Source organism: Rhizobacter sp. SG703, from assembly GCF_012275445.1.
Lineage (GTDB): Bacteria > Pseudomonadota > Gammaproteobacteria > Burkholderiales > Burkholderiaceae_C > Rhizobacter.
The window spans coordinates 55,147-110,438 of record NZ_JAAZQK010000016.1; the positions used below are offsets into that span (position 1 = coordinate 55,147).

Consider the following 55,292-nt stretch of genomic DNA (forward strand, 5'->3'; position numbering starts at 1 on the left):
GAGCCACGCGGCCGAATCTGTGCAGTTCAGCGCCGCCGACTTTGAAGCAGACGGCAAACGACTGAAGGCCGCGACGCTCGAAACAGCCGGCCTGGCGATCGAGAAGGCGAGAAGTCGGGGGATCGCATTGCGAAGCTCCGAGCTGAACAACGCGGTCATCGTTGCAGCAAAGAAGATCGATGGGCGGTTCTTTGCGCTCGGGCCGAAGCGCACGATCGTCGTTGAGCTCTACTCCAAACACAAGGTTCTGATTTATCCTTCGATCGGCGTTCCAACGGCGGAGCATCTTCACGAGGCTTCGTCGCTTGACGGTGAAGGGTCGCGCAGAGTGGTGTTCGACGATAGTGGGGTGAGCAGACGAACTCAAGGCCACCTGGACTGGCTGGACGGCCAAGTGAAGTCGGCTCGACTCATGCGCAAGGGAAATGCGGCCTGGGAACTTGCTGCTTTGGAGCCCTGACATGAAGCAAGTCTTTTTGTCCGCTGGCATACCCAGCAGAACCGACCTGCCATGGGGCGCCACGGCCGACCCCATGTTGATACATTCGGCGGTGCGATCGTTATGCGCCCTTGTCTTCGGCCACAGGCGCATCGTGTGGGGCGGCCAACCGGCCATCACACCGATGATGTGGGCTGCTTGCGAGAACCTCGGCATCGACTACGCCAAGACGGTTCACCTATACCAGTCGCGATTCTTCACTGATGAGTTTCCGGAAGAGAACGCGTTGTTCAACAACGTGACGTTCGTGGACGCCGGCCCAAGCCGAGCGTCGAGCCTCTCGGCTATGCGCAAGGAAATGTTCAAGAACGACTTCGAGGCCGGGGTGTTCATAGGCGGCAAGGATGGGGTCCTCGACGAATTCGACCTGTTCCGTGCCGCGAATCCAAAGGCTGGCGTCGTAGTTCTGACGTCCACCGGCGGTGCAGCACAGGAGCTGGGCGAGAAGTATCCAGAGTTGAGCGCGCCTGGCGGCGATTTCATCGACTACCTGTCGTACATGGCAGGGTTCATCGAAATAACTGGCCCAAAGCGAACGCCGAAGCAAGCACCAAGAAAGGCGCGGAGACCCAAATGACGAACGCAATCAAGCGTCGAGTGTTCTACAGCTTCCACTTCCTCAACGATGTCTGGCGCGCGGGACAGGTGCGAAACATCGGCGCGGTCGAGGGAAATGCTCCGGTTTCGCACAACGAGTGGGAGGACGTCAAAAAAGGCGGAAATGCGGCGATCGAAAAGTGGATCGATCAGCAGTTGGTCGGCAGAACTTGCACGATCGTACTCGTTGGCGCAGAGACAGCGTCGCGCCCTTGGGTGCGGCACGAGATTGCCCAGTCTTGGAACAAGGGCATCGCCGTGATGGGTGTTCGCGTAAATAAGCTGTTGAACTCGCAAGGCCAAGCGAGCTACGCTGGGGACAATCCATTTGACAAGTTGACGCTAAAGAACGGTGCTAGATTGAGCACATTGGTCAGGTTGTACGAGCCTGCAGGCGCAACCAGCCAAGCTGCCTATTCGACGATCGCCAACAACCTCACCGCATGGATCGAAGCGGCCATCAAGTCGCGCTGAGGATTGGGACTGTATGTTGGCAGCGAGTAGCTCAGATCGGGAACGCAAGTCGGCCGTTTGTCGACGCTGGCTTCAAAAGTCGTACCAGTGCTCCGTCACGACCGTCACGTCGATGGTCTTCACCTCGCCTGTGTTCACTTCCGTCACCGTGCACCGCTGCACGCCGCTGAGCGTGTTGGCCTTGCCCACAGTAGTCGGCGCAGCAGCGTTGCGGCGAAACTGGGTCGTCGCCAAGTTCGGCGACATTGGGGTCGCCGACGACCCCGACAGCGTCGCCCAAGCGATGGTGTAGACCCCACTGCCATTCTGTACGGTCACGGTGACGGGAGTGGTCGTCACCGGCACCGTCGCCCCGCGTGTCGACGTGAAGCCCGATCCGAAGACGGTCGCCGCCGACGCCGTCAACGTGAACGACCCATTGAAGACCTTTCTAGCGACGCCGTCAGGCCCGTACCGCCAGATCTCGCGCGCCTTGCGCGGCACGCCGCCCGCGTCGTATCGCCACACCTCGCGGGCCTTGCGGGCCACACCGCCCGCGTCGTAGCGCCACATCTCTGCCATGGCCGTGCCTCCCGTCAGTACACGAACACGATGTCGCCCGGCGCGCCGCCCGACGGCTGGCCAGCCACGTTCGTCATCGTGATGCGCCCGAGCCCATCGCCACCGCCGCGGCCATATACCAGGCCGGCGAAGACAGGAGCGCTGTTCCACGACACGAAGCCCACGTCGTTGAAGAACTGCGACACGGAGCCTGGCCGGTTGGAAATGTTGGTCCAGGGCACCACCACGCTGTTGCCGAAGTAGCTCAGGTCCACCTTGCGCAGGAAGCCGTCGCCACCGTTGTTGATGAAGACCTGGCTGATCGGTCCGTTCTCGCTGTTGGGTGAACTCTGGTTCAGGTAGGTCGCATTCAAGTACCCATTGGGGCTGCGCAACGCCACGGTGTTGCCATTGGCCGAGTAGTCCGGCACCCACGCCGTGATGGCAGGCGCGCCCGTGATTCGGCCCCACGGGACCGTGCCGCCGCCGAACTGGCCGTTGGTGTCGAAGTACCACTTCCACTGCCCATCACTCGCTCCAAAGATCCCCGATGCTCCGTCGCTCGTGTTCACCATCAGCGTGTACAGCTTCGCGGTGTCGCTGAATTGGATGCCGGCATAGCCGTTGGTCGAGCCCGGCACCGACACGGATCCGTAGCTGACCGGAGCGGTGCTCTTCAGGTACCCCGTCGCCTTCTCTACCCAGCTGCTGCCGTTGAACTCCTGGATCACGCCGCCGCTGAAGCGCTTCGCGCCCGCCGGCGGGCTGGTGACGGTGCCAGCGTAGGCCGGGTCCATCCACTGCGACAGCGCGCTGAAGTTGGCCTTGATCTGCGGCAGCACGCCGGTGTCGTAGCGGTCGGTGGTGACAGGCTTGGTGAAGTCGATCGGCATGGTGGTCGGTTCGTCGAATGGTTGTTGTCGTGGATGAACGAAGAAGAGAGAAAGGGGGCCGTGGTCCTGTCGTCAATATCCGCGCGCGGTCCAGCTGCCCGAGCCGGTGACCTTCTGGCCGGTCTGCGGGTTCAGCAGGTAGACGGTGAAGCCGCTGGGCTTGGGCACGTCGAGGAAGTCGACGATCGGCAGCAGCGCGGTCGTGCCGTTGGCCTGGCACAGCGGCGTGTCCGCGTCGATGAAGTCCACCGCGAACGGCACCGCAACACCGGCGGACGCGTTGGTGATCACGAAGCGCCCCGAGTCGGTCTTGAGCTTGTTGGACAGCTTCACGTCCAGGCTCGCGATGCGGATCAGGTTCGCGCCCGCGCTGCAGCTGAAGGTCCACACGATGCGCACGTACCGGAAGCTCCCCGCCAGCACGTTGGTGGCGCCCGCGGCGGCGGGTGTCCAGGCGTCTGCACTGTTCAGCTTGGTGTAGATCTGGCACGAGCGCTCGACCTGGCCGGCGATCACAGTGGCGCCCAGCGTCACGGTGACGATGGTGGGCGGCAGCGCGGTGCCGTAGTCGAAGGTCTCCTCGTAGCTCGCGGTCGTCGTACTGGGCTCTGCGTACAGCGGGAAGCCGGCGTCGATCTGCGCCTGGGGGCTGGCCCACCCGTGCGACTCGAAGTGCTGCGCCCAGGTCTCCGGCGCCACCGGCCCGAGCAGCGCGCCGTCCTCGAGGAACAGGTTCGTCGCGGTGCCCGAGAAGGTCGACCGGATCTGCGTGCGCAGCACGTAGTCGGGCGGCTGGTTGATGGTGGCCGCGATGCCGACTGGCGTGCCGGTGTTGCCGGCGCTGTCGAACGCTGCGACCCAGTACGTGAAGACGCCCGCCTGCTGCTCGAAGATCGCCGTGAAGGTGCTGTTCCCGTTCGAGCCGACGACGGCGCCTACCGCCCAGTTCGCGCCCTTGCGGACCTCGTAGCGGTCGATCGGCAGGCTGCCGCTGGTCGGGGCGCCCCAGTACAGCAGCGCGTTGTTGTCGACGACCTCGGCCCGCGAGCCGGTGATCGCACCCGGCACGGTCACGACGGTGTCCACCGAGGCCGCATTGCCGCGGTTGCCCTTCACGTCGACGGCCGCCACCCACCAGCGCCGCGCGCCGCCCCAGTTGATGCGATGCAGGTGCCGGGTGATCTGGAAGACGCCCACCACCGTGGCCGTCGCGAAGCTGTCGCCGAAGCGCAGCTCGTAGCCGCCGATCGCGAAGGCGCCCGGCACGCCGGCATAGTCGAGCTGCAGGTCGGTGCCGACGATGGTCGCATTCAGCGCCGAGATCGTCGGCGCCGCGACGGTGCCGACGACGCTGGTCGGCGTGCTGCGGTTGCCGAAGGCGTCGACCGCGGCGACCCAGGCCACGAAGGATCCGGCCACCTGTACCGCCCACAGGTGCGAGGTGCCGCCCTGCTGCTCGAGCACCTGGGCGTTCTCCCAGATTGCGCCTGGCGCGGTGCTCACGCGCCACTCGTAGCCGACGACATCCGGCTCGGAGTTCTTCGCGCACTTCAGGCGCACGCCGAAGGGCTCGAACGACGCAGACACGTCCGTCGGTGCCGACGGCGGCAGCGCGGCCATGACGCCGGTCACGCGGTAGTCGTAGGCCTGCACCTCGGCCAGGCTCTGCTCGGCCGCGCCGAAGATGTTGAAGCTGGTGAACTTGAAGTGAATCGTCTTGCCGACGAAGCTCAGCTCGAGCGGACCGCTCTTGCCGATCGCGCTGTCCACGCGCACGAAGGCATCGCCGACCTGGTGGCCGGTGCGGGGCGTGCCGTGGGCACCGCGCACCAGTCCGGACAGCGCGTAGGAGCCCGGGGCCAGCAGTGCCGCGTTCTGGAAGGCGATGTACTCGGGTGCGACACCGCCGATGTAGCAGAGCGTGCCCAGCGCCGCCGCATCGGCCGCGCTGGTGCTGATCAGCTGGCCGCTGGTGTTGACGCTGACGCTGTCGTTCGAGATGAAGGTGGCGAGTCGCCCATAGCGCGCCGGCCCATGCAACGTGCTGGCCTTCTGGTAGTTGAGCCCGTCGACGCTGACCCACACGTTGCAGCCGCCCCAGGCCGCGCTGCTGCCCTTCACGGCTGCGTAGACCTCGAGCCCGGTCTGCGTCAGCCCGACCGGCGCCTCGAACAACACCGGCGCGTCCACGTTGCCTGGCGCCGCGTTGTAGTCGTGCAGGTAGCCCGCGTTGACCTCGCTCGGGTACATCGCCGCGCTTGCCACGCCGGCCGGGAAGTCCTCGGCCGTGATGGTCAGGTCGCCGTCGTCGTTCTCCTCGTCGGTGGCCGTGATCCGCACCGGGTGCCGATCCAGTCCGAGACCCACGTCGCTGATCGTGACCAGGTCCATCGGCTCCAGCAAGCTGAAGTTCACCGGCAGCTTGAACGTGTAGGTGGCCCGCACGTACAGCGAGCGCTGCAGCATCAGCTGCGCGACCAGGCGCGCGACAGCGCCGTCGGTGATCCAGTCGGCCTTCAGGATGGCTTCCGAGCGCAGGCCGTGCGCATCGATGTCCGCCTGGTCCTTCGCCTCGGCCACGTCGACGTTGTAGCTGTTGGCCCGGTTGCGGTACTGCACCCGGAAATGGTTCTTGGCATCCGCCGGGCTCTTGCGCTCCTGCTTCACCGGCGGCTCGCCCGGGCTCGGGATGAAGTGGTCGTCGGTCAGGTCGTAGACCGGCGTGGTGTTGGGCGTGAACGTGCGGCCGAGCCCGGCCTCGGTGCTGTCGCCGTAGGGGATCATCTTCAGCTTGCCGGCGCTCCACACCGGCGCGGTGTTCGTGAGCCGCCCGAGCAGCTGCACCAGCTCGGCCGCGGAGATCTGCTCGGTCAGCGCGGGTGACATCACCAGGCCCGCCGCAACGCAGTAGTCCGACCAGTCCTGCATGCCGTCGAGCCGGTCGCTCGCGATGTTGGCGCCGTAGCGGCCGTTGCCGAGCAAATCCAGCAGCGCGCGGCTCGGGTCCACGTCGGGCACCGCGCTGCCCAGGCTGTACGCGAGACTGCCCTGAATCTCGAAGGTGTGGTTCTCCACCTGCGCCGAGCCGCCCAGGTCGTAGTCCTTCGCGCACACGTAGGCCAGGCCGCTGTACCCGAGCGACTGCGCCGGGTTCGCCCCCTGCAGGTACGACCACGGTGCCTGCCCGAGCGCGCCAGTCTTGAAGCTCAGGCCGAGTTCTTCAAGCGCGTTCTGCTTCGTGCCGCTTGTGACGACCAGGTAGTCGATCGTGACCGCGAGGCTGCGGTACTTGTCGTCCAGGATCTTGACGGTCGCGAGCTCGCCGTCGGTGTCGATGGAATAGTCCACGCCGTTGGCGAGCTGGGACTTCAGGAGGAAGATCTTCACGTACACGGCCTGGATGGACGCGAAGGCGGGATCGAGCGTGGTCAACATCGGCCCGGTGGCCGGCACGTCATAGACCTTGCGCACGGACGCAAACTGGTCCCCACGGATCCCGCCGTTGTAGAGCTTCTTGCCGCGCCAGATGCGCGGCACGCCGTTCACCTGGCCATGGCACAGGCCCATCATCACGGAGGCCGAGTACGTGTAGGTGGTGCTCTCGGACGTGACCCCGCCGCCGCCCTTGCCGGCCGACTGGCTGGTGGTGTGCGGCACGGCCTTGAAGTCGCCGTACCAGATCAGGTTGCCGCTGATCTGGTTCACGCCGTAGACGACGGGGATCGTCACGCCCTGGGCGCTGCTCTGCAGCTTCAGCGCCTCGATGCGGGTTTCGCTGCTGGAGATGGTGGTGCGGCCGCCCATGTCAGGCCTCCATCGCAACGTGTGCAGGCGCCTGCACGCCAGCAGTTGCCTGTGGCCACAGCGTCCAGAACTGCACCGGGCGGCCCGCGAGAGGCGCTTCGTCGAGGCGCGTCAGGATCACCGCCTGGCCGACGTAGGCATGCAGCACCGTGTGCCGGTCGACCAGTACGCCGCCATGGCTGAACGTGCGGCCGAAGCGGAACAGGGCGACGTCGCCCGCCGATGGAGTCTCGGTGCGCACGGCGCCGACGCGCTCGAGCCACTGCACGTACAGCTCTTCGCTGCGGTGCAGGTGCCAAGCCGTGCTGTAGGTGCCCGGGTCGATCGGCGCCGTCACGCCGGCCGCTTCGTAGATCGCGCACAGGCTCTGCCCGCAGTCGACTCCCACGCCCTTCAGGCGGCCGTGGTGGTGGTACGGCGTTCCCAGCCAGGTCAGGGCCTCCTGGATCACGGCTTCGCGTTGCATTTCTTCGTGGTGGGTCATGGGGCTCACATGACCGTTTCAGCGGCCGGCACGTACGGCTTGCCTCGGAAGCGGATCACGTTGTTGAACTTGGCTTTGCAGGTAGCCTGCGTCTTGTCGCAGCCCGGGTAGATCGCGAAGGTGTCGCCCGGCGCGATCGGGAACGGGAACGGCTGCAGCACGGTCATCTCGTTGCCCGCGGAGCCCCCGCTGGACGTGTGGCGCTTGACCGTGCGCGCCTGCCCCGCGTTGAGGCCGGTGAGGAAGCGCACGACGCCGAGGTCGAAGTACCCGGCCGCCTGGCCGAGTCCGTGCCCGAAGCGCGTGCGCGTGGCGTCGCTGCCGGTGTTGGCGACGCCGTTCACGGTCTTCGCATCGCGGTTCACGCCGCAGGCCGCGTCGTAGAGCGTGTTCGAGCAGCCGGGCTGGTAGACCTCGGCCGGCACCATCACGTCGAGCTGCTCGGTGTCGCTCTTCACGGTGAGCTGCTGCTGCGTGCGGTCGCCCTGGGTCGTCGCGACCCGGCCGGTGAACCACACCAGCGTACCGGCGATCGGCGGGTTCAGGCTCGCCATGTCCGCCGCGGGCAGGAAGGCGCGCTGCAGCTCCAGCCGCGCATGCTCGAAGCCGCCGCGGGCGATGTAGGCCAGCAGCGGGGTGCCGTTGAGCTGCATCGCCCGCTCCTCGCTGTCCAGGTTCGCCGGCAGCTCGAACACCGTCACCTCCACGCTGTCGACCTCGATGCCCACGCTCAGCCGCGTGCGGCTGCGACGCAGGCCCGGTCCGAGCGACCAGGTCGTACCGTTGACCGTGATGGCCTGGTCGGCGCTCGTCCAGCGCAGCACCAGGCCGCCCGGCAGCGTGAAGGTGTACAGGTCGATGCAGCCGAGCTCGAGCTCGGTGTTCATCAGCTCGGCCAGCGCACCAGGTGACATCTCCCAAGACGGCGTTCTCATCGGCGCGACCTCAGGGCTTCACCGTGATCAGCTCGACGCTGCGCGCTTCCCACAGCTGCTGCAGGAACTGCGAGACCTCGGTCTCGTCCTGCTTGAAGCGCACGCGCCAGTAGAAGTGCCCGGTCCACGTCACCGGCAGGCCCATCGCCACCGGTACGCCGAAGCTCAGCACGCCGCTCGGACCGATGTCGTAGGTGCTAGGGTCGGCGAGCGCGCCGCCGAGAAGCACCTGCGCGTCATCCGCCGCGGCATACACCGGCTCGACCACGCCGCCCCACGTGCGCACGAGCTGGAACTTGCGGATGGCACCGTCGCCGGTGCCCAGGCGCTGGTCGACGACCGAGCAATCGTCGGGATCGAGGTACAGGAAGCGCTGCGCCGCGCCGCCGCGCGCGTTGAAGAAGCCCACCAACGTCTTCAGTTCGGCCAGGCCGTCGGTCTCGCGCAGCACCTCGTAGGCGAGCTTGTAGCGCCAGCGCGGGAAGCTGAAGTAGCGGGTGCGGAACTCGCGACCACTCGGCGTCTCGCGAACGCTGGTGCGGTGCATCGGCACACGAGTGCTGCCCCACTTCAGGCCGGGCAGCGTCGGGAAGATGTCGAGGCTCATCCTGTTCCCTCAGTTGAACGAGAAGTCACGGCGCAGTGCCTTCAGCACCGCTGCCAGGTCGCGCTTCGAGGCCATGAAGAACTCGCCGGCCGTCACGCCGCGCAGTTCGAACGAGGGGCCAGGCTCGCCGCTGCCGCTGCTGTCGCCCTGCCCGGCGAGCTGGCGGATCACGTTGGCGTGCTGCTTCGGCAGCACCATCTCTTCCTCGTGGAGCTGCGTGATCGGGTTCAGGCCGCTGGGGATGTCGTAGCCGCCCGAGGCGCTCTTGATGCCCTTGCCCATCCCGGACACCGCCGCGAAGATGGCCGCCATCGCCGCAATCGCGAGCACCGGCCCGACGACAGGGATGGAGGCCTGCGACGCCGCGGCGCCCGACCCCGCCTCGGCCGCATTCGCGCCGACAACGGCCGTGGCCTCGGCCGACTTCACCGCGACGTTCGTCGCCGAGGCCGCCGCCTGCATGCCCTTCTCCTGCGTCAGGAACCCAAGCTTCATCGCCAGCATGCGTGCCTGGCTGGCGATCCACTGCGAGGCGGGTTCCGTCACGACGTTGCGCAGGAACGCTTCCTTCACGCCGCCGAAGATCGTGCCCAGCGCCTGGCCCCAGGTGCTGGTCTTCTCCAGCAGGCCGTCCAGCGCGGTTCCGAAGCTGTCGCCGATGCCGCTGAAGAAGCCCGAGCCACCGAAGGCATTGGCGCCCTGTTCCCGCAACGCGGTGTTGGCGGCCGACAGCACCTGCAGCCGCTGCTGTTCGTGCTGCTGCTCGACCAGCAGCAGCTCGTTCTTGATCCGCGCCAGCTCGACCGGGTTGACGGTCGGATCCGCGCTCAGCAGCTGCAGGCGCTGCTGCAGTGCAGACGCCTGCACGACGTAGCGGCGGTCCTCGAACTCGACCTCCAGCTGCGCGAGCTGGGCCTTCGTGATCTCCTCGGCGTCGAGCGCCGCCTTCGCCGCCGTGCGCTCGAGCTCGATCTCGCCGAGCGCGAGCTGCTCAGCCGTGCGCATGCCGTCCTGGTCAATCGCGTCGCGCTGCTGGCGGGTCTCGCGGGCGATGCTCACCTCGAGCTGCGCCGCCTTGCGTTGGATCGCGACCTGGTCGGCCGTGGTCATCGTGAGGTTGTCGGTCAGCCAGCGCCAGTACGCGAGTTCCTCTTCCTTCGTGTACTCACGCCCTTCGGTCAGCACCGACTGCACCCGCTTCTCCTCGGCGAGCATGGCCTCGTAGTAGCTCATGTATGACCCGGCACCGTCCTTCTCCTTATCGCCCTTGCCCTTGAGCGTCGCGCTGCGCGTGCCGCCGCCCGACGGTGCGGCCTCGGTCTGGTCGGGGTTGAAGATCGCCGACAGCCGGTCGCGCGACTCGCTACTGGACGCGACGATGTTGTCCCATGCCTTGCTCCAGGCTTCGCCGATCCGCGCCGGCCAGCCCATCAGCTCGTCCTGCGCGCCCTTCAGGTCGCCGGTCATCAGCTTGTACAGCCCGGCGCCGAGCGCACGCAGCGGCTCGGCAACCGTCACCACCAGGCCGTTGAGCACCTCCCACACGATGACCACCGCGTTCTTGAGGCCCCAGAACACCGCCGTCAGCCCGCCGATCGCGCCGCGGGTCACGGTGATGGCCGTCGGCCCGACCGCGACGAACCACTCGGCGAGCTTGGTCACCACCGGCATCAGCACGTTGCCGATCGTGTGGGCGAAGCCCTTCATGACGAGCGCGGCCTTGTCGCCCGCGCTGTCGAAGGCGTTGTACGCGTCGACCTGTTCCTGGCCGACCAGCAGGCCGAGCTCTTCCATCAGCTCGGCGTTCTCGCGCACCGTGTCGCCGTTGAGTTTGAGGAGTGCGGAGCTGGCGTCGACCCCCTTGCCGAAGATCTGTGAGGCTGCGACGTTGCGGTCGGTGCCTTCCTTGTACTCGCCAGTCAGCTTGATGGCGTCCAGCATCAGGTCGTTGAACGGGCGCAGCGCGCCATGGGTATCGCGCGTGACCAGGCCGAGTTTGTTGAGCGCACCCTCGTCTTCGTTCAGGTGCTTCAGCAGACCCTTGCCGGCTGTCTGCATTTGCTCGGTGGTCGCGCCGACATCCTCCAGCGCGGCGATCCAGGTGCTCGCACCGGTGGCCGACACGCCGAGCGCCTTGCCCAACTGGATGCTCTCCTCCTGGAACTTGGCGGTCTGCTCGATCGCCTTGCTGAAGAGCGCGCCGCCGCCCAGCACCGCAGTGAGGGCGACGAACTTGCCTCGGATCGACTCCAGCGGTCCGTTGACCTTGCCGAGCCCGGTCGAGGCGTCGTCGCCGAACTGCTGGACGTTCTGCAGGCCGGCACGCAGGGCCTGGCGGAGCGGAGTGACATCGCCGTCGACGACGACTTTGGCGCGGGGATCGGTCATGCGTGGTTCAGATGGTTCAGGTCAGAGGTCGAGGAAGGCCAACATCGGGTCATCGGGCCGACCGTGGGCGACGGCCATGCCGATGCTTCGGGCCTGCTCCATCGCGTGGTCGGCTGCGTGTTCGGGATCCCCGGCGGCCGGCGCGGCGGACCGCTCGGGCTTGATGCCGATCGCGAGTGCGATGCGGCGCAACTGCAACGCGGCCGGCGGTGTGTGCCGCCAGAACGCGGCCAGCGCGGTGACCTGGGGGAGCGTGACGCGTTCGTCGATGTGGTCCCAGGTCCAGCCGGTTGCCGTGATCAGCCAGGCGTAGAGCTCGCTCCAAGGGTCGGCGCCTGCGTCCCCGGCATGGCTGCCAGAGACGCCCCGGCTTCCCCCAGCCCGGTGACCTTGGTCTCTAGGCCCGCAACCTTGGCGACGACTTCGAGCGCCGCGCTCAGCTGCTCGATGGTCGCCGGCAGCTCCTCGACCTCGGTGACCGTGAGGCCGGTGCCGGCCGACAGCACCAGCACGATGTCGTCGAAGACGACTTCATCCAGGCGGCCGTTCTTGAAGGCCATGCCGGCGCGGTTGAAGGCGGGCAGCAGCTTCTTCAGCCGGCCCAGCGGGATGGGTGCGACCTCGATCGTCTGCTCGCCCAGGATGATGGTGTCGTTCATGTTTCGGGATCCTTCGCGTGGTGGGTCAGAACAGGCAGAGGTAGCCGATCTCGTCGGCCGCGTCGGCGAAGGCCTGCGCGCTCAGGTCGTAGACCGCGTAGTCGTCGTTCTTCAGCGGCAGGCTGACCTTGCTGCTCACCGCCCGGTTGAACTTCATCACCAGGTTCTTGCCGTCGAAGCTGTTCTGCAGCAGCAGAGAGAAGGCCGGCGTGGGGCCCATCACGTCGTTGGTGAGCTGGAAGATCTGGCCCTTGGCGTTGGCTCCCTCGGCGCGGTACTCGTAGCTGACCAGCAGCGTGCGCTCACGAGGCGACGGGGCCACGCGATAGGTGCCGTCCACGACGGTGTACTGGCTGGCGGCCGGCGCCTGGCCTTCGGTCACCGCGGCGCGCTCCAGTGACTCCATCGTGGCGGCATCGAGCACGCCCAAGTCGGTCACGAAGGTGGCGCCCTGCGGCGGCTCGACGGTGAACTGCACGGCGGCCTGGCTGCCGCCCTCCGCGGCAGGCACCTTGACGACGAAGTCGAAGACGGCGGCACGCACGCCGGCCTGCGCCGTCTTGCCGAACTGCAGGCTGCCCAGGATCGCGCCGTTGATCTCGGCGTACTTCGCCTTGATCTCGATCTTGCCCTTGCCCTGCCCGACCGAGATCGGGAAGCGCTTGGAGCCGTACAGCGTCTTGAGGTCGACATCGATGTCGACGGAGATGTCCTGCATCGTGCCGAGCCGCACGGGCGTCGGGTTCAGCAGCAGCCTGCCCAGCGAGTCGTACGTGGGGATCGCGATGATCTTGCCGGTTCCGAAGTTGATCATGGGGTTCCGTGAGGTCTTTGGATGTGGGGTTGGTTTTGCGTCAGGAGACGAGCGCGAGGTCGCTGCCGCGCGTCAGCGCCTGCACCTGGTACGTCGCGGTAAGCCGGCCGATCGTCTCGTCGCCGCCCTCGGCGCGCGGCTCGGTGCGCGTGCAGCGCAGGCCCCGGCCGAGCGTGTTCAGGCCGGCGTCGACGGCGATGGCGCGGTGCGCCTGCAGGTGCAGTCGATCAGCGGCCGTCTCCCAGTCGTCGCCGCGCACATGGAAGTCCAGCTCAAACTCCATCAGGCCGCGCGAGACCATGTCCGCGAAGGCTTCGGCCTGGCCGGTGGAGCGGCGGATGTTGATGGCGGGCAACTCGTCGGCGCCGAAGGCATCGACGCGGCCGCGGTGCACGCGGACGGCGGCATCGGTGCCGGCGGCCTGGAGCGCCTGGAGTGCCTGGTCAATGCGCTGCAGGATGCGCTCGTGGGTGGTGTTGACCTGGATGCTCATGTCTGCACCGCCTTCAGCTCGACCTGCAACTCGGTGCCGTCGAGCACCGGCACGCCGGCCTCGCGCGCCGCCCAGGTCTTGCCGGCCACGGTGAAGCGGTCGCCACGGTGGACGCCGTTCGGCGCGTCCGCGCTCTGCATACGGATAGTCGGCTCGGCGCGCGCCTGCATGCCGTCCAGGCCGGTGCTGCCCGGCTCGTCGAGCAGCACCCGCACCGGTTGCGCGTCGCCACCGGCCGGCGTGAACTGCGCGTCGCGGCCGACGCGGGCGTACAGCACTGCCAGCTTGCGCGTGAAGATGTTGTCGAGCATCGGCGGCATCCGGGTCAGGCGTTGATCTTGATGTCGATGAAGGTCTCGGCAGCAGCGGCGGCTGTGACCGCGAAACCAGCAGCAGCGATCGCCGCGTTGCCCGCGCCGACCGTGGCTGTCGTGATGACGCCTTGCAGGTGGTCCCATCGCACGGTGTCGCCCTGGCCGATGGCATCGCCCACGAGCTTCGGCAGTCGGTGGACACCTTCTACGGTGAACGTGCCAGGTGCACCGGCAGCAACGTTGGAGATTGCGATGCCGATGCGGCTGCCGATCTTGGCGACGCCGCCAGACGCCACCGCGGCGACGGGCGTGTGGGTGAGTGACTTGCCGTGTTGGACGTAGTTCTTCATGGTGCGTGATGAAAATTCGGATGGGTAGGAGCAGGAGCCTGGGTCGAGACGTGATGGGCGGCCCTCTGCGGAGCCTTCGCCCAAGTTCGGTGACTCGTGGTGATCAGCCGTTGCGCTGCATGGTTTTCCAGTCGAGCGCCTTGGCGCTGGCATCGAGCCGGACCTTGAACTCGACGCCGTCGACGTTCCAGCCTTGCTGCTGTTCCATCGTCGGGGCTTCGTTGCCGTCCAGGTAGTCGACGGTCACCACGTCATGCATGGACTGATCGGCGACGCCGTACCACTTGCTGGTCGAGTTGTCGTCGAGGCGGGCATCGGCGATCACCTCGAAGGTGCCACGCACGCTGTTGGGCACGGTGTTGTTCTTGGTGCCGGCGCCGACCTCGAACTCGCTGTCGCGCACCACGTTGGCCGTGCCCTGCAGCGAGATCGGCACCAGCAGCTTCGCCATGCGGATGTTCAGCGAGCCGCTGGTCTGACCGATGTCCTTTTGCCGCGCCATCGCAACGCGCATCGCGTCGACGGCCGCCGTGGTGATCGCGGTGCCTTCGGCGACATTGCCGTGGTCCGCATGGAAGAGCGCCTTGCCATCCGCCATCGGCGCGTTGCCGGTCAGCACCGCATAGGCCAGGTTGCCCACCGTGCGGACCGCGGCGCGGCCCATCTTGCGCGGGATGCGGGTGAAGGCGTCCAGGTCGTCATTGATCACCGCCTGGCGTGTGATCTTGAAGATGTCACCGTACGTCGCCAGCACGCGCGTCTCTGCGCGCTCACCGATGGTGATGTACTTGTACTCGCCGCCCTCGGCGACCTGGCGCAGCGCCGGGAAGCTGCCGATGTCCACCATCTGCATCGGCTTGAAGTCCGGCAGCGTCCCCTTGGTGGTCCACAGCTGGAAGGTTTCCTCGGCCTCGTCGTAGCCCTTCAGCATCGCCTTCTGCGCAATGTTGGCGAGCAGCAGCGGGAAGTCGCCCGAGCCATGCGTGAAGGCGAGCGCGATCAGGCTCATGCGGTCGGTGCCGGCGTGCTTGACTCCGTTCGCCTGCAGGCAGGCACGCGCCATCTCCACCAGGCTGTGGCCGCGCCAGGGATTGCTGCCGTCGTTCTTGACGAGGCCGGCGCGGATCTCCAGCGCGGCCGCCATGCCCGCCCTGCGCTTGTCGGTCTCGTCCTCGACGGTGACCAGGTAGCCGCCGGTGACAGGCTCGGCGCCGCGTGCCATCGCATCGAGCAGCCGGGCCTTCGCCTGCACCACGGTGCAATTCATGTCGGCCAGCGCGGCATTGAGCACGGTCGGCGCGTCGGTGTCGTTCATGTACGGCTGGAAGGCCGCTCGGATCGACGACTGGCGCTGGTTCTCGGCGCGCACTGCAGCCTGCACGGCTTCCTGCTGGGCGACTGCATCGGTCGGCATCGGGGTGGTGGTTTGGGTGGGAACGGTCGAAGTCGGCAAAGCGGTCTCCTGAGACGAAGAAATCGAGGGGGTGTGAGCAGCGGGGCGAACAGCGGATGGAGCAGGCACAGAAGCGCCGCGGGCTGCCGCCCAGGTGAAGCGGCTGGCGCTCGCGCTGATGGGTAGCGCGGCGGTGGTGGCGTCGGCGAGCTTCTCGTCGACGGCCTGGCCTGCGGTGAACCAGTGGTCCTTGCCGTCGGTCAGCCAGGCCATCACCTCGTCGAGGCTGCGGCCGGTCTTGCTCGCGTAGCTGGCGGCCATCGCCTGAGACCACTTGTCGAGCATGTCGGCGTACTCGCGCAGCTCGACGGCGTTGCCGGCCATGCTGCCCCACGGGGCGTGGATCATCAGCATCGCGTTCTCGGCGATCTCGATGCGGTCGCCCGCCATCGCAATCAGGCTCGCGATCGACGCGGCGATGCCGTCAACGGAAACAGTGATCGTGGCCGGGTGGCGCTTCAGCGCGTTGTAGATCGCGATGCCATCGCTGACGGAACCGCCGTAGCTGTTCAGCCGGACGGTGATCGTCTCGGCGTCGAGCGCGGCGACGGTCTGGACGAAATCTTTCGCGGCGATGCTGTCGCCGTACCAGGATTCACCGATGTCGCCGTAGATCCAGATCTCGGCGTGCTGAACTTCAGCGGCGGCACGTGCGGAGATTGCCGGTCGGCGATGGATGCTGTACCAAGGAATGGTGCTCATGCGATGACGGGTGCTTTGTGCATGCCGTCATCGTCTTGGAAACCTTGTGCCATTTGTAGACACCAAAGCGGCAAAATTTTCAGGCGTCGAATCTTCAGCGCCTATGCCCCCTTCACTTTCGGCGTCGACAGATCCTGTAGACCTGCCTTTGCGACAGCCCGAACTGGTCACATACCTGCTGGAGGTTCGCTCCATTGAACATCAAGCGGATGCGCTCGTCGCGCGATTTGCGATCCGGGCGAGGGACGTAGACGAGTGCACCGCCGAACTTTGCGCTCAAGCCTTGAACGATCGCCTCCGCCATCGCAGTCGCCCACGGATCCTGCACGGCGAGGCGATCGCGAAGGATGTCCGACATTTGCCCTACAAGAGGAACGCGGTGAATGGGTTTCTGTGGAGACTTCAAATGGGAAGGGGTGTGATTCAAAGGCGGCTGCTCCATGCGTTGCTGGCGATGGGGGATGACGTGAGTTGGGGTACGAGAGGCCGTGCTGCTGGGGGCGGTGGGGCCCGAGTTTCGATCGGTGCAGACGCCTGCACAGTTGGCATCGCTGTGTCGATTGCCGAAGGCATCGGCGCGAAAAGGTCGGGCTCCAGGCCGGCTTCGAGCCGCGCCCACAGCTTGTCGCTGAGCGTGTGCAGGCCCAGCATCTGCGCGCAGAACAGCGCGTAGACCGTGCAGTCCAGCTTCTCGTTGCGCTTGCCCGCCGGCTTCAGCCACCGGTGCTCCTCCCCGCGACCGCTCTTCACCAGCATCCGGCTCTCGGCCGTGAGCTGGTCGTAGAACTCGGCCGTCAGCTCGCGCGCGAAGTGAACGTAGCCCGGTCCGGGCTGGCTCACCTGCAGGCGGCCGTAGAGCAAGTCCTTCGCGGTATCGGTGCCGACGTGCCACAGCCGCACGCCCTTGCGGATCGTCTTGCCGCGTTCGTTTACGTCGACCAGGACGCTCGCACTCTTGATCGGTCGGCCCAGCCGCGTCTCGCCCTTCACGGCGTAGAGGTTCTGGTTCGGCCGGTTGCGGACGAACACATAGCACTGGTGCGTGTAGTGGCCACCCGTGTCTATCGCCACCGCGTCGGCCGACATCTCGACGCCGCACACGTGCCGGTAGGTCGCCTTGATCGCCGGATCCAGCTTCAGATCCCACTCGCGCTGGTCGGCCGGGTTGCCGTAGATGACCAGGTCATCCACCACCCACATCTCCTCCCCGCGACCGAAGCCCCACACGACCAGTTCCCAGCGGTCGCCCTGCACGTCCACACCGATCGCGAGCTTCACGGCACCGCGCGGCACGATGCGCAGCGGATGGCCGTGTTTGCCGCGCAGCGCGAGCTGGCTGGCGTCCGTCTTCTCCAGCTCCTGCTCGTAAGTCTCGCCGCGGGTGGTGTTGATGAAGGTCTTCAGGTCGCTGTCGTCGCCGGCCTGCGCCTTCTTCGCGGCCGTCAGCCAGTCGCGCACGATGCTGACCCAGGTCGCCTGAGGGCTGTACGCGGTCCAGCTGAAGAACGCGACATGCCGGGGTGGTGCGATCTCCTCGTCCGCTGCGTTGCGGAAGCGCAGCTGGACCGGATCGCGCTCGTCGATCCAAAGGCCCTCGGCGGATTTCCAGCGGCCCTTCCAAGCTGCCAGGTACTCGGCCTGGGTGATGCACACGCCGCAGTGCGGGCAGACGTGGCCGACTGTCTCCGGATCGCCGTCGGTCCACTTCATGCCGTGCCGCGCTTCCTTGCCGCCCCAGTCGAGCGTGTGCTCATCGTCGCAGTGCGGGCAGCGAATGAAGTACTGGAAGCGCACGTCGGCCTGGCTCTCGCGGTCCTCGATCAGGCTGAAACCCTTCAGCTTCGGCGTACTGCCGGCGACCGACTTTGGGAACGTAGCGCCCTCGATGCGCTTGTCGCCGAGACGGAAAGGACTGCCCTCCTTCTCGATGTCGCGGTCGAAGCCGTCGGTCTCGTCGTAGTAGACGCAGTCAACGGTGATCCGGCGATAGTTCTTCGCGGCCTTGCCGCCGCGCAGGTGCAGCAAGCAGCCGAGGAAGCGCTTCTTCTTGATCGTGTTCTCTTTGGACTTGCGGTTGAACTTCGGGAACACGCGACGCATCACCCGCACGTCGCGCAGCATCGGCTCCAGCTCGGTGGTGACAAAGTCGTCACGGTCCTCGTCGGTCGGCTGGTACACCGCCTGGTTGCGGCGCTTGTGCTCGGCGAAGTAGCCGACGGCCGCCAAGAAGATCTTCGTGTAGCCGGTGCGCGCGGACTTGCGCCAGGTGACGTGGTTGATCTCGTCGTGGCCGATGCAGTCGGCGATCGCGATCTGGTACGGATAGGCCTCCCAGCGGCCCTGCTCGTAGCTGCTTTCCTCCGACAGGTAGAAGTGCTCGGCCATCCACTGCGACAAGCGCATCGGCGGCGGAGCTTCGAGCGGGCGCAGACCGCGGCGCAGTGCCGCGTTGATCTCGTCTCGCTGCTCGGTGCCGAGGTCGGCCAGGGTGACAGGGCGATTGATCTCGATCACCTCAAGTGGTTGGGTCAAACGTCTTCCTCCTCATCGGGTTCGTCTTCGGCATCTGCAAGGCTCAGCGCGGCCGCGCGGTTGCGCGCCTTGCTGACCTCCTCCTCGAAGATGCGCAGCGCCTCGGTGGGCAGCTCGACGCGGCGGCGCACGCGCGGCACCAGGCCCTGCAGCAAGCTGCCCACGTCGCCGGCCATCTTGGCGAGCACCAGTTCCAGCACCGCGATCGGCGCCAGCTCGCGGCGGTTCACTGCGTTGTCCATCGCGACGCGGTCGGCCTGTTCTCTGGCGAGCCGTGCACGCTCGCGCGCCAGCTCGCCGTCGGCACCGCGCCCTGCGGCCAGCTCGCGCAGGTGTTTGGTGTACGCGCGCAGCCAGGCCGAAGCGGGCTGGCCCGCCTTGAGGATCCCGCGGCTGAGCAGTTCGCTGACGACCGGCTGGCTGACGCCGACCAGGTCGCCGAACTGCTCTTGCGTCATCGGCGCAGAGAGCGATTGAGATTGCGTCAGGGCTAGATCCCCCATGGATATAACCCCCTTAAGCAACGCCCGCAACTACGGTGCGAACGGGGTTCGAATTACCCTTGACCGACCTCTCCCGGGAGGACCCGATGAGGGGGGTGGGGGGTGGGGTCCAGGCCTGCGCCGACCGAGGTGCGAACGTCATGCGCCCTTCCCTCCCGCCGTGAGCCCGAGCTTCGCGAGTTGCTTCTGCATGCGCTGCTCGTAGTGCGACTTGAAGCGCGCATCGATCACGCGTTGCGCCGTGCCCACGAAGTCGAAGCGCTTGCCATACCGCGTGCCGTTGACGAAGAGCAGCACGGGCTTCACCGCACTGCCGGCGCTGAAGCGGTACCGCGCCCACACGCCGCGCCGCAGGTGCTGCATCTTGTCGCCGTGCTTCCACGATCCGCGGCCCTGCCTAGACTCGCCGCCGTGCGCAACGAAGTACTCGACCTTGCTGCGCTTTGCCTTCGAGCGCCTCGAGCTAGTCGCGTTGGCGTCCGACCCCGCGAGGTTGAAGGCCTGCAGCTGGCTCAGGATCTGCACGATCTGCCCGCGCCCCATGTTGCCGTAGGCATCGAGCTTGGCCGCCGCGCCCGGCACCGCCCGCTCGTTCTTGCGCATCAGCCCGGCCTGCACCAGGATCTCCTCGAAGCGCTTCAGCGGCCGGTTGCCTCCTTCGATCTGCGGGATCAGGTAGTGCGCCCGCGACGTGCCGTCCTTCAGCCACACCACCGCCTGCAGCTTCGTCCGGTTCGCGAAGGTCGTGCGCAGCGCCCGCAGCGTGAATGCGGTCGGGTTGTCGAAGGTCGAGCGCATCTCAGCGACCTGCGCATCCTTGATCTCGCGCGCCGTGTCGTTGATGGCCTGCGCCATCACGTTCGGGTGCTCCTGCTGCAGCTCGCCGAACGCCTTCGCGATCTGCGCCGCATCGAAGCGGATGTTCATCGTCAGCATGGGTTCTCCCCTCAGTCCAGGCCACCGCCGCGCTGCGCCTTCAGGCTCTTGGTCGGCGGCGGTCCTTCCCAGTCGGTGAAGCGCTGGAAGGCGCCGTCGAAGGTGAAGTGCAGCGTGTCGGTCGGGCCGTTCTTGTGCTTGACCACGTGCAGCTCGGCGTGGAACTTGTTCGCGTCGGTCGGGTTGCGCCGGTGCTCGCGGTGCAGCAGCCCGATGAGGTCGGCCGCGCCCTCGATGTCCCCGCTGTCGCGCAGGTCGCTCATCTGCGGCGGACCGGATCGCTTGTCGGCCTCGCGGTTCATCTGCGACAGCAGCACGATCCACACGCCGAACTCCTTGGCCGCGCGCTTCAGGCCGTTGGCGATCTTCCCCAGCTCCTGGTTCCGGTTGTCGCCGTCGCCCTCCATCAGCTGCAGGTAGTCGATGATCACGAGGTCCAGCGCCTTGCGCCTGCGCTTGACCTGCTGGATCTTGCGGCGCACGTCCATGATGCTCAGCGCCGCCTGGTCGTCCATCGCGATGTGCAGCTTCCCCAGTGCGTCGATGCCCTCGCTGACGCCCTCCCACATGCTCTGCGGCGCCTTGCGCGGGTTGCGCAGGTCCGCGAGGTTCACGCGGCCTGCCGCTGCGACCTGGCGAGCCGTCAGCGAGTTCAGGCTGTCTTCCTGGGTCAGCATCAGCACCTGGTGCTTGCGGCCCACGTTGCGGCTGAGCGTCAGGCTTGCGGCCGTCTTCCCCATGCTCGGCCTGGCGCCGATCACCCACAGCTCACCCGGCCGGCCACCGCCCGCGGTGCAGTGGTCCAGATCCTTCAGCCCGGTCTGGATGGTCGTTTCTTTGCCGTCGTAGCGCTGCTGCAGGTCGTCGAGGTAGCCCACCACTAGCTCGCTGATGTCGCGCGGCTCGTTGCGGTCGGCCACCGCGTTCAGCGCCATCAGCTTCGTGATCATCTGGTCGATGAGCTGGTCGACGGGTTGCGGCTTGCCATCGGCACCGTGCGCGCCGCGCAGCACCTCGTCGGCCATCACGGAGCCCAGGCGCATCACCTCGCGCTCGCGCCAGCGCTCGACCAGCAGCTCGGCGTGGCGCTGCGCCGCCCGGCTGCTGACGACCGACGACATCAGCTGGTTCAGGTACACCATGTCGTGGTGCCCCTTCTCGTGGACGGTCACCAGATCGGCCAGCTTGCCGGCCTTCAGCAGCTCGGTGATGGTCTCGTAGATCGCCCGGTGGTCGGTCTGGTAGAAGTGCTCGGGCTTCAGCACAGTGCTGACCGCCTCGAAGGCCTGGTTGTCGATCAGCAGCGCGCCCAGCACGGCATGCTCGGCTTCGTCACTGTGGGGGGCGGTCATCACGTCGGGTCGGCGGCTCATGGGGTGGCTCCTTGGTGGCGGTTCGATTCGCGGTTCATCACGGCCTGCGCCTGCAGGCCTTGGGTGGTGAGTCGGGCGGGCTCGTTCGGGGTCAGGTACCAGAGGCGGTACCAGTTGTCGCGGACGCTGTTGCGGAAGGTCTGGCGCCAGTCGCGCTGCCGCTTGCCCTGGGCGCTGCGCCGGGCCTTGAACTCCATCCAGTGCAGCAACAGGATGTCGCGGTCGATGCCGGCGGCTTCGCAGTACTCGAAGACCTTGTCGCCCTCGGGAATGGGCTTCTCCCCGGCGGCTTTGCAGATGGCGAGGAAGGCCGCGAGGCTCAGCAGCGGCTTGTGCTTCGACGCCTTCTCCTCGGCGTCTTCATCCGACCGGGGGTCTTCAGCCCCTTCAGGGGGTTGGGGGTGTATTTCTTGTATTGGTTCTATTACGGTTAGGGGGCACGACGTGCCGGGGTGACCGGCATCTGGTGCCGGTTGGGCGGCACCTCGTGCCGGGTAGGCGGCATCTGGTGCCGGGGGCATCTCGTGCCGGGGGGCACGTGGTGCCGGGGTGGTCAGGTGAGTCGGGGGGCATTTGCTGCCGGGGGCATCTGGTGCCGGGGTGCGTCGAGGCGCCGCCTGTTCGCGGCCGTTGCCACGCGGGGTCACGGTGTAACGGTTCGCCTTCATGGCGCCGATCTCCACCTTCACCAACCCCGCGGTCTCCAGCCAGCGAATGGCATTGCGCACCGCACGCTCGCCGAAGCACGTGCGCACGGTGATCGTGTCGATGCTCGGCCAGCACACGCCCTGGTCGTTCGCCTGGTCGGCGAGGCTGATCAGGACCGCTTTCGGCGTCGGCGGCATCGCGAGCGGCCAGCACGCGGCCATCACAAGGGTGCTCATTCGGTAACACCCTTCCCTTGCAGCCGCGCGGGCCGCAATGCATCTTGTCGGTGGGTCATGTCAGTGGTCGGTCAGGCGCGCAGTCGTGCCGCTCGGCATTCGCGTTGCTGGTGGTCGATGCGGCAGTCGTCGTCGCAGTAGGTCTCGCCCGGCGCGCAGCGCTCCTCGCAGTTGCGGCAGATGCCCAGCGGCAGGTACGTCAGGCGTGAAGTTCGCTCCCGATGTTTCGCCAGCGCCGCGAAGATGAACTCGGACTCTCGAACCGTCGCGAGGTCGCCCTCGCTCAGACGCTCGAGCGTGTCGCGGGCCAGCACGTCGATGGCAAGGCTGGGCGCGGAGGTGGTCTGCGTGTGCATCAGCGTGCCTCCCGCATCGATTGAGGCTTGGCCGCTTCGTTGCGAACGCGCAGGGCGACGAGCACGGCCTGCACCGCAGACATCAGCTCAGAGGCTTCGCCTTCGACACGGCGCAGCTCGTTGTCGGTGACCGCGCCGTCGGCCGTCACCTCGCTGATCTGGCCGATGACCTCGGCGAACTCGCGCGCCATGCGCGTGACTCCCGCGAAAGTGTCGTCGTCGATGCCATCGGGGCACGACGGCAGCGGCAGCACCATGCAGTGGCTCGCGAGCGCAAAGGCGTTCAGGATGCCGCGGTCTTTCGTCAGCAGCGTGAGTTTGAGCGCGTCGGCCAGGCCGATCTTGGCGGTCGGGTAGTTCGGGTCGACCTCATGGCTGAGCGTCGAGGCGCTCTTGCCGAGCAGCGGTGCGAGTGCGGTCGCGCCGCCGGGGTAGTCGTGTACGAGGTTGAAGGCAGCAGTCTGGACGTTCATGGCATGGGTCCGTGGGGGTTGCTATGGATGCGCCCTGTCCTGTTTCCGATACTGCGCACCAGTGAGCGCAGGTGGGACAAGGAACCCGATCGCGCTGTGGCGCAGCGACGATCGGAGGCAGAGGCATGGAAGGAGAGTTGCGGTGGGGCACCGTGTTCGCGCAGGCGAGCGTCGAGTTCGTCGACATCCCCTCGCCTATCGGGCCGCTGGGAGCGCTGGAGGTGACGATGCGGGCGCCAGGAGCACAGGCCCCTGCCACGTTGTGCCTCGGCGTGCCGGCGGCACGGCAGCTATGGGCAGCGCTCGACGCAGCACTGAAGGACCGGGCAGCAGCGTCGCGGCCGGGCTCATGTCATGCGGCTTGAACAGCATTGACGCCCCCTTCCAACACGTGAACAGCGTCGCCAGTAGCCCGAGGCCCACAGCGGAGGACTTGCCAGGGCACATCAGGGCGCAAGTCTTCGCAGCGCACGGCGCCTTTGGTCGCAGCCTCAATCCGGGGACAGTGTTCCGCCGGTACGCGCCGGCCAGAATCAGACCATTGGCCGACGGCCGCTCGGGTCACGCCGAGAAGGTGCGCGAGGCTTGCTTTGCTGCCGACAATCGCTGCGGCTTGATCGATGGGATTCGGGTCCATGCGATCAGTCTAGATTTTCTGCACTTGTGAGTCAAGAACTTCTCGCCTCGCATGTCAAGATGATCTATACCATTTCGCCTATGGATCTACCTGCCTGGGTGCGCACCGCACGAAACCACCGCAAGCTGACGCAAGAACAGCTCGGCGAAGCTCTTGGAGTCACGAAGAGCAACGTGTCCGCATGGGAGAACGGCCGGCATGAACCAAGTTTTGCCCAGTTGAAGGTCATCGCCGCGCTCACCGGCGTCCCCCTTCCAACGAACGATGTCGGCAACACGCGGCCGACAGACCACGGCGCACTAGACGAGCGCCAGGACGGTATGGAGTCGGGGCCAATTCCCCTCGATGACAACCCTGACTACCCTTCGATCCCTCGCGTGAAATTCAAGCTCTCGGCCGGCGTGTCCGGCTTTGCTATTGAGTACCTGCAAGAAGAAGCTGACCCCATAGTTTTCCGGCGCGAGTGGTTCCGGTCGCGTCGCCTCGATCCGAAGAAGTGCTATGCGATCGTCGTGTCGGGTCCGAGCATGGAACCAGGCATGTGGGACGGCGATACCGTCGTCATTGCTACCGACCGCACGACTCCCAAGGATGGGGTCGTGTACGCCGTCAATTACGAAGGCGAACTGGTCGTCAAGCGGTTGATCCGGGACGAAGGTTCCTGGTGGCTGCACAGCGACAACACCGACCAGAATCGGCATCCCCGCAAGCGCTGCCACGAGGGCGTGCACATCATTGGCGAAGTCGTGCACAAGCAGAGCGAGCGCATCTAATCAATGAGGTGAAAGACACCGGCTGCATGTCGCCGGAAGGCCTCGCGATGATGCCAAGTACACATTCTCTTGACTTGCTTGGTTAGACTTTCTACACTTCCTGTACTCGCCGGTTCCCGGCTACTGGAGCGAAAGTGCAGAAAGCATCGACTCGCAGCTACCGCTGCAGCTACCACCCTCTTGAAGGCGCGTTTGCCGCCTTGTGCGAATCGGGCGTCCTCCCCTTCGTACAGGTCCAAGCGAAGAACGCAGAGGAGGCTCAGCGCCTCGCACATCACATCACTGGTTGCGCGATTAGCGACATCCAACGCCTCGACCAGTCCGCCGGGAGCTACGCATGAGCGCCGCCGCCAGGCCAGGCTCGACGGAAGCCTTGCCGCCGGTCTCGATCAAGCTGGTCGCCCACCCCGGCTACTGGCCGCAGATCGTTCTCGGTGAGCGCGAGGGCGGCAGCCCTCTCGTCTTCCAGATCTGCGTCCCCAATCAGGACGAGGTGTACCTCTCCGAGGGTCAGCTCGCTGCGTTGGTTTCCTCCGGCGCGACCTGGCTGAAGCTGTTCGCCGTTCATCCGTTGTCGGAGGTCGAATCGTGAGCCGCCGGTACATCGCTCGCTACACACTGAGCGATGGCACGCGCGGCGCGCTGCAGGTCGTCGCCGCGCACAGTTTCGATGTCATCGACCTGCTCGTGCATCGCTTCGCCACCCTTCGCTGCTGCAGCGCGAGGTGCCTGTGATTGCCGCCGCCGCTTCGCCTTCGCTTGCCGTCCATCCGTGGGACGCCACCAGCTACCGCGGCTGCGAGCTGTGCATTCACAGCCAGCGCAGCCCCGATGGCCTGGCTTGCGTCTGTCCCTCCGCGGTCGCGCCGCTGCCCTGGCAGTCCGTCGTGATCACCCGCGATCGACAGGGCACCTGTGGTCCCGACGCGCGACACCTGCACTTCCCCAGCTTCGACGCCTGACGGCCCGGCCGTCGTCTCCCTTCAACCCATGCCCGTCCGTCGGCTTCCGGGCCAGCGGAGTGCTTCAACACGCCTGCACATGACCTGGATCACCACTGCCACCGGCTCCGAGGTGTCGCTACGCGACCCCGAGCCTTCCGCGATCACCCTGCGCACGATCGCCCACCACCTCAGCCTCATCAATCGCTTCACGGGCGCCACCTGCCGCCCGTACAGCGTCGCCGAGCATTCGCTGCTCGTCTGCGAGATCGCCGAGCGCGAGTTCCACCTCGACGTGCACGGCCAGTTCGCCGCGCTGATGCACGACGCCCACGAGGCCTTCACGAACGACATCAGCACGCCCGCGAAGGACGAGCTCGGCGTGCCCTGGGCTGCCTTCGAGTACCGATTCGAGCGCCTGGTGCGCACCGCCTTCGCGATCCACGTGCCGTCCGCCGCGCATGCCCGCGAGCTGAAGCAGGCCGACCTCATCGCCCTGGCGACCGAGCGCGCCCAGCTGCTACCGAACGGCGGCACGCCATGGGCACTGCTCGACGGCGTGCGGCCGGCCGGCTGGGTCGACCTGATGTCGGCCGAGCGCGTGACGACGACCTGGTCGGGCTGGCGCGCCGCCTTCACCGCCCGCGCAGACGCGCTCGACTTCCAACGCCAGCAGCGCGCCCGAGTGCTCGGCCGCTGATCACCGACGAGGACCACCATGGAAATCATCACCAGCATTCCGCTCGCCCAGCTGCGCGAGAGCCCGTTCAACCCGCGCCGCACTTTCACCGGCATCGACGAGCTGGCCGCCAGCATCGTCGGCGAAGGTCGCATCCACGAGCCGCTGCTCGTGCGGCTGATCGAGGCCGGCGTCGACGGGAGGGACGCATTCGAGATCGTCTTCGGCCACCGCCGATTCCGCGCGGCAGCCGTTGCGGAGCTTGAGACCGCCCCCTGCATGATCCGCACGATGACCGACGCGGAGGCCCGTAGCGCGCAGATCGCTGAGAACCTGCAGCGCGCCGACGTGCATCCGCTCGAGGAGGCCGAAGGATTCCAGGCGCTGATCGACAGCGACAACCTGACGCTGAACGACCTGGCGCAGAAGTTCGGCAAGAGCAGGAGCTACATCCACAGCCGGGTGACGCTGCTCAAGGCCATCCCGTCCATTCGCAAAGCCTGCCTTGACGGCGAGGTCGGCACTGAGGTCGTGGTCCTCTTTGCCCGGCTGCGCGAGCCGGCCCTCCAGGAGAAGGCGCTCAGCTACGTCAGCCGGGACTACCACGCCAAGCTGGACGATGGCGGCAAGCGCAGCTATCGCCGCATCAAGGCGATCCTCAGCGAGAAGTTCACGCTCAGCCTGTCCAAGGCGATCTTCGACATCGAGGACGAGATGTTGGTGCCGTCGGCCGGGCACTGCGTTCGCTGTCCGAAGCGCACCGGCAACGCGCCGGAGTTCGAGGACATCGCCGCGCCGACCGACAAGAAGGACAAGTACGGCCGCTATCCCGACCGGGCACCGGTGCACGGTCCAGACGTCTGTACGGACCCCGATTGCTTCGCCGAGAAGAAGAAGGCGCACCTCAAGCGCGAGGCCGAAAAGCTCGAAGCGGCCGGCAAGACGGTGATGCAGGGGAACAAGGCGCGCCAGGCGATCGACGCAAGCGGGAACGTCAAGGCCGGCTTCGTCAAGCTGGCCGACGTGCGCGATGCCCTGAAGAAGGCGAAGGGCGCCAGGCCCACGGTCGTCACGTTGCAGGATCCGCGCGACGGCAAGACGCACCAAGTGGTGAAGGTCGACGAGTTGAAGGCGGCCGGCGTGAAGGTCACCGAGCCGAAGCCCGCGCGCGGCTACGGCGAGAGCGAAGAGGACCGGAAGAAGCGCGAGGCCGCGCACGCGAAGGCAGTGGAGAAGGCGCGAGCCGAAATCGAAGGCAGGATTGACCTCCTGACGCGCGTTCGCGCGGCGGCCGCAGCCGCGCCGCGCAGTGCCTTCGACCTGCAGATGGTCGCCCAGGTCGCATGCGCGGGCGTCGGGTGGAAGGACAAAGAAACGCTGGCCGAGCTGTACGGGGTCGAACGCAGCGCGCTCGAGTCGCACATCTCCACCCTGCCCCTCGACGCGTTGACGCTGTTCATCCTCGACTGCGCGCTGGTCCAGAACGTGCGCGTCGAGTCCTATGCGCTCGACCGCAAGCCGGAGCAGTTGCTGGCCGCCGCAGTGCACTATCGTGTCCTCCATGCATCCGTCCAGGATTCCGCTGAGGAACGCGCGTGATGCAGACAGCAAGCACTCTCCGCAAGGCATTCCGCGGGATGGCACCCAACCCAACGGCGCAGTGTCAAAACCCCCACTGGAAGGGCTGGTGGATTACCGAATGAATGCCACAACGCTCTCCGCATACTTTACGGATGCTGAGGTCGACGAGATGACGGACGGCCTCGTGCAGGACGCGGCGAAGATCCGCTACCTCAGGCGCCTGGGGTTGAGGGTCGACCGGAAGCCGAATGGTCGACCCCTGGCGTGGCGAGCCAGCCCTGCGACAGGGACGGCACCCGACCGCGATACGGGCGGCGCTAGCGTGACGACAGGCCTGGAGACCTGGGCTGCAAAAAGGAAGGGACGGCATGGGCCGCAGACGCAAGGATGGTGACCCTATGGGCTTGGCAGGCACTCGCCTTGTATTCGATGGAGGCAGGTTCTACTACGTTCATCGTGGGCCGCCCCAGCGCTGGGAGAACGTCGGCACGGATCTGGCGGCTGCGAAGCAGGCAGCCGCGCGTTACAAGAACCCTTCCGAGGCCTTCGGCACCACAGCCTATTGGCTTGGGGAGTTCCTGGCGGACCTGAAACGCCTCGTGGCTGCGAAGGCGCGGTCGCAGCGCACACTCGACGACTACACCCAGTACGCGGCAGAAGACGGCCCACTGGTCGCAGCATTCGGCAAGCGCCTACCCGCGACGATCAAGCCGCATGAAGTGCAGGGATATCTCGACTTCAATGCGCAACTGGATCCGCCAAGACTGACCCAGTCAAACCGAGAGAAGGCGTTGCTCTCAAGCTGCATCAGCTGGCTTATTCGTACCGGCAAGGTACAGGGCCTGGTCATGAATCCATGCATGCGCTCCAGTGGCATTGTGCGAAACGAGGAGCGCCCGCGCGAGCGCTACGTCAGCCACGAGGAGTTGCGAGAGGTCCTCTCGTTGGCGCCGCGCTCCGTACGGCTGATGATGCTTCTGACCTACCGCACGTTGCAACGCCCGGACAGCGATATTGTCAAGTGGACAACAGCCGTACTACAGACCGGCCAAACCGGCCGAGAGCTGGTGTTCCGACAAAACAAGACGAAGCGCCAGCACCGCATTGCCGTCACCGGTGAACTGGCGGACGTGCTTCCGAAGGCGCTTGCCGGCAACGTACGCGAGGTCAATGTTCCGCTGGTCGCGCGCCTCGACGGTCACCCGTACACGTACAGCGGCCTGAGCAGCATGTTGAAGGAGGCGATCATGGCTGCGAACGTGCGGCGCAAGGCGCGCAAAATGCCGCCAATGCCGAGCTTTGGCTTCCGGGACCTGAAGGGCAAGGGCGCCACGGACATGTACTTCCTTGAGAAGCAGCCAATCGAGGTCATACAGGCGTTGTGTGGCCACGCCAACAAGGCAACGACCGAGATTTACATCAAGGCTCGCTGGCAACAGACTGCCCAGCCAAACCAGACGCAGATCGCGTGATCCCTTCGCGGCGAATCTATCGGTATGACGTCGATCGCCGAAGGCAATCGCGAGTCAGCGTCGACTCGCCATAGGCCTCTACAAGCAAGGTTGCCGGCGTATGGCGCCCGAGTTGATTTGGCGAATGATCGATGGTGAGAGCGGGGGGCAGTTGCCGAACCGTTGCGGCATTCTCTGCGGGCGATCGAAGGACCGCTTTGCAGCAGTTACTTCCGGGCGGTCGGGGGCCTTCAAAGGTCCATTCACCGCGGCAATACTGACCCTGAGAGGCGCACTCGGAAACGCTGGATGAGCCGCGTTCGACCTCGCCTCGAACTGGCTCGGCTGGACGTCGGCTTCGCGCCCTCCGTGAATTCACACAATCGACCAAACGCGGAGTTGGCGACGTCCGAATGAACCTCCCAAACGCGTCATTCAACTTTATAGATGAGAAACGGCATTCGAATTGCTCGGCAAGCCCAGCAGTATGATAGGCTAGATTTCAAACCTAACCTCGCATTCCAAAAGCAAGGCATCGAGTTCTTCTAGGTACCGGCGACAGATGACCCTTGCATCCATCCCTTCAAACTCCGGAAGCTCATGGGTGGCGGTTTCTATTCTAACTTTGCTAAGAATCCGGTCCCCGAGCATGAGAAGGGCCTCAGTATTAGTAGGATCAGTCGGTTCTAGCCTCAGTCTTTGCTTCGCCCCGCTGCGGAGTAATTCTAGTAATTCTGGCGTTACTTCGTCAGGTGGGATATTGACGGTTGCGGAGGTCTGCGTGCGCAATGGCTCAGATTTGGTTGCTCTTACTCGGACATCATTCATGCGCTTAAGCAGATCTCTCGTTTGACTTGACGGCTTCCTGGCGTCAAACCATTCTGCCCAACCGGCAGAATTGCCGTACTCTGCGCGCATAACCCACGTAACGCTCCGGGCCGCTGACACGAACGCACTTAGGAAAAAATCTACGTGTGGGAAGTTACGCCAGTTCTGCTCAAGAAGCAGAAGAAAGAACTTTGCCTCCTCCAGCTTGTACTTTGTGCGACTGGTTGGCATTATTTGGACTCCAACGTAACAAGATGGACGCGAATCGGCTTTCTGTACAGCGTCCGCTCCGTGGGGGATCGGTGCTACTCACCGCGCCAGTGCTTTCTCGCGGTATAGCGCATTCTGCCCTTCTACCGCGGCGATGACTCGCTCAAGCTCATCACGTATGGCAGCCAATTGCACTTGACTAGAAGAAAGTCGGAGTTCAACCCGCGCCACCTCTTGCATAGGTGCTGCCTTGAGTGTCGTGGAGCTGTTCGTGAATTGACGCGCGTCCGTACCGAGTTCAATGGCTTTGCTTGTACGATCTCTGAGTATCGCAAGAGCCTCTTGAACGCCCGAGTTGTCCTGGGAGCCAGAAAACCCCTCCAAAGTCCGGTATGACAACGTGGCTTGCTCGGAAAGTGATTTGATTCGCTGAATCTCCACCAGGATCCCTATGGCAGTACGCGAAGCGCTAAGGGTCGCTGCGGTATGGGCTGAGTCTTCCGCAAATCGCTGTGCCGTACGGGCTGAGACCGCAGAGCGAAATGCCGCGAGCGTCGCGAGTGCGGCGATCACCAAACTCAAGACCGCTGCAATAGAAGCAATAGTTTCCGCAGTTGTCATAGTCGATGAAACCTTATGAGCCGTGGCGCAACCACCGTCCACCGCGCGGCAGTTGGCCAAGAAGGAGGAGAAGCAAGGATCAGCGGCATCTTACTATATTTCCCGGTGCGTGTTTCCCTATCAAACACAACGCAATCGCTGGATTCCCTGCCAGCGATTGCGTTGAGTTGAAATGAAGGGTTATATTTCCAGCAACATTCGCATATCGGCCTCATACGCTTCCAAAGATCGCCATTCGAGAAGTGCCGTGACATTGTTCGCAAAGCTGACTATGCTTTTAGTGCCGAGATGAAATGCTGGATCTACGACAGGTCCCGTACTTCCCTTTCCGTAGCCGTGGTTGACAGCCAAGCGGCGGAACACCTCTACATTTGGCTCTCTAAGGTTTTGATCTTCGAAGTGTGTATGTTGGTTGCGTGCAGCATAGACTACGAGACCAAGTGGAATCCCGCGTACCAGCCTACCGGTGCAAAACGGAACTGGTTTGGAGTGAGGTTTTACGAAAGATACCCAGTCTTGAGGGATATGGCTATTCTTCGAATAGCACTCGATGGCCTTGGCTGCGAGCTGGAGAACCGCACCACATAGCGTGGCTTGTGCAAAACTCTCGCCGATATATTGCTTCTGTGCATCAAGCGCAGCTTGAATCGCCGATCGTCTTTCTGCATACCAAGCGTCGTACTGCCTCTGAAAGTCTTCCTCGCTGGTGTGCGAAGTGACAAAGGTTGTGGAGTGATCGCGCAACAACGCGAGGTAGGCGTCAATTCCTTCAAAAAGCCGTTGGGCTGCACTTCTTGTTTTGTCGAGGTATTGAGCGGCGTTCTGCATTCTGGAAACCTGGCGTATTGTAAGACGATTGGCGTACGCGCATCAGAGCAAGGCGCCACCAGGCGGGACCTTCTATTTAATGCCCAAGTACGACATGTTGTGTCTCCTACTGCTGCTGAGCCAAGGCGAAAAACTTGCGAGCCGCAGCGTCAGAAGCCTACGTGGAAGTGGCCGTTCGTGTACGACCGGTTATTGCCGACTGTGCCTTTTCGGCAGTCGCCCTGCAAGCGGTCAAACGACGCAGCCGGCCTGATCGGCGACCGGCTGCTCGCAGGCGATGCGCTGAACAAACACTGCCAGCCAGGAGCAGCCAGTCGATCTTGTGCCGAACGCCGGACCTCCAATTCGAGCGTACCTCACTGGGTGATCGTTCGGGCTTTCGGCAGTCCCATAGTTGCCATGCACGGTGATCAAGACGCGGATTCGATTTGGTTCCTGAATCACGTCCGTTTGAGCGCATCATCGAGCGAGACCGCACTACGATGGCCGCTATTCTGATGATCCACCACTCGTCACACCACATGCGGTACCACAAGCACGACATCGCGAAGGCACAGCTTGAAACCGCCGTGTCGATCATTCTGAATGGGCAGGACAGGTCTTCCGCGATCACGCTTGCTGGCGCAGCGAGTGGGATCCTTGATACGCTTGTCAAGCGAGCCGGAAGGGAGACCTTTGTCGACTATGCGAGGCGGGTGCACGAAGCACAGGTCGGATTCACACCGAAGCGCAAGTCGTATGCGCATCACATCGACAAAAAGTTGGGCGTAATTGCCCACAAACATCTTGCGCAAGACGACCCTGAAACCATAGACCTCGATCTTGAGAGGATGGCTATCGACGCTGTCTCTCGAGCGATCCAGGACTACGTCTCACTGAATGGACAAGAAGAACCCTTCGTTAAGGCATTCCTTCAATACGCGTGGACCCACTCGGATGGCGAGAAGATGATGGAGACGTACAACGCGCAGCCGAATCGATTGAAGCCGAAAACATGAAGACGTACACGCGCCTTCAGATTGCGGAGAACCAGCTACGGGCTGCGATGGGCTTGTTCATGACCGGTCGAGATCGATTCTCTGTGATCACGCTTGCAGGTGCTGCCGATGTAATCCTGACTCAGCTCTCCATCAAAGCGGGCAACGAGCCTTTCACCGCTGAGTTGCTAGCGAAGCACATTGCTGAAGGCGGTGAGGTTGAGACGCGGGAAACGCACGGCAAGAAGGTCAACGACATCTTGTACATCAACCACTGCAAACACATGGACGATGATGAAGATGGCTATGTTGAGCTGGACAACGTTGAAGAGGCCGCCCTTGGTGCAATCCTTAAAGCAGTAGCCAACTACGTCCACATCGAGGGCTTCCAGAAGGACCTCGTCCAAGCGTTTCGCATCTGGGGCAAAGAGAACCTCGACCCGAGAAAGTACAACTTCGATTTCGATCCGAACTGGAAGAAGGCTGACACCTGACCGCGGTCGGGTCCCAAACGCTGCCGGACTGGCTCCAGGGGAAAGAGACCGCTCTTTACGTGGTCCAGCGGCAGCAACGGTCGATTGCTCCGCATCGCTGCTCACGGCACCAGCCATTCGAAGGTCAGCACTGGTGTCGCGCCGGTGTCCGCTCGGCCGTGACTGAGCAGATCCAGCCAGGTGCGCGACGACGGTCTCCGTTCAGTCCGAGCTGTCGTTCGGCCGCCGGAATTGACCGACCGGCCCACACCTAATATCCAGTGGTTTTTTGGCGGCTTTCCGGGCCATCGTTGGGCAATGAGCGCTCAGAAGTATTTGGAGCGAGGGGAGCGAGACGCCCGAGAACACACGCTTGGCGGCCACTTTCGACCGCCGACTGTTAATCCGTAGGTCCCTGGTTCGAGCCCAGGTCGAGGAGCCAGTATTGACGGGGCCCGCAGCGATGCGGGCCCTTTGCCATTGGGCGCCGATATGAGACGTTTATGAGACGGCGTCTCATATCCAGTAGTCCGGCGCCTCAGTCGTTCGTGCCACCTTCATGCGCTTGGGCGCTGTCGCGGGTGACTGATGGAAACGACGAGACTCCCGTGCTTCCTCGCGAGAACGTGGTGATCAGCGTGGCGGGCGCGTCGCCCCAGCAGATCGAACGGGCGCACGCTGCCGTTCACGCGATGTTCGAGGCCGCCGAGGTCTCACCTGCTTTCGCGGCCCGGTCCGCGCACAAACTGGAGAGCTGGGACCGCGCGGGATTTCCTCCAGAGCAGATGCCCTCCAATGTGGAGTTCGACGCCGCGCAGTTGTGGTTGGGCATTCCCGACTGCGTCATCGAGTCCGTCTTTGGGTCGGAGCGGCCCGCCAACGCCTCATCGCTGGTCGACGTTTTCCTGGCGCCTGTGGATCGCACGCTCCACCAGTGGTTGACCTGGCGATGCACACGCGCCGTGAGAACGGAGACGCCTAGAACAGGTCTGCCTGCGGATCAGGCGTTGCAGCCGGAGGTGCCTTGGGTCGGGACGCTCACTCGACCTTCGGCATCGGCGTCGCCCTGATCTGCTCAGCAGGCCACTGACGAATCAACTGCTCCGCCTCCGCCGGCGAGCGTCAACAGCCAGCTGCGCAAGATCATCAAGACGCGCGGGCACTTCCCCAGCGACGACGCGGCCACCAAGTTGATCTGGCTGGCGTTGCGCAACATCACGGCCGACTGGGGCCGCGCAGCCAAGGAGTGGCGCCCCGCGATGAACCAGTTCGCCGTGGTCTGCGAGGAGCGATTCACTCTGCCGGCGCACGGCAGTCGATAGGCGGGTCAGCCAACAATCCATTCCATCTCAACCGCCTCGCACACAGAAATCCGGACAGGCCCGCTCCCTCGGGAGCGACGGGCCGCCCGGAAGCCGCCGAGTCCGTCGTCTCTCCGCAAACCCTGTGTGCGTTAGCAAACAGACTGCAGCGCCGATAGCTGCCATGGTCGGGTATCGGCGGCGCCAATGTGACATCGCACGCCGAGCTACGTATGCGTCAAGGGGTGCAGCCGCAGACCACCCCACCGTCCTCCCCTGTTTCCCTCCCATCGAAAAGGAGTCCCTTCATGAGACTCATGCATGTGCATCGCCTGTCGTTTCCGCAGGCCCCCCGTTCCATCGTCCTGGCCGGGCTGATGGTCCTCGTTGTCGGCGGCTGCGCCACCGCACCGCCTCCGACCGAGCAACTGGCCAGCGCCAAGGCCGCTGTCGACAGCGCGGCCGTCGACGGCGCGCCGGCATATGCGCCCACGGAGACGCGCCTGGCCACCGACAAGCTTGCCGCTGCGCAGAAGGCCGCGGCGACGAAGGACTACGTGCTCGCGAGGCAACTGGCAGAAGAGAGCCAGCTCGATGCCCAGCTCTCGGTGCGCAAGATGCAGACCGCCAAGTCCAGCAAGGCAGCCGATGAGGCTCGCAAGGCCGCAACCACCGGAGGTACCCAATGAACACGCTTTCGATCTTCACCGTCACCGCACTGTCTGCCGCGCTGATGGCCTGCGGCACCGTGCCTCAGCCCAACGCCGGCCTCGACCGCGCCCACGCCAGCTACGAGATGCTGCAAGGCGATCCGAAGGCCGTTGAGTACGCAGGGCCGGAGATGACACAGGCGCGCGAAGCTCTCGCAGCTGGCGACGCGGCCCGCGCGCGCGGCGACACCCTGCGCAGCGTCGACCATTTCGCTTACTTGGCCCAGCAGCGCGTGGCCATCGCGCGCGAGGCCGCGAACGCCAAGACCTGGGACAAGGCTGCCGCCGATGCGAAGGCAGGCAGCGTCAGCGACAAAGCGGCGCGCGATGTCGCCGCGGCCCGCACAGCGACCCAGGCAAAGGGCGCGGAACTGGCTGTCGCCACCGCTGGCGCGCAGCAGGACAAGGAGCGTGCAGCCGAGTTGGAGGTGCAGCTGAAGGCCCTGGGCTCCAAGCAGACCGACCGCGGCGACGTGATCACACTGGGCGACGTGCTGTTCGATTCCAACCGCGCGCAGTTGCGCGCTGGTGGCGTCCGCGACATGGGCAAGCTGGTCGAGTTCATGAAGAACCACCCGAAGCGCACCGCGATGATCGAGGGGTTCACTGACAGCCAGGGGACCGAACGTGGCAACGCCGACCTGTCGACGCGCCGTGCTGAAACCTTGCGCATGGCCTTGATCGACCAGGGCGTCATGGCCGACCGGCTGCGCACGCGCGGCTACGGCGAACTCCACCCAGTCGCCAGCAACGACAGCGCCGCTGGCCGGCAGATGAACCGCCGCGTCGAGATCATTCTTTCGGATGAGAACGGCGTGTCCAAGCCGCGCTGAGACCAGGAGGCCACCATGTCCAAAGAACGCAAGCACGGCAACAAGGAAGTGAAGAAGCCCAAGCAGGCGCAGGCACCGGTGGCGAAGCCGGGAACGCCAGCGCAGGCGATTCCGGCGATTGCGCCGGCGACACCGGATCGCCAGCGCAAGCGGTGATCAGGCCGCGTCGATCGCCGGCCCCGGTGCACGGCCGATCGACAGGCCGTAGATGCGCCGGTCTGCGAGGTAGCAGCTGCAGGCTGCTGCCTCCAGGCCGGCCCGGTTCACCACCCGCAACTCGCCACGGTGGTATTCAATCAGGCCTCCGGCCTGCAGAACGCCCGCCGCGGCCGTCACGCCGACGCGTCGCACGCCCAGCATGTAGGCCAGGAACTCGTGGGTCATGTGGAAGTGGTCGCACTGCGCACGATCCTGGCTCATCAGCAGCCAACGCGCCAGGCGCGGGCCGATCTGGTGGAATCGCAGGCAAGCGGCCGAGCCGGCCAGTTGCGCCATCAGCACGTTGACGTAGCGGGCCAGACTGCGCTGAAGCGCGGCGCTGCGTGCCAACTCGCGTCGGAACGGCGAGACGGCGATACGAAAGGCCGTGCCCGGTCCTTGGACCACCGCGTGCAGCGGAGCGACCGGCACGCCCAGCGCCACATGCACCCCCAGCATGCCCTCGCGGCCTACCATGCCGACCTCCAGCCCGGGGTGGTCGTCTACCCGAGAGATCAGCGATACGAAACCATCCATCGGGAAATAGACGTGACGCGTTGGCTCGCCCGCCTGGCTGAGAACCTCGGCGAGCGTCACGTCGACCGCCCCTCCCGCAGCGAGCAGGCGTTGGCGGTCTGTGCGCGGAAGCAGTTCGATCAGGCCGTTCTCGATGTTTTTCATGGCGCAAGCAGTCTGGGGCCTGCGCGGCCGCGTCACCGTCTGCCAGCGCACACAAGATTGCTCAGCGGGCCATCCGTTCGGGCAGCAGCCGGTCGTATTCCTTCTTCACGACCGCATAGCATTCGCAGGTGCGCTGCTCCAGGCCCGGCCGATCGAGCACCGTGATGCGCCCGCGTGCATAACTGATCAGTCCGGCCTTTTGCAGCTTCAGCGCAGCCTCGGTAACGCCTTCGCGGCGCACGCCCAGCATGTTGGCGATCAGTTCCTGCGTCATCACCAGCTCGGCGCTGCTCAAGCGATCCAGGCTCAGCAGCAGCCAACGGCACAACTGTTGATCGAGCGAGTGGTGGCGGTTGCACACCGCCGTCTGCGCCATCTGGGTGATCAGCGCCTGCGTGTAGCGCAGCAGCAGGTGCAGCACCGGCGCGCGGTTGAACTCGTCCTTGATCGTCGACGCCTTGAGCCGAAAGCCGGAACCGGCGCTTTGCACCACGGCGCGGCTCGGCGTCGATTCACCGCCCATGAACAGCGAGATCCCGACGATGCCCTCGTTGCCTACCACGGCGATCTCGGCCGACGAGCCGTTCTCCATCACGTACAGCAGGGAGACGATGGCGGTGGTCGGGAAGTAGACGTGACTGAGGGTGCGCCCGGGCTCGTAGAGCACCTGCCCCAGCGGCAACTCCACCCACTCAAGCTGGGGAAGCCAGCGCTGCCACTCTCCGTCGGGCAGCGCAGCGAGCAGCTGGTTCTGCTTCGGATCGGGGGAAAGAACCATGTAGCAAAGCTCCGTCAAATTGTCGGAGCCGGCAAGGAACGCGTGCCTTCCCAAGCCATCGATGATGGCAACTATAGACTCTCGGCGGCGGCCAGTATGTTCGCTAGCGAACATTCGGTGAAGGGCCTGCGGATTGACAGCCCGGCCCTCGCCGTCAGGCTGACATTGGGGTGGTCCGCCTCTCGAAATGACCGCACACATCGATCAGGGCGGCGAGTCCAGTCAGTTCGGAGAGTCGTCCCTTGGACCGCCGTTGTGTAGGACGCAGACTTCGCTGTTGCGTCTGCTACCGCACAGATTACTTTCGCTGGAAGGTGCAACCTTGAACTCCGATGGCGGCCCCGGCCTCTCGGCCTTCGAATCCCGGTGCGCAAAGCTGGGCCAAGTTCGGGGGCCACCATTGACGATGGCTTCTCCGATCTGAGGTACATGACACCGCTCGAACTTCGGCGTGACATGCGGCAAGCCGTCAAGACAATTGACAGCCGATCTTCATCCGCGCGCAAACACTTTGAGAACTATCTCCACGGGCTGTGGACGATTGTGGATAGCGAGCGAAGAGAACCTGATGCCTGGGAGGCTGTGCATGTCTGTGCCGCAATTGACGCAGCTGAGATCGGTGCTTACGCGTTGGCGTCGGACTTTGTCGATCTGGCAATGGCCCCTGTGCACGAACGCGTACCTGAGTGGCAAGGTTGGCGAAACGAAACAACTCTGACGCAATTCAAGACGGCAATTGACAGGTTGACTCAGCTGCCTGAAGCCGCACCTTCTGCGGGCAAGTGGCGGCGCTGAGGTCTCTTTACCCAGACCCGAAGCCCTGCTCGCCAGGGATGAGTTGATCAATTGAATGTCTGGAGCCGACAGTTTCTCTGCGATCGCAGTGCATCGCGACGAGCGTGCGTTTGCGCCGGCTTCGAACGATTGGCGAGCCCGTCTTGACCTTCGGCATCAACAGGGGCCTCTTGGCGATCGCAAGGTTCGCTTGTGCACGCCGTCGGCCATCGCGGCGATGTCATCGCGGATGAGCCCGTCGGCTTGCGCCTGGACGATCTCTTCTCGCTTGGCTACGTTCGTGTAGCCCGAGTCGCCGCGGCCTGTCGCATGCCTTTGTTGCGACCGGCCCCGACAAGACGTGCAAAATTGGCCGCATCGTGCAGGTTGTCGTACAGGATGCAAGCGAAACGATACGCGCCGTCCTCGAAGCGTATGCCCAGCGAGGCCATCAACGGCAGATCGTCCGCCCTGGGGGGTGCGGCGACCACTGGCGGCTCGGTCTCGACCGGCTGCAATCGGTGCTTCCTGACCATGGTGTGCCCTTCCGCGTTCGGAGTACAGCGGCACGTTAGCCACGGGTCGACAGAGCGTCTGTGCGGTAAGCAACGTTGCGACAGTCCAGCAAGGCCCCTGTGTTCGCCAGCGAACAGACCGGGCCGGGACGGCCCGGCAGAATCGCTGACGGAGCGCTCCCCATCTCAAAAACGGAAGCCTTCGCATTCCGAGGGTGGCGATTCGTCTCCTCGAAGGGGCGACAGGACTTCCCGCCTGATCCACATGCGCTCCGTATCGGAAGGACGCTGCAATGCCTGTCACCCTTCACCCGTGCGACGTGCCCGTTGGGCTGCCTTTCACGAAGAAGCTCTCCACGCCAAGCTACAGCGCGGCAGCTGCTCTCGGCCGCGCGGCGTCACGTGTCCCCATGTTCGGTCATCATGCCGCTACCCGGGCAGCCGCAAACGGCCGGAGAGCCCGGACAACGTTGGCGCGACTGCGCAAGGTCAACGAGCAGCTGTTGCAGGCGACGCTGTTGTCGCAACGCGGCCAACGCCAGGCAGAGCTGATGCTGAGCCGCCAGACCCAAATGTTGGCTGTCGTGGCCCACGAATTGCGCAACCCGCTGATGACCTTGTGCACCACGGCCACGCTGCTGCCGCGCGTGGCCGCCGACAATGTGCCTCGCCTGCAGGAAATCATCGAGCGGCAGGCCGGACGCATGTCGCGCGTGATCAGCGACCTGCTGGATGTGTCGCGTATCAACACCGGCAAGCTGCGGCTGGAACTCTGCGATGTCGACATCGCAGACGTGATCGAGGACTCGCTTGTCAGTTGCCGTCATGCGATGGCACTGCGCACGCAATCGCTCCGACTCGACATGCCGTCCTCACCGGGCGGCATGCGCGGTGACGCAGTCCGCCTCACCCAGATCCTGAGCAACCTGTTGGGCAACGCGTCCAAGTACACACCAGCCGGGGGCGACATCGCCCTCGTCGTGCAGCGCACGCCGGACGCCGTGGCGTTCACCGTCAGCGACAACGGCATCGGCATCACGCCGCAGGCCTTGCTCGAGGTCTTCGACCCGTTCGTGCAGGAGCAGCATGCGCTGAAGTTCAACGGAGTCGGCTTGGGGCTCGGCCTGGCGGTCGTGCGCGAACTCGCCGAAGCCCACGGCGGCAGCGTCGAGGCGAGCAGCGGCGGACTCGGGCTCGGCAGCCGCTTCGTCGTCACGATCCCCGTGCGCGATCGAAGACTTTGACCTGAGGATGTCCTTGACGGAGCCGCTGTGCAGCGGCCGGCGCGCGAGTCAGGCGCGTTTCAGCACTACCACCAGATCAGATTTTTTGAGGGCCTGGCTACTGAAGACTGAACTGAGTCAGTCCTGCTCGGCTCTTCAACGACCGCTATTGCTGCAAGACCTCCATGGGCCGGGCCCAACCCCCGTCACATATACGGCACTTCGTCTCGTGCAGGCCTGGGGGCGGGCCTGCTGGCCGGACAGCATCAATGAGACGCCGAAAGATGCCCGCGTCAATGCTGGCGCGGCCAATCCATCAGTTGCGCGAACCGACTGTCAATCCGTAGGTCCCTGGTTCGAGCCCGGGTCGAGGAGCCAGTATTGACGGGGCCCGCAGCGATGCGGGCCCTTTGTCGTTTGGGCGCCGATGAGCGACCAGTGCGCCCCAGGACCGGCCCACACACCCAACGCACGACGCCAGCCGATTCACCGAAAATGACACTCGCACGGGCCCATTTCCGGTGTACATCACCGTCGTCAGCGCGTACGCTGCGCTGGCGTTCTGGCTCAGTATCGCCAGCCCATCGAAGGCTTGCCACGCAGACTCGACGCCGCGACACCACCGAAACTGGATACAGCCATGAGGGAATCGGCCCTTTCAACCGCGCGCGTGGGAGGCGTCGTCGTCGGCCTGTTCGGCGCGGCCATGGCCACGCACTGGGTGTTTCCCGTCGACGCCGTCGCCCACCTCGTCCCCGGCCTCGAGCACGCGGGCATCGTCGGTCCACTGCTCTTCGTTGCGGCAGGCCTGTGCCTCTTCAACGCCTCGCGCCCGTCGACGTCGGCCACCTGGCTCACCCGGCTCGCGGCCCTCTGCGTCGGCGCGCTGGTCGCGCTGCCATTGGCCTACCTGTTCGAGAACGCGTCGGGCATCGGCCTGGGCATCGACATCGCCCACGCCGGTGCGGTTCCCACGGCGACCCATCCTTATCCCGGCCGACTGTCGCCGAACGCGAGCCTGGCGTTCCTGCTCGCCGGCATCGCGTTGTGGCTGAACGAACGACGCTCCACCCGGCTCGGCCCGCTCGTCTTCTCGCTGTTGGCCCTGGCGGTTTCCGCCATCGGCATCGGCGGAATCGTCGGACACTTCGTGGGCCTCGAGGCGCTGTACCAGGTGGCGAGCTACAACCCGCTGCTGCCGACGACCGCGTTCGGACTCTCCGTCGTCGGGGCGGGCCTGTGGATGCTGCACGAAGCAGCCCACGTCTTCGATCCCAAGAGGTTGCAAACGACCGAGCAGCGCATCAAGCGCCGCTCGATCGCGGTCATCACGCTGGTCGCGCTGGCGGGCGGCGTCGCGGGCTTCTCGGTGATGCGCGGCACCTTCGAGCGATCGGTGTCGAAAGACATGCTGCTGATCGCCACGACGAACGCGACCTCGCTGGCCCACACCATCGAGGTGAGCCTGCTGTTCCCGAAAAACGTTGCCACGCGACCCGCCGCGCGGCAGGCGCTGGACAAGCTGAGCAAGACCCCCGCCGACACGGATGCGATGGACTTCCTGCAAAGGGTCGCCGAGAGTGCCCTCACCGCCGACCTGACGCGCGTGGAGATCTACGCCGCGAACGGCGCACGCGTGGCACAGGCGGGTCCCGTGCCTCCGAAGTCGCAGGTCATTCAGCGCCTGGCGAATACGGAGCAGACGACCTTCCTGGCTTGGAAGGACGGCTACCTGCTCCTGGCAGAAGCCGAGGTCCGGATCGACGGGCGCATCGTCGGGCGGGTGTTCACCGAGCAGCGCATGCCGCTGTTCGATCGCCTGCTCGCCGAGATCCGCGCCTCCAGCGACACGTCCGACGCGGCGATCTGCGGTCGCGACAACGACAAGATGGTCTGTGCGCCCAACCGGTACCGGCCGTCCGGACTCGAACTGCCGATGTTCGACGCGACCGGCGCTGCCGCGCTTCCCGTGGCGCGGGCACTGCTCGGCGAACACGGCGTGCAGTTCCTCAAGGACCGGCGGGGCACCAACGTCCTCTCGGCCTTCACGCCGATCAAGGATTTCGGACTCGGGCTGGCCGTGCGGACCAATGTCGACACGCTCTATGCGCCGATGAAGTCGCGCCTGAACATCCTGGCCGTGGCGCTCGTCGCCATCGTCGCGCTGGCCATCTATGCCCAGCAGCACCAGGTGAGGCCGGTTCTGAAGCAATTGGTCGCCAGCGAACAGATGGTGAAAGCCATCGTCGAAAACCAGTCCGAGCTCGTGTCGCTCGCGACGCCGGACGGCGAACTGACCTACGTCAATCCGGCGTATGCCAGGCACTTCGGACGAACCCCCGCGGACATGCTGGGCGACAGCATGTACGACTACATCGAGCCTGCGGATCACACCGCCGTCAGGAAAGTGGTTGCGGACGTCCTGTCGACCGGCACCACCGCCACCAACGAGAACCGGGTGACGTCCGCCCAGGGCGCCCAGCGCTGGGTCGCCTGGACCAACCGCTTGCTGAGCGATCCTTCGGGTCGGCCGACGCTTCATTCCGTCGGCCGCGACGTGACCGAGCGCGTGCTGGCCGAGCGCGCACTGCGCACACTGGCCGCGATCTTCGACGCGACGACCGACTACGTCATACAGAACGACGCACAGGGTCGGCTGATCTACATGAACCCTGCCGCACGACGCCGCGTCGGATTGGCGCCAGATGCGCCGATCGAGCAGTTGACGCTGGCGCATTTCAATCCTCCGCAGACGCTCGCGAAGTTCAATGCGGAGGTCGGGCCCAGCGCGGCGGCCACCGGCGTCTGGGTCGGCGAGTCGCTGGTCTGGGACGCCGAGCGGCGTGAATTTCCGGTCAGCCACATCGTCATCTGCCACCGCGACGCACAGGGCAAGGTCGAATACTTCTCCGCGCTGATGCGCGACATCTCCGCGGCCAAGGCGGCCGAGCAGGCCGTGCGCGACAGCGAACATCGCCTGCGCCTGGTGACCGACAACATGCCGGCCCTGATTTCCTACCTCGACCGCGACCTGCGTTTTCGCTTCGTCAACCGGACGTACCAGCAATGGTTCGGCAGCGAAGCGGCGCCCCAGGCCGGGATGAGCGCTGAGGACTTCTTCGGCGAGCAGGCCCGGCTGGAGATCGGCCCCTGGCTGCGAGCCGCCCTGGACGGACAGGACGTCGCCGTCGACCGGGAAATGATGCGCCCCGAAGGCCGTCGCCATGTGCAGGTCACGGTCGTCCCGGATCGCGACGAGCAGGGCAGCGTCTTCGGCCTGTACACGCTCATCAACGACGTCACGTCGTACCGCGAGTCGCAACGAGCGCTCCAGGAGAGCGAGGCGCGCCTGCGCACCGTGGCCGACGCACTGCCGATGCGCGTGGCGTACATCGACGCCGGCGAGCGCTACCGCTTCAACAACCTGGCTTACGAGCGCGGCTTCGGGCGGCCGCGCCACGAACTCCATGGCCAGACCGTGCGTGCGGTGCTGGGCGAGACGGCCTACCAGGCGGTGGAGCCGCACATCCGCAGCGCCTTGCGAGGCGAGCCGGTCACGTTCCAGAGCGAGATGGACAGCAACGGCAGCTACGTCTGCTACGAGGCCCAGTACATCCCCCAGCGCGCGGCCGACGGCAGCACGGTGCTCGGCTTCCACGCGGTGGTCACCGACATCACCCGCCAGAAGCTCGAGGAAAAACGGCTGACCGAGCTCGCCCGGGTGGACGCGCTCAGCGGCCTGATCAATCGCGCCGGCTTCGAGTTGCGCATGGCAGAGGCCATGCAGCGCAGCAGGACCAGCGGTGCGCTGATCGCGCTGATGTACCTCGACATCGACCACTTCAAGCAGATCAACGACCGCTACGGGCACCACACCGGGGACGCCCTGCTTCGCGGGTTCGCGGGCAGGTTGTCGCAGGCCGTGCGCTCCACCGACACCGTCGCCCGCCTGGGGGGAGACGAGTTCACGGTGATCATGGAAGGCCTGCCGAGACCCGAGGTGGCGTCGACGGTCGCCGGCAAGATCGTCCAGGCCATGAGCTCGCCGTTCGTCGTCGAGCAGCAGGCGATCAGCATCACCACGAGCATCGGCCTGGCGTTCTACCAGGGCGACGCCACGACCGTCGAGGCGCTCGTCCGGCAGGCGGACGTGATGCTCTACCAGGCCAAGGGCGCGGGCCGCAACAACGTCCAGGTGGCGCTTCGGCTCATCGAAGGCGGGCGGGCTTAGCCATACTGCAGGCTCCGCCCAGGAGCCCGTGCCATGCCTTCTTCGATGACCCGCCGCAGCGCAGTCCTGTCCTGCACCCTCGCGCCCGTCGCAGCCGTGATCGGGTTGGCGGCCTTCACCGCCTGCAGCACCGGCCCCGGCCCGGTCCCGCTGCTGCCCGCCGGTGCGGCGCAGGCGCTGGCACCGCATGGCCGGCTGCGCGCCTGCATCAACCTGGGCAACCCGATCCTCGCGAACCGCGATGCGGCCGGCGTCGTCGGCGGCGTGTCGGTCGACCTGGCAACGCTGCTCGCGCAGCGCCTGGGCGTGCCGCTGGAGCTGATCGTCGTCGAGGCCGCGCTGCAATCCGTCGACACCGTGAAAACCGACCGGGCCGACATCGGCTTCTTCGCGATCGACCCGCGCCGCAGCGACGGCATCGGCTTCAGCGCACCCTATGTGCTGATCGAAGGCGCGTACCTTGTGCGCAACGAGTCGCCGCTGACCGACAACGCGCAGGTCGACCGCAGCGGCACGCGCGTGATGGTCGGCCGCGGCAGCGCCTACGACCTGTACCTGTCGCGCGAACTGAAGGCCGCGCAGCTGATGCGCACGCCGACCTCGCAGGCGGTCGTCGAACGATTCTTGGCCGAGGGTGCCGACGTGGCGGCCGGCGTGCGCCAGCAGCTCGAATCCGATGCCGCCCGGCTGCCCGGCCTGCGCCTGCTGCCGGGGCGCTTCATGGTCATCGAACAGGCGATGGGCCTGCCGCTGACGCGCGGCGCCGCCGCCACGGCGCTGCTCGCCGGCTTCGTCGAACAGGCCAAGGCCGGCGGCTTCGTCGCGCAGTCGCTGGCACGGCACCGCATCCACGGCGCGGTCGTCGCACCGGCCTCGCGCTGAGGCCGGCTGCGCTCACGGGTGGCGCGCGCCGCCGGCGCTGAGCTCCGCCCAGTCCAGTTCCTGCACGACGACGCGGAACGCCGCATCGCCGATCGATCCGTCCTGCCGCAGCTCGTCCAGCCGCCCGCGCGCCGCCGACAAGGCCCGCCGCCGCAGCGGCCCGCCGGAGCGCTGGTCGATCGCCTCCTCGTCGGCGCGGCTCTCCTGGTTCAGCTCGATCACCGCGGCGTACTCCTTGCGCAGCAGCTTCGCGGGCATCGATTCATCGCCGTCGATCGACGCCAGCAGCGCACCATAGGCCTGCGCCCGCGCATGCTTGACCTCGCGTCCCACCGGATCGTCGTCGCGCAGCTTCATGAGCCGGATCAGCGGCTTCATCGTCAGCCCCTGCAGCACCAGCGTGCCGAGCACGACGGTGAAGGCGCACAGCAGGATCAGGTCGCGGAACGGAAACGGCGCGCCGCCGGGCAGCGTCTCGGGGATCGCGAACGCGGCGGCCAGCGTCACGATGCCGCGCATGCCGGCCCACGACAGCACCAGCGCGCCGCCGAGCAGCGGCTGGGCCCCCGCGGCGCGATGCCGATCCGGCAGGCGCACGAACTTGTAGCTCAGCACCCACGCGAAGCGCGCCGCGATCGTCACCGCCAGCACGGCCAACGCCACCAGCAGCGATTCGGTGCGCACGCCGCCGGCCGCGAGCCGTTCCCAGATCGGGCGCAGCTGCAGGCCGATCAGCACGAACGCGAACGCATTCAGCACGAACACGACGGCCTCCCACACCGCGAAGATCGGCACCCGCATGCGCGCCGGCATCGCCGGGCCGCGCCGCCGCGCGATCGTCATCGCATACGCCACCAGCGTCAGGATGCCCGACAACCCGATCGCCTCGGCCGCCATCCAGACGCCGAAGGTCGTCACGAACTGCAGGATCAGCGAGGTCGGCACGTCCTGCACGCGCGACATCAGCGGCTGCGTCAGGTAGACGCAGGCCACGCCGGCGGCCAGGCTGCCGAACACCGTCAGCAGCAGCACCGGCGCAAAGGTCGCGAAGCCCAGGTGCCCGGCCAGCGCCGCCATGATCGCGAGCCGGTAGATCAGCAATGCACTGGCATCGTTGAGCAGGCTCTCGCCTTCGACGATGGTCAGCAGCTTGTGCGGCAGCTTGACCTGGCGCATCACGGCCGTGGCCGCCGCGGCGTCGGGCGGTGCGACGACGGCCCCGAGCGCGAGCGCGATCGCCCACGGCATCTGCGGCACCAGCCAGCGGGCGGTCAGCGCCACCGCGAGCACCGTGACGCCGACCGCCGCAATCACCAGCCCGGCGATCGGTCGCCAGTTGGTGCGCAGGTCGCGCAGCGAGGTGTCGTACGCCGCATCGACCAGCACCGGCGCGACGAACAGGGTCAGCGCGAGTTGCGGATCGAGCGTCCAGCGCGGCCCGTCGGGCAGGAACGCAAGCAGTGCGCCGCCGATCGCGAGGAAGGTCGGGTACGGCGCGCCGACGCGGCGTGCCAGCGTTGCGAGCAGCGCCGCACCGAGCAGCAGCAGGATGATCCATTCGAAAGTGGCCATGGGGGGACGGGTCCGGGGTTCACCCGTCGCTTCCGACCCGCACGCCGTGCAGGTCGCGCACCATGCGATGGGCCGTCCCGACATGCGCCCCCGCCCGGTCCAGCAGCACCGCCTGCAGCCCCGCAGCGAGCGCGCCCTGGTAGTCGAGCGCCAGCGAATCGCCGACCATCAGGCACTGCGCCGGCGCAACGCCCAGCCGCTCGCAGACACGCAGGTAAGCCTGCGGATGCGGCTTGCTGACGCCCGCCTCCTCGCCGATCGCGACGTGATCCACCGCATCATCGAGCCCGGTCGCGACCAGCTTGCGGCGCTGCCCGTCGGCCGGACCGTTGGTCAGGATCGCGAGCTGCAGGCCATCGCCGCGCAGGCGCGCCAGCGTCGGCCGGGCATCGTCGTACAGCCTCGGGCTGTCGTTCACGCAGTCCATGAACACCCGGTTCAGCTGCGCGACCAGGCCTTCGCGCGGCGTCAGCCCGAGCCGGTCGAACGGGTCGGCGAAACGCCGCATCCGGTACTCCTGGCGCGTCAGCCGGCCCTGCTCGAACTGCACGAACAACGGCCGGTCGACCTCGACGCAGGCCTGCAGGAACGGCGCCACCGCAATGCCTTCGTCGGCCAGCACCTCGGCGATCAGGTCGTGCGCGACCAGCCGCGTCGACGCGAAGTCGATCAGCGTGTCGTCCAGGTCGAAGATCACCAGCTTCGTCATCGCGGTCCTTTTTCAATCGTCCTTCACTCGTCCCACACCGGCCGCAGCCCGATCGTCGTCGTGCCCAGCCGGCCCCACTTGCCGCGGCTGGCCTGGATGCGCAGGTGGCCGGCATCCTTGCTCCAGGCCCCGCCCTTCACCGTGCGCTCCATCGGCGTCTCGGCATCGTGGTCGTGCAGGTCCTGGCACCACTCGCCCAGGTTGCCCGCCAGGTCGAACAGCCCCAGCTCCGACGGCGGGAAGCTGCCGACCACGCTGGTGCCGCCGAAATGTTCGTCGAAGTTCGCGTGCACCGGGGTCGGCGGCGCATCGCCCCACGGGTAGAGCCGCGCCGGATCGTTGTTCGACGCCAACGCTTCCCACTCCTGCGCCCACGGCAGGCGGCCCCCGAGGTGGGCGCAGATCAGCCCGGCCGCCGCCCAGTTCAGCCCCCACACCGGGTGCTCGGCCAGTGCGGCGCGGCAATGCCAGCCGCCGCCGGCCGGGTCGAAGGCCAGCGGGTTGCGCGGGTTGCAGACATTGACGAAACGGTAGCCGCCGCCGGTCTCGGGCGGCATCTGCATCTCGTTGAGGATCTCGGCGGCGACGCGGCAGGTCAGCAGCGTGCGGGCCACCCGCAGGCGCCGGCCCGCGAGTGCACCGGACGCCACCCTGAAGCCGATCGCGTCATGGAGGTACTGCTCGATCATCGGTGTCAGGCCAGGGGGGTGGTGGATCGGACCGCGGATTGCACCTCGTCGATCAGTGCCAACTGCGCTTCGCTCAGGTGATGGCGCCAGCGGTTCTCCACGTCGTCCAGCGAGCGGTACGACGAGAACAGCCCGCCGCGGGTCTCGGCCTGGCGCAAGCGGATGAAGGCCTCGGCATCGCCCGACGCCTCGGCGCCGAGGAACGCCACCAGGTTCGCCACCGCCTGCGCCGGCTCGCGCGAGATGTCGGCCAGCTCGAGGCTGACGTGCGCGAAGTGGTGCAGGCAGCGCCGCGCCAGCTCGTAGCGCAGCGCCACGCTCATCGCGACCACCTCGGTCGTGCGCAGCGCCGCATCGGTGCGCGGCACGCCGCTGCGGTAGGCGGGAAACTCGCGCATGAACGCGCGGCTCACCAGCTCGGAATAGCTCCACAGCGTCGTCAGCTTGCTGCGCAGCACCGACGAGACGATGGCGCGCGGATCGCGCCGCAGGAAGATCACCCGCAACTCCGGCAGGAAGGCCTTCAGCCAGCCGAGCTTGCCGAACAGGCAGGTGTCCTTGAAGCCGATCACCCGGCCGCGCCGCGATTGCCCGAGGTAGGCCTTCAGTTCCAGCAGGAACTCGCGCACCGTCTCGTCGCCGCCCAGGCTTGCATGCAACAGCGCCGGGTCGTGGTCGTCGGCGTCCCACGGCACCAGGTCGTGGTCGCGAAAGAACCGCGTGTGCATCGACAGCGGTTCGTTCAGGCATTCGATGCCGGCACAGGACTGAAGGACATCGTTCAGGAAGTTCGAGCCTGAACGGTGGTGCGCCATCACGAGGAACGGTGGGCGTCGTTCGAGAAGCAGTACCGACATGCGCGCGATCGACTCCCTATTGCAAGTATTGTTCTTCAATCGTACGCTTGGCTCGAACCGCACTGCAAGACCAGTGTGAGGGGGGCTGATGAACTCGTCAGAAGTTGCAGCGCCGTCGAAGAGAAGCGGCCGCCTTCCGTTGCTGATCGCCGCGGTGGCGCTGGCCGTGGGTCTGTCGACGCTGGCCATGACCTGGCGCTACCGTGCGACGCACCCGCAGCGCCCTGCCGCAATGGCGGTGCGCCTCGCGCTCTCGACCACGCCGCATGCCGCGCTGCTGATGCTGGCCGCCGAGAAGGATTTCCTGCGCGACGAAGGGCTCGACGTCACCATCGTGCCGGTCAGCCACGGCAAGTTCGCGCTCGACCTGCTGGCGCGCGGCGAGGTCGACCTGGCCACCGCGGCCGAAGTGCCCTTCGTCACCGCGGTGCTCGACCACCAGCCGCTCAGCATCCTCGCGAGCATGCTGAGCGTCTCCGACGAGATGGCGGTGGTGGCCCGCCGCGACCGCGGCATCGCGGCGCCGGCCGACCTGCTCGGCAAGCGCATCGGCGTGCCGCGCGGCACCAGCGCCGAGTACTTCCTGTGGGCCCTGCTGATCCGCCACCGGCTGGCACGCGACGGCGTGACGCTGGTCGACCTGCCGCCCGGCCGGCTGGCCGACGAGCTGGCGCGCGGCCGCATCGACGCCGCGTCGACCTGGCAGCCGGTGCGCCAGGACGCCGAAACGGCGCTCGGCGCGCAGGGCGTCTCGTTCACCGCGCCGGCCGCCTACACCGTGAGCCACGTCGTGGTCGGCCGCACCGACTACCTGCACCAGCAGGCCGAGATGTCGCGCCGCTTCGTGCGTGCGTTGCTGAAGGCCGAGCGCTTCAACCGGCTGCATGCCGACGAATCGCTGGCCATCGTCGCGCGCCGGCTCAAGGTCGACGCCGCCGCGCTGCAACCCAGCTGGAAATCGCTCGCCTTCCGCGTGAACCTGCTGCAGTCGCAGCTGGTGACGATGGAGGACGAGGCCGACTGGGCCGTCTCGGGCAGCCCGGGCGCCTCGGCACCGACGCCCAACTTCCTGCCGCACCTCTACCTCGACGCCTTGCTCGACGAGCAACCCGACCGCGTCACCGTGGCGCATTAGGGCCCCTCGAACCCGTCAACACGATGACCGACACCGAATGAAGATCAGTGCGAAGGGCTGGCTCGCCACGACCACGGGCCTCGGCACGATCGCCCTGCTCGCCGTGATGATCTGGTGGGCGAACGGCGAAGTCGAATCGGCAGACCGACAGCGCCGGCGCATGTCGGACGTCGCGCGCGTGCTGAACGACCTGCGGCTCGTCACCTTCGAGTACGTGCTGTACCGCAACCAGCGCGCCTACCAGCAGGAGCGCCAGGTCTCCGCGCGCCTCGAGCGCCAGCTCGAGGAACCGATCTTCAGCGACCCCGAGCCGTCCGAGACGCTGGCCGACCTGCGCCGGCGCAGCGTCGAGACGCGCCAGCTGTTCGAGGAGCTGCAGGCCAACACCAACAGCCGCGCGGCCGACGACAGCGCGCAGAAGCTCTACGAAGAGCTGATCTCGCGCAAGCTGCTGGTGCTGCACCAGGAAAGCCTGGTCGACGCGTTCCGGCTGACCGACTATTCCACCGCCCGCATCGCGCAGGCGCAGCAGCGCGTGGTCGGCGTGATCCTGGCCGGGCTCGCGCTGATCTCGCTGGCGACCGCCGCGGCCGGCTGGCTGATCCACCGCGGCGTGCTGGCGCCGATCCAGCGGCTGCAGCAGGCCACGCGCGAGGTGGCATCGGGCAACTGGAGCTTCCGGCTCGACATCGCCGGCAGCGACGAGATCGGCGAGATGTCGCGCAACTTCGACGCGATGACCACCACGCTGCGCAACTCGTTCGCGCAGATCGAGCGCAGCAACCAGGAGCTGGCGGCGCTCAACCGCGAGATCGAGGCCTTCAGCTACTCGGTGTCGCACGACCTGCGCGCGCCGCTGCGCAGCATGGACGGCTTCTCGCTCGCGCTGCTGGAGGATTACGGCGACCGGCTCGACGACGAAGGCCGCGAACACCTGTCGCGCATCCGCGCCGCGAGCCAGCGCATGGGCCGGCTGATCGACGAGCTGCTCGGGCTGTCGCGCGTCACGCGAACCGAACTGGTGTTGCGCGACATCGACCTCGGTGCGATGGCGCGCGACATCGCGATCTCGATGCAGAAACTGCACCCCGAGCGCGACCTGCGCTGGGAGATCGCCGAGCCGCTCATCGTGCGGGCCGACAAGTCGCTGATGCAGATCGCGATGCAGAACCTGCTCGAGAACGCCTGGAAGTTCACGTCGAAATCGCCCGATGCGCTGATCCGCGTCGGCAGCACCGTGTCGGACGGCCGGCAGGTGTGCTTCGTGGCCGACAACGGCGTAGGCTTCGACATGACCTACGCCGACCGGCTGTTCGGCGCCTTCCAGCGCCTGCACCACGAAACCGATTTCCCGGGCACCGGCATCGGGCTGGCGATCGTGCACCGCATCATCCGTCGCCACGACGGCCTCATCTGGGCCGAGGCCCGGCCCGGCCAGGGTGCCACCTTCCATTTCCATCTGCCAGGAGGAACTTCACCATGAGCGAACAGAAGGCGATTCTGCTGGTCGAGGACAACGACGACGACGTGGCGTTGACGCTGCGCGCGTTCAAGCGCAGCCACTTGATGAACCCGATCGACGTGGCGCGCGACGGCGTCGACGCGCTCGACTACCTGTTCGCCCGCAACGCGCACGCGCACCGCGCGTCGCATTCGCTGCCCACGCTGGTCATCCTCGACCTGAAACTGCCGCGGCTCGACGGGCTGGGCGTGCTGAAGGCGATCCGCGCCGACGAGCGCACGCGCTTCCTGCCGGTGGTGATCCTGACCTCGTCGAAGGAAGAACAGGACCTGATCTCCGGCTATGCGCTGGGCGCCAACAGCTATGTGCGCAAGCCGGTCGACTTCGCCGAGTTCATCGAGGCGGCCAAGGTGCTCGGTTTCTACTGGCTGATGATCAACGAGCTGCCCCCCTCGCACGCATGACCCGCCCGCACGCCATTGCGTTCCCGTCGAGGCTGTACCGATGAACATGGCGGTCAACATCCTGGTGGTCGAGGATTCCGAGGACGACGCACGGCTGGTGACCCGCGTGCTGAGCCGCGGCGGCTTCACGCCCACCTGCCGGCGCGTGCAGAGCCTGGCCGCGCTGCAGCAGGCTTTCGAGCAGGAGCGCTGGGATGCGGTGCTGTCGGACTTCAGGATGCCGCAGTTCAGCGGCATCGACGCGCTGAACGCCTTCCGAGCGCGCGACCTCGACATCCCGTTCATCTTCGTCTCGGGGACGATCGGCGAGGAGATCGCGGTCGAGGCGATGAAGGCCGGCGCGAGCGACTACGTGATGAAGCAGAACCTGGCGCGGCTCGCGCCGGTGCTCAAGCGCGAGCTGGCGCAGGCGGTGATCCGCGCCGAGCACCGCAAGGCGCAGCGCGAGCTGGAGCTCAGCCGCGACCGCTACATGGACCTCTACGAGCTGGCACCGGTCGGCTACCTGACGCTCGCGGCCGACGGCCGCATCGAGCAGCTGAACCTGAACGGTGCCGACATGCTGGGCGTGCGGCGCGATGCGTCGATCGGCCTGCAGTTCTCCAGCTTCATCGGCCCGGTGGAGCGCGAACGCTGGGCCGCGCATTTCGAGCGCGTGCTGCTCGACGGCACGCGCCAGCGCCTGGAGCTCGCGCTGCAGCGCCCCGGCACCGAGCCGCTGCACGTGCAGCTCGACTGCATGCGCGAGGCCGGCTCCGGGTCGGACGCGGCCGGCGTGCGGGTCGCGATCACCGACATCCACGAACGCAAGGAAGCCGAGTCGGAGCTGATCCGCTACGAGGCCCAGCTGCGCCATTCGCAGAAGATGGAATCGATCGGCACGCTGGCCGGCGGCATCGCGCACGACTTCAACAACATCGTCGGCGCGATCCTCGGCAACTCGGCGCTGGCGCTGGAGGCCGTCGGTGCCGACCACCCGGCCGGCGCGCTGCTGCGCGAGGTTCACAAGGCCAGCATGCGCGCCCGCATGCTGGTGCGGCAGATCCTGACCTTCAGCCGGCGCGAGCCGCAGGAGCTGCAGACGCAGTCGCTGCAGCCGGTGGTCGACGAGACGCACCAGCTGCTGCGCGCGACGCTGCCGGCCGGCATCGACCTGCAGACGCGCATTGCCGACGACGTGCCGCAGGTGCAGGCCGATGCCACGCAGGTGCAGCAGGTGTTGATGAACCTGTGCACGAACGCCTGGCATGCGCTGGACGGCGGCGTCGGCCGCATCTGCATCGGGCTCGACGGCGTGGTGCTCGACCCGGCCACCTGCCAGCGCCTGGGCGGCCTGCGTCCGGGGCGCCATGCGCACCTGTGGGTCAGCGACAACGGCGTCGGCATGGACGACGCGACCCGCGAGCGCATCTTCGAGCCCTTCTTCACGACCAAGCCAGTCGGCCAGGGCACCGGGCTCGGCCTGTCGGTGGCGCACGGCATCGTCGTCGCGCACCACGGCGCGATCGCGGTCGAGAGCGCGCCGGGGGCCGGCACCACGCTGCACCTGTACCTGCCGGTGGCCGACACGGCCGGAACGGCGGCCCGCGCACCGGCCGCGCAGCGCGTCGCGCCGGCCGGGCACGGCCAGCGCGTGTTCTACGTCGACGACGACGAGACCATGGTGATCATGGTCGAGCGCCTGCTGGCCCGCGAGGGCTACCAGGTGCGCACCTTCAACGAGGCGGCGCTGGCGATCGCCCACGTGCGCGAGCACCCGCAGGACGTCGACCTGCTCGTCACCGACTACAACATGCCGGGCAGCTCGGGCATCGAGCTCGCACGCGAGCTGGCACGCATCCGGCCCGGCCTGCCGGTGGTGCTGAGTTCGGGCTACATCACCGACGAATTGCGGGGCGAAGCCCGCGAGGTCGGCGTGCGCGGGCTGCTGGAGAAGGAGAACACCTTCGAGGAACTGGGCGCGCTGGTGGCGCGCATCCTTGCGGAGCCCGGCCCCGACCCGGTCACGGCAGGCGCGCCAGGCGCTGCCTGAGCAGCTCGCGCAGCGCGTCGGACTGCACCGACGTGAACACCTCGACCGGCGAGCCGAAATCGGCCCGGGCCAGCGCGACGCGCTTGGCCGCCAGGTGCCCTTCGGTCAGGCCGGGCCGCCAGTCGACCTCGACCCGGCAGCGCTCGGCGCCGAACAGCTGCGGCGCGATCAGCCACGCGACCGGGCAGGTGTCGTGCAGCAGCGGCTTGTCGCGGCGGAACCCGCGGATCAGGTCGCGGGCGACCGGGCCGCAGCGGTTGCCGAGATCGCCCAGCGCATCGACCCAGTCGGCCGGCATCCCCGCCTGGCGGGTGACGTCCAGCCCGAACAGCAGCAGGTCGGCACCGCTGCCCAGCACGACCTGCGCGGCCAGCGCATCGGCATGGAAGTTGAATTCGGCGCTCGGCGTGATGTTGCCGTCGCAGAACGCTGCACCGCCCATCACCAGCACGCGCTGCGCGCGCTTCAGCAGCCCGGGGCGCTTGATCTCGGCCAGCGCGAGGTTGGTCAGGGGTCCGATCGCGACCAGCGTCAGGCGGCCGGCGGGCCCGTTCAGGAGCGCCTGCTCGATCACGTCGACCGCGTGCTGCCCGGTGGCGCCGCGGCCGCGCGGCAGCTCGACGCCGCCGAGGCCGTCCTCGCCGTGGACGGTGTTGGTGCGCGCCTGCGGCATCGTGATCGCATGGCTGCAGCCGGCGTGGACGGGCACGTCGTGGCGTCCGGCCAGGTCGAGCACGCGGCAGGCGTTGTCGGCGGTCATCTCGACCGAACGGTTGCCGGCCACGGTGGTCACGCCGATCAGGTTCAGCTCCGGCGCGCCGCACGCCAGCAGCAGCGCCAGCGCATCGTCGATGCCGGGGTCGCAGTCGATCAGGAGGTCTTGTGCCATCGACCGAGCATAGCGTGCCCCTCCCTCCGTTATGCTTTCGCCCGTGTCACATCCGCCCGCCCGCACCGACATCGCCTGCCGCAACTGCGGCACCGAGGCCCCGCTGAGCTTCTGCGCGGCCTGCGGGCAGGAGACGGCGCTGCACCCGCCGACCCTTGGCGAATTCGTGCACGAGTTCGTCGGCCATTACATCGCGCTCGAAGGCGCGCTGTGGTGCACGCTGCACCGGCTGCTGCTGCGTCCCGGGCGGTTGACCACCGAGTACCTCGCGGGCCGCCGCCGGCGCTACGTGCTG

58 protein-coding genes and 1 pseudogene (2 of these 59 only partly in view) are annotated in these 55,292 nt (G+C 66.3%); 26 read left to right on the plus strand and 33 right to left on the minus strand.

All coding sequences use genetic code 11. From position 1 onward, the window contains the following. The 3 genes in view from thcB4 to FHT26_RS27345 are tightly spaced (at most 1 nt apart) and all read left to right on the plus strand, a layout consistent with a single transcriptional unit that may run on beyond the window. On the plus strand, positions 1-460 hold the end of the coding sequence (thcB4, locus tag FHT26_RS27335; protein ID WP_168563241.1) for a Thoeris type III anti-phage system protein ThcB4. It extends 683 nt beyond the left edge of the window; 460 of the gene's 1,143 nt are visible here — the last part of the coding sequence; its start codon lies off the left edge, out of view; it ends in the stop codon at positions 458-460. A gap of 1 nt (position 461) precedes the next feature. Next, the gene (gene thcA / locus FHT26_RS27340; RefSeq protein ID WP_168563242.1) at positions 462-1,076 is read left to right on the plus strand and encodes a Thoeris type III anti-phage system protein ThcA; all 615 of its coding nucleotides are present in this window, start codon (positions 462-464) and stop codon (positions 1,074-1,076) included. Beyond that, entirely contained in the window at positions 1,073-1,570 is a 498-nt protein-coding gene (locus FHT26_RS27345) for a TIR domain-containing protein (RefSeq protein ID WP_210427625.1), read from the plus strand. Before thcA ends, FHT26_RS27345 begins: the two co-directional genes overlap by 4 nt. Before the next feature lie 72 nt (positions 1,571-1,642). Here FHT26_RS27345 and FHT26_RS27350 read toward each other — a convergent pair whose 3' ends face one another. From FHT26_RS27350 to FHT26_RS27460, 23 genes are all read right to left on the minus strand, one after another. Next, a complete protein-coding gene (locus FHT26_RS27350) occupies positions 1,643-2,131 on the minus strand; it encodes a hypothetical protein (protein ID WP_168563243.1) in 489 nt (162 codons plus the stop codon). A 14-nt stretch (positions 2,132-2,145) separates the two neighbouring features. Then, positions 2,146-3,003 carry a hypothetical protein gene (locus FHT26_RS27355; RefSeq protein WP_168563244.1) on the minus strand — a complete coding sequence of 286 codons (858 nt, stop codon included), beginning with the start codon at positions 3,001-3,003 and terminating at the stop codon, positions 2,146-2,148. Between the two features lie 72 nt (positions 3,004-3,075). After that, positions 3,076-6,807: a phage tail protein gene (locus FHT26_RS27360; RefSeq protein ID WP_168563245.1), complete on the minus strand. Its 3,732-nt coding sequence runs from the start codon at positions 6,805-6,807 to the stop codon at positions 3,076-3,078. A gap of 1 nt (position 6,808) precedes the next feature. Continuing rightward, complete coding sequence (locus FHT26_RS27365) at positions 6,809-7,291, minus strand: NlpC/P60 family protein (RefSeq protein ID WP_168563246.1); 483 nt, start codon at positions 7,289-7,291, stop codon at positions 6,809-6,811. Between the two features lie 5 nt (positions 7,292-7,296). Beyond that, a complete protein-coding gene (locus FHT26_RS27370) occupies positions 7,297-8,226 on the minus strand; it encodes a DUF2163 domain-containing protein (protein WP_168563247.1) in 930 nt (309 codons plus the stop codon). 10 nt (positions 8,227-8,236) lie between these two features. Beyond that, positions 8,237-8,833 carry a DUF2460 domain-containing protein gene (locus FHT26_RS27375; RefSeq protein WP_168563248.1) on the minus strand — a complete coding sequence of 199 codons (597 nt, stop codon included), beginning with the start codon at positions 8,831-8,833 and terminating at the stop codon, positions 8,237-8,239. Between the two features lie 9 nt (positions 8,834-8,842). Beyond that, the gene (locus FHT26_RS27380; protein WP_168563249.1) at positions 8,843-11,221 is read right to left on the minus strand and encodes a phage tail tape measure protein; all 2,379 of its coding nucleotides are present in this window, start codon (positions 11,219-11,221) and stop codon (positions 8,843-8,845) included. Positions 11,222-11,242: 21 nt separating this feature from the next. After that, entirely contained in the window at positions 11,243-11,419 is a 177-nt protein-coding gene (locus FHT26_RS27385) for a hypothetical protein (protein WP_168563250.1), read from the minus strand. Between the two features lie 101 nt (positions 11,420-11,520). Continuing rightward, positions 11,521-11,880, minus strand: a complete 360-nt coding sequence (locus FHT26_RS27390; protein WP_168563251.1) for a hypothetical protein — start codon at positions 11,878-11,880, stop codon at positions 11,521-11,523. A 25-nt stretch (positions 11,881-11,905) separates the two neighbouring features. Then, positions 11,906-12,694, minus strand: coding sequence for a major tail protein (locus FHT26_RS27395; RefSeq protein ID WP_168563252.1), 789 nt, complete (start codon positions 12,692-12,694; stop codon positions 11,906-11,908). 40 nt (positions 12,695-12,734) lie between these two features. Beyond that, positions 12,735-13,187 (minus strand): hypothetical protein, encoded by a 453-nt coding sequence (locus FHT26_RS27400; protein WP_168563253.1) that lies wholly within the window; start codon positions 13,185-13,187, stop codon positions 12,735-12,737. Further along, entirely contained in the window at positions 13,184-13,498 is a 315-nt protein-coding gene (locus FHT26_RS27405) for a head-tail joining protein (protein ID WP_168563254.1), read from the minus strand. The genes FHT26_RS27400 and FHT26_RS27405 overlap by 4 nt, the downstream gene beginning before the upstream one ends. 14 nt (positions 13,499-13,512) lie before the next feature. Then, a complete protein-coding gene (locus FHT26_RS27410) occupies positions 13,513-13,851 on the minus strand; it encodes a DUF2190 family protein (RefSeq protein ID WP_168563255.1) in 339 nt (112 codons plus the stop codon). Between the two features lie 103 nt (positions 13,852-13,954). Then, positions 13,955-16,006, minus strand: coding sequence for a ClpP-like prohead protease/major capsid protein fusion protein (locus FHT26_RS27415; protein ID WP_168563256.1), 2,052 nt, complete (start codon positions 16,004-16,006; stop codon positions 13,955-13,957). A 112-nt stretch (positions 16,007-16,118) separates the two neighbouring features. Further along, entirely contained in the window at positions 16,119-16,364 is a 246-nt protein-coding gene (locus FHT26_RS27420; RefSeq protein ID WP_168563257.1) for a Mor transcription activator family protein, read from the minus strand. A 65-nt stretch (positions 16,365-16,429) separates the two neighbouring features. Next, entirely contained in the window at positions 16,430-18,538 is a 2,109-nt protein-coding gene (locus tag FHT26_RS27425) for a phage terminase large subunit family protein (protein ID WP_168563258.1), read from the minus strand. After that, entirely contained in the window at positions 18,535-18,996 is a 462-nt protein-coding gene (locus FHT26_RS27430) for a terminase small subunit (protein WP_168563259.1), read from the minus strand. Before FHT26_RS27430 ends, FHT26_RS27425 begins: the two co-directional genes overlap by 4 nt. A gap of 183 nt (positions 18,997-19,179) precedes the next feature. Then, a complete protein-coding gene (locus tag FHT26_RS27435) occupies positions 19,180-19,977 on the minus strand; it encodes a hypothetical protein (protein WP_168563260.1) in 798 nt (265 codons plus the stop codon). 11 nt (positions 19,978-19,988) lie between these two features. Then, positions 19,989-21,350: a replicative DNA helicase gene (locus FHT26_RS27440; RefSeq protein WP_168563261.1), complete on the minus strand. Its 1,362-nt coding sequence runs from the start codon at positions 21,348-21,350 to the stop codon at positions 19,989-19,991. Next, the gene (locus FHT26_RS27445; protein ID WP_168563262.1) at positions 21,347-22,234 is read right to left on the minus strand and encodes a helix-turn-helix domain-containing protein; all 888 of its coding nucleotides are present in this window, start codon (positions 22,232-22,234) and stop codon (positions 21,347-21,349) included. Before FHT26_RS27445 ends, FHT26_RS27440 begins: the two co-directional genes overlap by 4 nt. A gap of 71 nt (positions 22,235-22,305) precedes the next feature. Continuing rightward, on the minus strand, positions 22,306-22,590 hold the full coding sequence (locus FHT26_RS27450) for a hypothetical protein (protein ID WP_168563263.1): 285 nt from the start codon (positions 22,588-22,590) through the stop codon (positions 22,306-22,308). Then, positions 22,590-23,063, minus strand: a complete 474-nt coding sequence (locus FHT26_RS27455; protein WP_168563264.1) for a phage regulatory CII family protein — start codon at positions 23,061-23,063, stop codon at positions 22,590-22,592. Before FHT26_RS27455 ends, FHT26_RS27450 begins: the two co-directional genes overlap by 1 nt. Positions 23,064-23,415: 352 nt before the next feature. Next, on the minus strand, positions 23,416-23,700 hold the full coding sequence (locus FHT26_RS27460; RefSeq protein ID WP_168563265.1) for a transcriptional regulator: 285 nt from the start codon (positions 23,698-23,700) through the stop codon (positions 23,416-23,418). 59 nt (positions 23,701-23,759) lie between these two features. On the opposite strand from FHT26_RS27460, the gene FHT26_RS27465 reads away from it, so the two are divergent. From FHT26_RS27465 to FHT26_RS27495, 7 genes are all read left to right on the plus strand, one after another. Continuing rightward, positions 23,760-24,473 (plus strand): XRE family transcriptional regulator, encoded by a 714-nt coding sequence (locus FHT26_RS27465; protein ID WP_168563266.1) that lies wholly within the window; start codon positions 23,760-23,762, stop codon positions 24,471-24,473. A gap of 337 nt (positions 24,474-24,810) precedes the next feature. Further along, positions 24,811-25,065: a hypothetical protein gene (locus FHT26_RS27470; protein WP_168563267.1), complete on the plus strand. Its 255-nt coding sequence runs from the start codon at positions 24,811-24,813 to the stop codon at positions 25,063-25,065. Next, positions 25,062-25,208: a hypothetical protein gene (locus FHT26_RS27475; RefSeq protein WP_168563268.1), complete on the plus strand. Its 147-nt coding sequence runs from the start codon at positions 25,062-25,064 to the stop codon at positions 25,206-25,208. Before FHT26_RS27470 ends, FHT26_RS27475 begins: the two co-directional genes overlap by 4 nt. After that, positions 25,205-25,435, plus strand: a complete 231-nt coding sequence (locus tag FHT26_RS27480; RefSeq protein ID WP_168563269.1) for a hypothetical protein — start codon at positions 25,205-25,207, stop codon at positions 25,433-25,435. The genes FHT26_RS27475 and FHT26_RS27480 overlap by 4 nt, the downstream gene beginning before the upstream one ends. Before the next feature lie 79 nt (positions 25,436-25,514). Further along, the gene (locus tag FHT26_RS27485; RefSeq protein ID WP_168563270.1) at positions 25,515-26,114 is read left to right on the plus strand and encodes an HD domain-containing protein; all 600 of its coding nucleotides are present in this window, start codon (positions 25,515-25,517) and stop codon (positions 26,112-26,114) included. An 18-nt stretch (positions 26,115-26,132) separates the two neighbouring features. Next, a complete protein-coding gene (locus tag FHT26_RS27490; protein WP_168563271.1) occupies positions 26,133-27,692 on the plus strand; it encodes a ParB/RepB/Spo0J family partition protein in 1,560 nt (519 codons plus the stop codon). A gap of 350 nt (positions 27,693-28,042) precedes the next feature. After that, on the plus strand, positions 28,043-29,146 hold the full coding sequence (locus tag FHT26_RS27495; protein ID WP_246868128.1) for a tyrosine-type recombinase/integrase: 1,104 nt from the start codon (positions 28,043-28,045) through the stop codon (positions 29,144-29,146). A gap of 1,116 nt (positions 29,147-30,262) precedes the next feature. Here FHT26_RS27495 and FHT26_RS27500 read toward each other — a convergent pair. Continuing rightward, the gene (locus FHT26_RS27500; protein ID WP_168563272.1) at positions 30,263-30,784 is read right to left on the minus strand and encodes a hypothetical protein; all 522 of its coding nucleotides are present in this window, start codon (positions 30,782-30,784) and stop codon (positions 30,263-30,265) included. A 180-nt stretch (positions 30,785-30,964) separates the two neighbouring features. After that, the gene (locus FHT26_RS27505; protein WP_168563273.1) at positions 30,965-31,612 is read right to left on the minus strand and encodes a hypothetical protein; all 648 of its coding nucleotides are present in this window, start codon (positions 31,610-31,612) and stop codon (positions 30,965-30,967) included. A gap of 521 nt (positions 31,613-32,133) precedes the next feature. Here FHT26_RS27505 and FHT26_RS27510 point away from each other — a divergent pair. The 7 genes and pseudogenes from FHT26_RS27510 (at position 32,134) to FHT26_RS27540 (ending at position 36,062) form a co-directional block, all read left to right on the plus strand. Then, complete coding sequence (locus FHT26_RS27510; RefSeq protein ID WP_168563274.1) at positions 32,134-32,610, plus strand: hypothetical protein; 477 nt, start codon at positions 32,134-32,136, stop codon at positions 32,608-32,610. After that, positions 32,607-33,083, plus strand: coding sequence for a hypothetical protein (locus FHT26_RS27515; protein ID WP_168563275.1), 477 nt, complete (start codon positions 32,607-32,609; stop codon positions 33,081-33,083). Before FHT26_RS27510 ends, FHT26_RS27515 begins: the two co-directional genes overlap by 4 nt. A gap of 587 nt (positions 33,084-33,670) precedes the next feature. Next, entirely contained in the window at positions 33,671-34,132 is a 462-nt protein-coding gene (locus FHT26_RS27520) for a hypothetical protein (RefSeq protein WP_168563276.1), read from the plus strand. Between the two features lie 48 nt (positions 34,133-34,180). Continuing rightward, a pseudogene (locus tag FHT26_RS27525) lies at positions 34,181-34,384 on the plus strand (IS256 family transposase); the annotation flags it as partial. Between the two features lie 287 nt (positions 34,385-34,671). Then, positions 34,672-35,052 (plus strand): DUF4398 domain-containing protein, encoded by a 381-nt coding sequence (locus tag FHT26_RS27530; RefSeq protein ID WP_210427626.1) that lies wholly within the window; start codon positions 34,672-34,674, stop codon positions 35,050-35,052. Continuing rightward, positions 35,049-35,906: an OmpA family protein gene (locus tag FHT26_RS27535; protein ID WP_168563277.1), complete on the plus strand. Its 858-nt coding sequence runs from the start codon at positions 35,049-35,051 to the stop codon at positions 35,904-35,906. The genes FHT26_RS27530 and FHT26_RS27535 overlap by 4 nt, the downstream gene beginning before the upstream one ends. A 15-nt stretch (positions 35,907-35,921) precedes the next feature. Beyond that, the gene (locus tag FHT26_RS27540; RefSeq protein ID WP_168563278.1) at positions 35,922-36,062 is read left to right on the plus strand and encodes a hypothetical protein; all 141 of its coding nucleotides are present in this window, start codon (positions 35,922-35,924) and stop codon (positions 36,060-36,062) included. Here FHT26_RS27540 and FHT26_RS27545 read toward each other — a convergent pair whose 3' ends face one another. Continuing rightward, positions 36,063-36,785 carry a Crp/Fnr family transcriptional regulator gene (locus FHT26_RS27545; RefSeq protein WP_168563279.1) on the minus strand — a complete coding sequence of 241 codons (723 nt, stop codon included), beginning with the start codon at positions 36,783-36,785 and terminating at the stop codon, positions 36,063-36,065. 61 nt (positions 36,786-36,846) lie between these two features. Then, positions 36,847-37,563, minus strand: coding sequence for a Crp/Fnr family transcriptional regulator (locus FHT26_RS27550; protein ID WP_168563280.1), 717 nt, complete (start codon positions 37,561-37,563; stop codon positions 36,847-36,849). 429 nt (positions 37,564-37,992) lie between these two features. On the opposite strand from FHT26_RS27550, the gene FHT26_RS27555 reads away from it, so the two are divergent. Further along, positions 37,993-38,358, plus strand: a complete 366-nt coding sequence (locus FHT26_RS27555; protein ID WP_168563281.1) for a hypothetical protein — start codon at positions 37,993-37,995, stop codon at positions 38,356-38,358. A gap of 272 nt (positions 38,359-38,630) precedes the next feature. Here FHT26_RS27555 and FHT26_RS27560 read toward each other — a convergent pair whose 3' ends face one another. After that, a complete protein-coding gene (locus tag FHT26_RS27560) occupies positions 38,631-38,873 on the minus strand; it encodes a hypothetical protein (protein ID WP_168563282.1) in 243 nt (80 codons plus the stop codon). Positions 38,874-39,145: 272 nt separating this feature from the next. Here FHT26_RS27560 and FHT26_RS27565 point away from each other — a divergent pair, with 272 nt between their 5' ends. The 3 genes from FHT26_RS27565 (at position 39,146) to FHT26_RS27575 (ending at position 45,188) form a co-directional block, all read left to right on the plus strand. Then, positions 39,146-40,096 (plus strand): sensor histidine kinase, encoded by a 951-nt coding sequence (locus tag FHT26_RS27565; RefSeq protein ID WP_168563283.1) that lies wholly within the window; start codon positions 39,146-39,148, stop codon positions 40,094-40,096. A 619-nt stretch (positions 40,097-40,715) separates the two neighbouring features. Further along, a complete protein-coding gene (locus tag FHT26_RS27570) occupies positions 40,716-44,306 on the plus strand; it encodes a sensor domain-containing protein (protein ID WP_210427627.1) in 3,591 nt (1,196 codons plus the stop codon). A 33-nt stretch (positions 44,307-44,339) separates the two neighbouring features. Then, complete coding sequence (locus FHT26_RS27575) at positions 44,340-45,188, plus strand: transporter substrate-binding domain-containing protein (RefSeq protein ID WP_246868129.1); 849 nt, start codon at positions 44,340-44,342, stop codon at positions 45,186-45,188. Between the two features lie 12 nt (positions 45,189-45,200). Here the strand turns inward: FHT26_RS27575 and FHT26_RS27580 are convergent, their stop codons facing one another. From FHT26_RS27580 to FHT26_RS27595, 4 genes are read right to left on the minus strand one after another with little or no spacing between them, the layout of a single operon-like run. After that, positions 45,201-46,760 (minus strand): Na+/H+ antiporter, encoded by a 1,560-nt coding sequence (locus tag FHT26_RS27580; protein ID WP_168563284.1) that lies wholly within the window; start codon positions 46,758-46,760, stop codon positions 45,201-45,203. 19 nt (positions 46,761-46,779) lie between these two features. After that, complete coding sequence (locus FHT26_RS27585) at positions 46,780-47,469, minus strand: HAD family hydrolase (RefSeq protein WP_168563285.1); 690 nt, start codon at positions 47,467-47,469, stop codon at positions 46,780-46,782. A 23-nt stretch (positions 47,470-47,492) separates the two neighbouring features. Continuing rightward, the gene (locus tag FHT26_RS27590; RefSeq protein ID WP_056816122.1) at positions 47,493-48,158 is read right to left on the minus strand and encodes a formylglycine-generating enzyme family protein; all 666 of its coding nucleotides are present in this window, start codon (positions 48,156-48,158) and stop codon (positions 47,493-47,495) included. A gap of 5 nt (positions 48,159-48,163) precedes the next feature. After that, positions 48,164-49,015 (minus strand): sulfotransferase, encoded by an 852-nt coding sequence (locus FHT26_RS27595; RefSeq protein ID WP_168563286.1) that lies wholly within the window; start codon positions 49,013-49,015, stop codon positions 48,164-48,166. A 139-nt stretch (positions 49,016-49,154) separates the two neighbouring features. On the opposite strand from FHT26_RS27595, the gene FHT26_RS27600 reads away from it, so the two are divergent. Genes FHT26_RS27600 through FHT26_RS27615 form a run of 4 tightly spaced genes read left to right on the plus strand, consistent with a single transcriptional unit; the run spans position 49,155 to position 54,108 of the window. After that, complete coding sequence (locus FHT26_RS27600) at positions 49,155-50,150, plus strand: ABC transporter substrate-binding protein (RefSeq protein WP_168563287.1); 996 nt, start codon at positions 49,155-49,157, stop codon at positions 50,148-50,150. Positions 50,151-50,187: 37 nt separating this feature from the next. Then, complete coding sequence (locus FHT26_RS27605) at positions 50,188-51,633, plus strand: sensor histidine kinase (protein WP_168563288.1); 1,446 nt, start codon at positions 50,188-50,190, stop codon at positions 51,631-51,633. Beyond that, a complete protein-coding gene (locus FHT26_RS27610; protein WP_056816134.1) occupies positions 51,630-52,076 on the plus strand; it encodes a response regulator in 447 nt (148 codons plus the stop codon). Before FHT26_RS27605 ends, FHT26_RS27610 begins: the two co-directional genes overlap by 4 nt. 40 nt (positions 52,077-52,116) lie before the next feature. Further along, complete coding sequence (locus FHT26_RS27615) at positions 52,117-54,108, plus strand: hybrid sensor histidine kinase/response regulator (RefSeq protein WP_168563289.1); 1,992 nt, start codon at positions 52,117-52,119, stop codon at positions 54,106-54,108. Here FHT26_RS27615 and FHT26_RS27620 read toward each other — a convergent pair. Continuing rightward, a complete protein-coding gene (locus FHT26_RS27620; protein WP_168563290.1) occupies positions 54,080-54,997 on the minus strand; it encodes a nucleoside hydrolase in 918 nt (305 codons plus the stop codon). The two genes, FHT26_RS27615 and FHT26_RS27620, sit on opposite strands and share 29 nt — an antisense overlap. A gap of 43 nt (positions 54,998-55,040) precedes the next feature. Between FHT26_RS27620 and FHT26_RS27625 the strand changes: the two genes are divergently transcribed. Then, positions 55,041-55,292: the 5' end (the start) of a DUF3667 domain-containing protein gene (locus FHT26_RS27625; RefSeq protein ID WP_168563291.1), read on the plus strand. 663 nt of this gene lie beyond the right edge of the window; 252 of the gene's 915 nt are visible here — the first part of the coding sequence; it begins with the start codon at positions 55,041-55,043; the stop codon falls past the right edge of the window.

Coding starts and splice junctions, on each gene's coding strand:
- FHT26_RS27360 (WP_168563245.1), bottom strand. CDS start 6,807: ATGGGCGGCCGCACCACCATCTCCAGCAGCGAAACCCGCATCGAGGCG.
- FHT26_RS27585 (WP_168563285.1), bottom strand. CDS start 47,469: ATGACGAAGCTGGTGATCTTCGACCTGGACGACACGCTGATCGACTTC.
- FHT26_RS27350 (WP_168563243.1), bottom strand. CDS start 2,131: ATGGCAGAGATGTGGCGCTACGACGCGGGCGGTGTGGCCCGCAAGGCC.
- FHT26_RS27430 (WP_168563259.1), bottom strand. CDS start 18,996: ATGACGCAAGAGCAGTTCGGCGACCTGGTCGGCGTCAGCCAGCCGGTC.
- FHT26_RS27510 (WP_168563274.1), top strand. CDS start 32,134: ATGCGGTACCACAAGCACGACATCGCGAAGGCACAGCTTGAAACCGCC.
- thcA (WP_168563242.1), top strand. CDS start 462: ATGAAGCAAGTCTTTTTGTCCGCTGGCATACCCAGCAGAACCGACCTG.
- FHT26_RS27530 (WP_210427626.1), top strand. CDS start 34,672: ATGAGACTCATGCATGTGCATCGCCTGTCGTTTCCGCAGGCCCCCCGT.
- FHT26_RS27590 (WP_056816122.1), bottom strand. CDS start 48,158: ATGATCGAGCAGTACCTCCATGACGCGATCGGCTTCAGGGTGGCGTCC.
- FHT26_RS27620 (WP_168563290.1), bottom strand. CDS start 54,997: ATGGCACAAGACCTCCTGATCGACTGCGACCCCGGCATCGACGATGCG.
- FHT26_RS27595 (WP_168563286.1), bottom strand. CDS start 49,015: ATGTCGGTACTGCTTCTCGAACGACGCCCACCGTTCCTCGTGATGGCG.
- FHT26_RS27565 (WP_168563283.1), top strand. CDS start 39,146: ATGCCTGTCACCCTTCACCCGTGCGACGTGCCCGTTGGGCTGCCTTTC.
- FHT26_RS27485 (WP_168563270.1), top strand. CDS start 25,515: ATGACCTGGATCACCACTGCCACCGGCTCCGAGGTGTCGCTACGCGAC.
- FHT26_RS27390 (WP_168563251.1), bottom strand. CDS start 11,880: ATGAACGACACCATCATCCTGGGCGAGCAGACGATCGAGGTCGCACCC.
- FHT26_RS27355 (WP_168563244.1), bottom strand. CDS start 3,003: ATGCCGATCGACTTCACCAAGCCTGTCACCACCGACCGCTACGACACC.
- FHT26_RS27535 (WP_168563277.1), top strand. CDS start 35,049: ATGAACACGCTTTCGATCTTCACCGTCACCGCACTGTCTGCCGCGCTG.
- FHT26_RS27505 (WP_168563273.1), bottom strand. CDS start 31,612: ATGCAGAACGCCGCTCAATACCTCGACAAAACAAGAAGTGCAGCCCAA.
- FHT26_RS27515 (WP_168563275.1), top strand. CDS start 32,607: ATGAAGACGTACACGCGCCTTCAGATTGCGGAGAACCAGCTACGGGCT.
- FHT26_RS27560 (WP_168563282.1), bottom strand. CDS start 38,873: ATGGTCAGGAAGCACCGATTGCAGCCGGTCGAGACCGAGCCGCCAGTG.
- FHT26_RS27435 (WP_168563260.1), bottom strand. CDS start 19,977: ATGCTGACGATGAACATCCGCTTCGATGCGGCGCAGATCGCGAAGGCG.
- FHT26_RS27440 (WP_168563261.1), bottom strand. CDS start 21,350: ATGAGCCGCCGACCCGACGTGATGACCGCCCCCCACAGTGACGAAGCC.
- FHT26_RS27455 (WP_168563264.1), bottom strand. CDS start 23,063: ATGAACGTCCAGACTGCTGCCTTCAACCTCGTACACGACTACCCCGGC.
- FHT26_RS27345 (WP_210427625.1), top strand. CDS start 1,073: ATGACGAACGCAATCAAGCGTCGAGTGTTCTACAGCTTCCACTTCCTC.
- FHT26_RS27365 (WP_168563246.1), bottom strand. CDS start 7,291: ATGACCCACCACGAAGAAATGCAACGCGAAGCCGTGATCCAGGAGGCC.
- FHT26_RS27410 (WP_168563255.1), bottom strand. CDS start 13,851: ATGAAGAACTACGTCCAACACGGCAAGTCACTCACCCACACGCCCGTC.
- FHT26_RS27500 (WP_168563272.1), bottom strand. CDS start 30,784: ATGACAACTGCGGAAACTATTGCTTCTATTGCAGCGGTCTTGAGTTTG.
- FHT26_RS27415 (WP_168563256.1), bottom strand. CDS start 16,006: ATGAGCACCATTCCTTGGTACAGCATCCATCGCCGACCGGCAATCTCC.
- FHT26_RS27465 (WP_168563266.1), top strand. CDS start 23,760: ATGATCTATACCATTTCGCCTATGGATCTACCTGCCTGGGTGCGCACC.
- FHT26_RS27545 (WP_168563279.1), bottom strand. CDS start 36,785: ATGAAAAACATCGAGAACGGCCTGATCGAACTGCTTCCGCGCACAGAC.
- FHT26_RS27615 (WP_168563289.1), top strand. CDS start 52,117: ATGAACATGGCGGTCAACATCCTGGTGGTCGAGGATTCCGAGGACGAC.
- FHT26_RS27405 (WP_168563254.1), bottom strand. CDS start 13,498: ATGCTCGACAACATCTTCACGCGCAAGCTGGCAGTGCTGTACGCCCGC.
- FHT26_RS27605 (WP_168563288.1), top strand. CDS start 50,188: ATGAAGATCAGTGCGAAGGGCTGGCTCGCCACGACCACGGGCCTCGGC.
- FHT26_RS27570 (WP_210427627.1), top strand. CDS start 40,716: ATGAGGGAATCGGCCCTTTCAACCGCGCGCGTGGGAGGCGTCGTCGTC.
- FHT26_RS27395 (WP_168563252.1), bottom strand. CDS start 12,694: ATGATCAACTTCGGAACCGGCAAGATCATCGCGATCCCCACGTACGAC.
- FHT26_RS27610 (WP_056816134.1), top strand. CDS start 51,630: ATGAGCGAACAGAAGGCGATTCTGCTGGTCGAGGACAACGACGACGAC.
- FHT26_RS27460 (WP_168563265.1), bottom strand. CDS start 23,700: ATGGACCCGAATCCCATCGATCAAGCCGCAGCGATTGTCGGCAGCAAA.
- FHT26_RS27575 (WP_246868129.1), top strand. CDS start 44,340: ATGCCTTCTTCGATGACCCGCCGCAGCGCAGTCCTGTCCTGCACCCTC.
- FHT26_RS27495 (WP_246868128.1), top strand. CDS start 28,043: ATGGGCCGCAGACGCAAGGATGGTGACCCTATGGGCTTGGCAGGCACT.
- FHT26_RS27555 (WP_168563281.1), top strand. CDS start 37,993: ATGACACCGCTCGAACTTCGGCGTGACATGCGGCAAGCCGTCAAGACA.
- FHT26_RS27550 (WP_168563280.1), bottom strand. CDS start 37,563: ATGGTTCTTTCCCCCGATCCGAAGCAGAACCAGCTGCTCGCTGCGCTG.
- FHT26_RS27400 (WP_168563253.1), bottom strand. CDS start 13,187: ATGAGCATCCAGGTCAACACCACCCACGAGCGCATCCTGCAGCGCATT.
- FHT26_RS27450 (WP_168563263.1), bottom strand. CDS start 22,590: ATGCACACGCAGACCACCTCCGCGCCCAGCCTTGCCATCGACGTGCTG.
- FHT26_RS27470 (WP_168563267.1), top strand. CDS start 24,811: ATGAGCGCCGCCGCCAGGCCAGGCTCGACGGAAGCCTTGCCGCCGGTC.
- FHT26_RS27375 (WP_168563248.1), bottom strand. CDS start 8,833: ATGAGCCTCGACATCTTCCCGACGCTGCCCGGCCTGAAGTGGGGCAGC.
- FHT26_RS27490 (WP_168563271.1), top strand. CDS start 26,133: ATGGAAATCATCACCAGCATTCCGCTCGCCCAGCTGCGCGAGAGCCCG.
- FHT26_RS27420 (WP_168563257.1), bottom strand. CDS start 16,364: ATGTCGGACATCCTTCGCGATCGCCTCGCCGTGCAGGATCCGTGGGCG.
- FHT26_RS27370 (WP_168563247.1), bottom strand. CDS start 8,226: ATGAGAACGCCGTCTTGGGAGATGTCACCTGGTGCGCTGGCCGAGCTG.
- FHT26_RS27540 (WP_168563278.1), top strand. CDS start 35,922: ATGTCCAAAGAACGCAAGCACGGCAACAAGGAAGTGAAGAAGCCCAAG.
- FHT26_RS27380 (WP_168563249.1), bottom strand. CDS start 11,221: ATGACCGATCCCCGCGCCAAAGTCGTCGTCGACGGCGATGTCACTCCG.
- FHT26_RS27445 (WP_168563262.1), bottom strand. CDS start 22,234: ATGAGCACCCTTGTGATGGCCGCGTGCTGGCCGCTCGCGATGCCGCCG.
- FHT26_RS27580 (WP_168563284.1), bottom strand. CDS start 46,760: ATGGCCACTTTCGAATGGATCATCCTGCTGCTGCTCGGTGCGGCGCTG.